This window comes from Nocardiopsis baichengensis YIM 90130, from assembly GCF_000341205.1.
GTDB classification, from domain to species: domain Bacteria; phylum Actinomycetota; class Actinomycetes; order Streptosporangiales; family Streptosporangiaceae; genus Nocardiopsis_A; species Nocardiopsis_A halophila.
Window position 1 is genome coordinate 163,162 of sequence record NZ_ANAS01000004.1, and the last position, 54,521, is coordinate 217,682.

At 75.0% G+C, this 54,521-nt stretch carries 56 protein-coding genes, 1 pseudogene and 1 riboswitch (2 of these 58 only partly in view); of the genes and pseudogenes, 27 read left to right on the forward strand and 30 right to left on the reverse strand.

The genetic code is table 11. The annotated features are described in order from the left end of the window. From C892_RS0102015 to C892_RS0102030, 4 genes are all read right to left on the reverse strand, one after another. Positions 1 to 94: the start of a hypothetical protein gene (locus C892_RS0102015; RefSeq protein ID WP_017555825.1), read on the reverse strand. 521 nt of this gene lie to the left of the window's left edge; 94 of the gene's 615 nt are visible here — the first part of the coding sequence; the start codon lies at positions 92 to 94; its stop codon lies off the left edge, out of view. Positions 95 to 144: 50 nt separating this feature from the next. Beyond that, positions 145 to 618 carry a GNAT family N-acetyltransferase gene (locus tag C892_RS0102020; RefSeq protein ID WP_017555826.1) on the reverse strand — a complete coding sequence of 158 codons (474 nt, stop codon included), beginning with the start codon at positions 616 to 618 and terminating at the stop codon, positions 145 to 147. A 64-nt stretch (positions 619 to 682) separates the two neighbouring features. Continuing rightward, positions 683 to 1,768 (reverse strand): biotin synthase BioB, encoded by a 1,086-nt coding sequence (bioB, locus tag C892_RS0102025; RefSeq protein WP_017555827.1) that lies wholly within the window; start codon positions 1,766 to 1,768, stop codon positions 683 to 685. 109 nt (positions 1,769 to 1,877) lie between these two features. Beyond that, positions 1,878 to 2,459, reverse strand: coding sequence for a TIGR03086 family metal-binding protein (locus C892_RS0102030; RefSeq protein WP_017537639.1), 582 nt, complete (start codon positions 2,457 to 2,459; stop codon positions 1,878 to 1,880). A 214-nt stretch (positions 2,460 to 2,673) separates the two neighbouring features. On the opposite strand from C892_RS0102030, the gene C892_RS0102035 reads away from it, so the two are divergent. Further along, entirely contained in the window at positions 2,674 to 4,083 is a 1,410-nt protein-coding gene (locus C892_RS0102035; protein WP_017555828.1) for a sugar porter family MFS transporter, read from the forward strand. A 145-nt stretch (positions 4,084 to 4,228) separates the two neighbouring features. Here C892_RS0102035 and C892_RS28385 read toward each other — a convergent pair whose 3' ends face one another. Continuing rightward, a complete protein-coding gene (locus C892_RS28385) occupies positions 4,229 to 4,828 on the reverse strand; it encodes a class F sortase (protein ID WP_083934302.1) in 600 nt (199 codons plus the stop codon). Between the two features lie 15 nt (positions 4,829 to 4,843). Beyond that, entirely contained in the window at positions 4,844 to 5,275 is a 432-nt protein-coding gene (locus tag C892_RS31710; RefSeq protein WP_193374729.1) for a GVDTG sorting domain-containing protein, read from the reverse strand. A 189-nt stretch (positions 5,276 to 5,464) separates the two neighbouring features. On the opposite strand from C892_RS31710, the gene C892_RS0102055 reads away from it, so the two are divergent. The 3 genes from C892_RS0102055 (at position 5,465) to C892_RS0102065 (ending at position 9,156) form a co-directional block, all read left to right on the forward strand. Further along, entirely contained in the window at positions 5,465 to 6,775 is a 1,311-nt protein-coding gene (locus C892_RS0102055; RefSeq protein WP_017555831.1) for an ATP-grasp domain-containing protein, read from the forward strand. 6 nt (positions 6,776 to 6,781) lie between these two features. Then, positions 6,782 to 8,803, forward strand: a complete 2,022-nt coding sequence (locus tag C892_RS0102060; RefSeq protein ID WP_017555832.1) for a CocE/NonD family hydrolase — start codon at positions 6,782 to 6,784, stop codon at positions 8,801 to 8,803. 74 nt (positions 8,804 to 8,877) lie between these two features. Further along, positions 8,878 to 9,156 carry a hypothetical protein gene (locus C892_RS0102065; RefSeq protein ID WP_017555833.1) on the forward strand — a complete coding sequence of 93 codons (279 nt, stop codon included), beginning with the start codon at positions 8,878 to 8,880 and terminating at the stop codon, positions 9,154 to 9,156. Positions 9,157 to 9,186: 30 nt separating this feature from the next. Here C892_RS0102065 and C892_RS0102070 read toward each other — a convergent pair whose 3' ends face one another. From C892_RS0102070 to C892_RS0102080, 3 genes are all read right to left on the reverse strand, one after another. Then, positions 9,187 to 9,909: a sensor domain-containing protein gene (locus C892_RS0102070; RefSeq protein WP_017555834.1), complete on the reverse strand. Its 723-nt coding sequence runs from the start codon at positions 9,907 to 9,909 to the stop codon at positions 9,187 to 9,189. A 121-nt stretch (positions 9,910 to 10,030) separates the two neighbouring features. Beyond that, a complete protein-coding gene (locus C892_RS0102075; protein WP_017555835.1) occupies positions 10,031 to 10,510 on the reverse strand; it encodes an SRPBCC family protein in 480 nt (159 codons plus the stop codon). A gap of 1 nt (position 10,511) precedes the next feature. Continuing rightward, positions 10,512 to 10,886 carry an ArsR/SmtB family transcription factor gene (locus tag C892_RS0102080; RefSeq protein WP_017537646.1) on the reverse strand — a complete coding sequence of 125 codons (375 nt, stop codon included), beginning with the start codon at positions 10,884 to 10,886 and terminating at the stop codon, positions 10,512 to 10,514. A gap of 174 nt (positions 10,887 to 11,060) precedes the next feature. On the opposite strand from C892_RS0102080, the gene C892_RS0102085 reads away from it, so the two are divergent. Then, a complete protein-coding gene (locus tag C892_RS0102085; protein ID WP_017555836.1) occupies positions 11,061 to 11,585 on the forward strand; it encodes a pyridoxamine 5'-phosphate oxidase family protein in 525 nt (174 codons plus the stop codon). A 59-nt stretch (positions 11,586 to 11,644) separates the two neighbouring features. Here C892_RS0102085 and C892_RS0102090 read toward each other — a convergent pair whose 3' ends face one another. Then, positions 11,645 to 12,478, reverse strand: coding sequence for a methyltransferase domain-containing protein (locus C892_RS0102090; protein WP_017555837.1), 834 nt, complete (start codon positions 12,476 to 12,478; stop codon positions 11,645 to 11,647). Positions 12,479 to 12,585: 107 nt separating this feature from the next. Further along, entirely contained in the window at positions 12,586 to 13,128 is a 543-nt protein-coding gene (locus C892_RS0102095) for a PadR family transcriptional regulator (protein WP_017555838.1), read from the reverse strand. 142 nt (positions 13,129 to 13,270) lie between these two features. Here C892_RS0102095 and C892_RS0102100 point away from each other — a divergent pair, with 142 nt between their 5' ends. Continuing rightward, positions 13,271 to 14,395, forward strand: coding sequence for a serine hydrolase domain-containing protein (locus C892_RS0102100; RefSeq protein WP_017555839.1), 1,125 nt, complete (start codon positions 13,271 to 13,273; stop codon positions 14,393 to 14,395). Positions 14,396 to 14,476: 81 nt separating this feature from the next. On the opposite strand, the gene eda is transcribed toward C892_RS0102100, so the two are convergent. From eda to zwf, 4 genes are read right to left on the reverse strand one after another with little or no spacing between them, the layout of a single operon-like run. Continuing rightward, positions 14,477 to 15,109 (reverse strand): bifunctional 4-hydroxy-2-oxoglutarate aldolase/2-dehydro-3-deoxy-phosphogluconate aldolase, encoded by a 633-nt coding sequence (gene eda, locus C892_RS0102105; RefSeq protein WP_017555840.1) that lies wholly within the window; start codon positions 15,107 to 15,109, stop codon positions 14,477 to 14,479. Continuing rightward, a complete protein-coding gene (glk, locus tag C892_RS0102110) occupies positions 15,106 to 16,101 on the reverse strand; it encodes a glucokinase (RefSeq protein ID WP_017555841.1) in 996 nt (331 codons plus the stop codon). The genes eda and glk overlap by 4 nt, the downstream gene beginning before the upstream one ends. A 5-nt stretch (positions 16,102 to 16,106) precedes the next feature. Then, a complete protein-coding gene (gene edd / locus C892_RS0102115) occupies positions 16,107 to 17,936 on the reverse strand; it encodes a phosphogluconate dehydratase (RefSeq protein WP_017555842.1) in 1,830 nt (609 codons plus the stop codon). Beyond that, the gene (gene zwf, locus C892_RS0102120; protein ID WP_017537654.1) at positions 17,936 to 19,468 is read right to left on the reverse strand and encodes a glucose-6-phosphate dehydrogenase; all 1,533 of its coding nucleotides are present in this window, start codon (positions 19,466 to 19,468) and stop codon (positions 17,936 to 17,938) included. Before zwf ends, edd begins: the two co-directional genes overlap by 1 nt. Positions 19,469 to 19,615: 147 nt before the next feature. On the opposite strand from zwf, the gene C892_RS0102125 reads away from it, so the two are divergent. After that, entirely contained in the window at positions 19,616 to 20,857 is a 1,242-nt protein-coding gene (locus C892_RS0102125; RefSeq protein WP_017555843.1) for an ROK family transcriptional regulator, read from the forward strand. A gap of 107 nt (positions 20,858 to 20,964) precedes the next feature. Next, complete coding sequence (locus tag C892_RS0102130; protein WP_017555844.1) at positions 20,965 to 21,612, forward strand: NPCBM/NEW2 domain-containing protein; 648 nt, start codon at positions 20,965 to 20,967, stop codon at positions 21,610 to 21,612. A 109-nt stretch (positions 21,613 to 21,721) separates the two neighbouring features. Here C892_RS0102130 and C892_RS0102135 read toward each other — a convergent pair whose 3' ends face one another. From C892_RS0102135 to C892_RS0102145, 3 genes are all read right to left on the reverse strand, one after another. After that, positions 21,722 to 22,087 (reverse strand): DMT family transporter, encoded by a 366-nt coding sequence (locus C892_RS0102135; RefSeq protein ID WP_017555845.1) that lies wholly within the window; start codon positions 22,085 to 22,087, stop codon positions 21,722 to 21,724. Positions 22,088 to 22,089: 2 nt separating this feature from the next. Next, on the reverse strand, positions 22,090 to 22,404 hold the full coding sequence (locus C892_RS0102140; RefSeq protein ID WP_017555846.1) for a DMT family transporter: 315 nt from the start codon (positions 22,402 to 22,404) through the stop codon (positions 22,090 to 22,092). A gap of 18 nt (positions 22,405 to 22,422) precedes the next feature. Then, positions 22,423 to 22,486, reverse strand: a riboswitch (guanidine-III (ykkC-III) riboswitch). Between the two features lie 78 nt (positions 22,487 to 22,564). Then, on the reverse strand, positions 22,565 to 23,551 hold the full coding sequence (locus tag C892_RS0102145) for a DMT family transporter (RefSeq protein ID WP_017555847.1): 987 nt from the start codon (positions 23,549 to 23,551) through the stop codon (positions 22,565 to 22,567). 160 nt (positions 23,552 to 23,711) lie between these two features. On the opposite strand from C892_RS0102145, the gene C892_RS0102150 reads away from it, so the two are divergent. Then, positions 23,712 to 24,575, forward strand: a complete 864-nt coding sequence (locus tag C892_RS0102150) for a LysR family transcriptional regulator (protein WP_017555848.1) — start codon at positions 23,712 to 23,714, stop codon at positions 24,573 to 24,575. 99 nt (positions 24,576 to 24,674) lie between these two features. Here C892_RS0102150 and C892_RS0102155 read toward each other — a convergent pair whose 3' ends face one another. After that, positions 24,675 to 25,313, reverse strand: coding sequence for a LysE family translocator (locus C892_RS0102155; protein WP_017555849.1), 639 nt, complete (start codon positions 25,311 to 25,313; stop codon positions 24,675 to 24,677). A 130-nt stretch (positions 25,314 to 25,443) separates the two neighbouring features. Between C892_RS0102155 and C892_RS0102160 the strand changes: the two genes are divergently transcribed. After that, complete coding sequence (locus C892_RS0102160) at positions 25,444 to 25,914, forward strand: GNAT family N-acetyltransferase (protein ID WP_017555850.1); 471 nt, start codon at positions 25,444 to 25,446, stop codon at positions 25,912 to 25,914. Between the two features lie 68 nt (positions 25,915 to 25,982). Continuing rightward, a complete protein-coding gene (locus C892_RS28395; RefSeq protein ID WP_239647231.1) occupies positions 25,983 to 26,324 on the forward strand; it encodes a class I SAM-dependent methyltransferase in 342 nt (113 codons plus the stop codon). Positions 26,325 to 26,333: 9 nt separating this feature from the next. Here the strand turns inward: C892_RS28395 and C892_RS0102170 are convergent, their stop codons facing one another. Next, positions 26,334 to 29,717, reverse strand: coding sequence for a DNA polymerase III subunit alpha (locus C892_RS0102170; RefSeq protein ID WP_017555852.1), 3,384 nt, complete (start codon positions 29,715 to 29,717; stop codon positions 26,334 to 26,336). Positions 29,718 to 30,124: 407 nt separating this feature from the next. Between C892_RS0102170 and C892_RS0102175 the strand changes: the two genes are divergently transcribed. Genes C892_RS0102175 through C892_RS0102185 form a run of 3 tightly spaced genes read left to right on the forward strand, consistent with a single transcriptional unit; the run spans position 30,125 to position 32,217 of the window. After that, positions 30,125 to 30,730 (forward strand): DUF421 domain-containing protein, encoded by a 606-nt coding sequence (locus C892_RS0102175; protein ID WP_017555853.1) that lies wholly within the window; start codon positions 30,125 to 30,127, stop codon positions 30,728 to 30,730. 40 nt (positions 30,731 to 30,770) lie between these two features. Next, positions 30,771 to 31,481: a DUF998 domain-containing protein gene (locus C892_RS0102180; RefSeq protein WP_017555854.1), complete on the forward strand. Its 711-nt coding sequence runs from the start codon at positions 30,771 to 30,773 to the stop codon at positions 31,479 to 31,481. Between the two features lie 46 nt (positions 31,482 to 31,527). Beyond that, entirely contained in the window at positions 31,528 to 32,217 is a 690-nt protein-coding gene (locus tag C892_RS0102185) for a metal-dependent transcriptional regulator (protein WP_017537672.1), read from the forward strand. Between the two features lie 91 nt (positions 32,218 to 32,308). On the opposite strand, the gene C892_RS0102190 is transcribed toward C892_RS0102185, so the two are convergent. Next, on the reverse strand, positions 32,309 to 32,719 hold the full coding sequence (locus C892_RS0102190; protein WP_239647232.1) for a DUF6463 family protein: 411 nt from the start codon (positions 32,717 to 32,719) through the stop codon (positions 32,309 to 32,311). Between the two features lie 155 nt (positions 32,720 to 32,874). On the opposite strand from C892_RS0102190, the gene C892_RS0102195 reads away from it, so the two are divergent. Together C892_RS0102195 and C892_RS28405 are read left to right on the forward strand one after the other, a co-directional pair. After that, positions 32,875 to 33,387, forward strand: a complete 513-nt coding sequence (locus tag C892_RS0102195) for a GNAT family N-acetyltransferase (protein WP_017555855.1) — start codon at positions 32,875 to 32,877, stop codon at positions 33,385 to 33,387. A 108-nt stretch (positions 33,388 to 33,495) separates the two neighbouring features. Beyond that, the gene (locus tag C892_RS28405) at positions 33,496 to 34,368 is read left to right on the forward strand and encodes a hypothetical protein (protein ID WP_026124090.1); all 873 of its coding nucleotides are present in this window, start codon (positions 33,496 to 33,498) and stop codon (positions 34,366 to 34,368) included. Between the two features lie 40 nt (positions 34,369 to 34,408). Here the strand turns inward: C892_RS28405 and C892_RS0102205 are convergent, their stop codons facing one another. Beyond that, positions 34,409 to 35,167 (reverse strand): MerR family transcriptional regulator, encoded by a 759-nt coding sequence (locus C892_RS0102205; RefSeq protein WP_017555858.1) that lies wholly within the window; start codon positions 35,165 to 35,167, stop codon positions 34,409 to 34,411. A 266-nt stretch (positions 35,168 to 35,433) separates the two neighbouring features. Next, complete coding sequence (locus C892_RS0102210; protein ID WP_017555859.1) at positions 35,434 to 36,174, reverse strand: (2Fe-2S)-binding protein; 741 nt, start codon at positions 36,172 to 36,174, stop codon at positions 35,434 to 35,436. 456 nt (positions 36,175 to 36,630) lie between these two features. On the opposite strand from C892_RS0102210, the gene C892_RS0102215 reads away from it, so the two are divergent. The 3 genes from C892_RS0102215 to C892_RS0102225 are packed head-to-tail and all read left to right on the forward strand — an operon-like array spanning position 36,631 to position 39,313. Next, a complete protein-coding gene (locus tag C892_RS0102215) occupies positions 36,631 to 37,599 on the forward strand; it encodes a metal ABC transporter substrate-binding protein (RefSeq protein ID WP_017555860.1) in 969 nt (322 codons plus the stop codon). Then, the gene (locus C892_RS0102220; RefSeq protein ID WP_017555861.1) at positions 37,596 to 38,420 is read left to right on the forward strand and encodes a metal ABC transporter ATP-binding protein; all 825 of its coding nucleotides are present in this window, start codon (positions 37,596 to 37,598) and stop codon (positions 38,418 to 38,420) included. The genes C892_RS0102215 and C892_RS0102220 overlap by 4 nt, the downstream gene beginning before the upstream one ends. Further along, positions 38,408 to 39,313 carry a metal ABC transporter permease gene (locus C892_RS0102225; RefSeq protein ID WP_017555862.1) on the forward strand — a complete coding sequence of 302 codons (906 nt, stop codon included), beginning with the start codon at positions 38,408 to 38,410 and terminating at the stop codon, positions 39,311 to 39,313. Before C892_RS0102220 ends, C892_RS0102225 begins: the two co-directional genes overlap by 13 nt. Positions 39,314 to 39,349: 36 nt before the next feature. On the opposite strand, the gene C892_RS0102230 is transcribed toward C892_RS0102225, so the two are convergent. Together C892_RS0102230 and C892_RS0102235 are read right to left on the reverse strand one after the other, a co-directional pair. Further along, positions 39,350 to 40,150: an alpha/beta fold hydrolase gene (locus tag C892_RS0102230; RefSeq protein WP_017555863.1), complete on the reverse strand. Its 801-nt coding sequence runs from the start codon at positions 40,148 to 40,150 to the stop codon at positions 39,350 to 39,352. Between the two features lie 62 nt (positions 40,151 to 40,212). After that, entirely contained in the window at positions 40,213 to 41,028 is an 816-nt protein-coding gene (locus C892_RS0102235) for an alpha/beta fold hydrolase (RefSeq protein WP_017555864.1), read from the reverse strand. 128 nt (positions 41,029 to 41,156) lie between these two features. Between C892_RS0102235 and C892_RS0102240 the strand changes: the two genes are divergently transcribed. Continuing rightward, entirely contained in the window at positions 41,157 to 41,945 is a 789-nt protein-coding gene (locus C892_RS0102240; RefSeq protein ID WP_017555865.1) for an APH(3') family aminoglycoside O-phosphotransferase, read from the forward strand. A 186-nt stretch (positions 41,946 to 42,131) separates the two neighbouring features. On the opposite strand, the gene C892_RS0102245 is transcribed toward C892_RS0102240, so the two are convergent. Then, entirely contained in the window at positions 42,132 to 43,088 is a 957-nt protein-coding gene (locus tag C892_RS0102245) for a zinc-binding dehydrogenase (protein ID WP_017555866.1), read from the reverse strand. Positions 43,089 to 43,233: 145 nt separating this feature from the next. On the opposite strand from C892_RS0102245, the gene C892_RS0102250 reads away from it, so the two are divergent. Further along, on the forward strand, positions 43,234 to 43,857 hold the full coding sequence (locus C892_RS0102250; protein WP_017537686.1) for a TetR/AcrR family transcriptional regulator: 624 nt from the start codon (positions 43,234 to 43,236) through the stop codon (positions 43,855 to 43,857). A gap of 35 nt (positions 43,858 to 43,892) precedes the next feature. Here the strand turns inward: C892_RS0102250 and C892_RS0102255 are convergent, their stop codons facing one another. From C892_RS0102255 to C892_RS0102265, 3 genes are read right to left on the reverse strand one after another with little or no spacing between them, the layout of a single operon-like run. Beyond that, a complete protein-coding gene (locus C892_RS0102255; RefSeq protein ID WP_017555867.1) occupies positions 43,893 to 44,105 on the reverse strand; it encodes a hypothetical protein in 213 nt (70 codons plus the stop codon). After that, positions 44,102 to 44,389 carry a hypothetical protein gene (locus C892_RS31120; protein WP_152513324.1) on the reverse strand — a complete coding sequence of 96 codons (288 nt, stop codon included), beginning with the start codon at positions 44,387 to 44,389 and terminating at the stop codon, positions 44,102 to 44,104. Before C892_RS31120 ends, C892_RS0102255 begins: the two co-directional genes overlap by 4 nt. A gap of 39 nt (positions 44,390 to 44,428) precedes the next feature. Continuing rightward, a complete protein-coding gene (locus tag C892_RS0102265) occupies positions 44,429 to 44,995 on the reverse strand; it encodes a GNAT family N-acetyltransferase (RefSeq protein ID WP_017555868.1) in 567 nt (188 codons plus the stop codon). A 107-nt stretch (positions 44,996 to 45,102) separates the two neighbouring features. On the opposite strand from C892_RS0102265, the gene C892_RS0102270 reads away from it, so the two are divergent. The 4 genes from C892_RS0102270 (at position 45,103) to C892_RS0102285 (ending at position 50,869) form a co-directional block, all read left to right on the forward strand. After that, a complete protein-coding gene (locus C892_RS0102270) occupies positions 45,103 to 45,624 on the forward strand; it encodes a GNAT family N-acetyltransferase (protein WP_017555869.1) in 522 nt (173 codons plus the stop codon). Positions 45,625 to 45,773: 149 nt separating this feature from the next. Continuing rightward, the gene (locus C892_RS0102275; protein ID WP_017555870.1) at positions 45,774 to 47,183 is read left to right on the forward strand and encodes an MFS transporter; all 1,410 of its coding nucleotides are present in this window, start codon (positions 45,774 to 45,776) and stop codon (positions 47,181 to 47,183) included. Continuing rightward, the gene (locus C892_RS0102280) at positions 47,180 to 49,324 is read left to right on the forward strand and encodes a molybdopterin oxidoreductase family protein (protein WP_017555871.1); all 2,145 of its coding nucleotides are present in this window, start codon (positions 47,180 to 47,182) and stop codon (positions 49,322 to 49,324) included. Before C892_RS0102275 ends, C892_RS0102280 begins: the two co-directional genes overlap by 4 nt. Positions 49,325 to 49,405: 81 nt before the next feature. After that, positions 49,406 to 50,869, forward strand: a complete 1,464-nt coding sequence (locus tag C892_RS0102285; protein ID WP_017555872.1) for an FAD-dependent oxidoreductase — start codon at positions 49,406 to 49,408, stop codon at positions 50,867 to 50,869. A 33-nt stretch (positions 50,870 to 50,902) separates the two neighbouring features. Here the strand turns inward: C892_RS0102285 and C892_RS28410 are convergent. After that, positions 50,903 to 51,542, reverse strand: a pseudogene (locus C892_RS28410) (Uma2 family endonuclease). Between the two features lie 340 nt (positions 51,543 to 51,882). On the opposite strand from C892_RS28410, the gene nirB reads away from it, so the two are divergent. Next, positions 51,883 to 54,384 carry a nitrite reductase large subunit NirB gene (nirB, locus tag C892_RS0102295; RefSeq protein WP_017555875.1) on the forward strand — a complete coding sequence of 834 codons (2,502 nt, stop codon included), beginning with the start codon at positions 51,883 to 51,885 and terminating at the stop codon, positions 54,382 to 54,384. A 2-nt stretch (positions 54,385 to 54,386) separates the two neighbouring features. Continuing rightward, positions 54,387 to 54,521: the 5' portion of a nitrite reductase small subunit NirD gene (gene nirD / locus C892_RS0102300; protein WP_017555876.1), read on the forward strand. 240 nt of this gene lie beyond the right edge of the window; only the first 135 of its 375 coding nucleotides appear in the window; its start codon is at positions 54,387 to 54,389; the stop codon falls past the right edge of the window.

Consider the following 54,521-nt stretch of genomic DNA (forward strand, 5'->3'; position numbering starts at 1 on the left):
GCGCCCCGCCGCCGGGCGCCCCGCCGCGCACATAGCAGTCCAGGCGTGCGGCGTCGGTGTTGGCGCCGTAGCTCACGTACCAGACCAGGTCCACGGCAGGGCCCTCCAACGGTTCGGGTGCTCGGGGCCGTGCGGCCGGGGCGGTCAGGCCCGGGCGGGCTCGCCCGCCAGGCCGCGCTCGAAGCAGATGCTCTCCTCGCACGCCACGTAGGGCCCGTACCGCTCGATGCGCCGGTAGCCGGCCCTCTCGTACACCCGCATCGCCTCGGGCTGCTCGGCCCCGGTCTCCAGGCGCATGCGCGAGGCGCCCAGCTCCCGCGCGCGCTCCTCCAGGGCGCGCAGCAGCAGGCCGCCGATGCGGCGGCCCCGCCACCGGGGGGCCACGTACATCCGCTTGATCTCGAAGGTGTCCTCGTCCAGGCGCCGCAGGCATCCGCAGCCCACGGCGTCGCCGGAGTCGTCGGTGGCCAGCAGGAAGGCGGTGACGTCCTCGGCGGAGGGCTTGGGGCCCGCCTCGATGTCGCCGCCGTAGCGTTCGATGGTCTCCCGCTCCTGCTCGCGGCGCAGGGCCGCTCCGGCGGGGTGGTCCCAGGGGACGTCGTCAAGGATGATGCGCACGGACAGCGATGGTAGCCGCCGGGGGTGACACCCCTGTCCCCGCCGGCGGACCCGGGGGCGCGGCTCAGGCGTTGGGCGGCAGGGCGGTGCCCGTGCCGCGGTGGCGGGGGCGGACCAGGTCCGGCCGCTCCCGGCCCCCGTCGGCGCCGTGGCCGTCGTTCGCCCCGTCGCCGTCGGCGCCCAGCACGGTGAACCCGGCGTCGCGGATCATCTCCAGGTCGGCCCGGCCCGCCTGGCCCTCGCTGGTCAGGTAGTCGCCGAGGAAGATCGAGTTGGCCAGGTACAGCGCGGTGGACTGCAGGCCCCGCAGGTGCACCTCGCGCCCGGCGGCCAGGCGCACCTCGGCGTCGGGGAAGGCCAGGCGGGCCGCCGCCAGGATGCGCAGGCACCGCTGCGGGTCCAGGTCCCACCGCCCGGCCAGCGGGGTGCCCTCGAAGGGGATGAGGAAGTTGACCGGGACCGAGTCGGGGTCCAGCGCGCGCAGGGCCAGCAGCGCGTCGGCGAGGTCGGCGTCGCTCTCGCCCATGCCGGCGATCAGCCCCGAGCACGGCGACAGGCCCGCCGCCTTGGCCTTGCCCACCGTCTCCACCCGGTCGTCGAAGGTGTGGGTGGTGCAGATCTCGGAGTAGCGCTCCCCGGAGGTGTTGAGGTTGTGGTTGTAGGCGTCCGCGCCCGAGGCGCGCAGGCTCTCGGCCTGGCCGTCCGAGAGCAGTCCCAGGCAGGCGCAGACCTCCACCCCCGGGTGCTCGGCCTTGATGCCCTCGATGGTGGGGCGGAGCCGGTCCACGTCCCGGTCGGTGGGGCCGCGCCCGCTGGCCACCAGGCACACCCGCGCCGCGCCGGCCCGCACCCCGGCGCGGGCCGCTTCGGCGGCCTGGTCGGGCTTGAGCCAGGTGTAGGTCACCACGTCGGCCGTGGAGCCCAGGCGCTGGGAGCAGTAGGTGCAGTCCTCCGGGCACAGCCCGCTCTTGAGGTTGACCAGGTAGTTGAGTTTGACGGTGCGGCCGAAGAACCGCAGGCGGGGGCGGGCCGCCGCGGCCACCAGGTCCATCAGGTCGTCGTCGCCGCTGCCCAGCACACCGAGCAGCTCCTCGCGGGTCAGGGGGTCGCGCCGCAGCGCCTTGTCCGAGAGCACGTCGAATCGGGCCATGGGGCCGATCCTGGGGCAGGGGGCGGGTGTGCCGCAGGAGACGGAGGAGCCAAAGTCGGCCCCGCCGAGTTTGTGGACCCCGCCCCTTACGCCGGCCGCCCGCCGGGGCTCAGACGGCGCGGCCGGTGCGGGCGAGCAGCACGGCCTGGTCGCCGGCGCCCTCGGGGACCGGCTGGGGCGGGGCGAAGATGCCCGCGCCGTCCCGGCTCTGCGCCGCCTCCAGGTCGCCGGAGATCTGCTCGGACTCCAGGAGGGCGCGCACCAGGGCCGGGTCGAGCCGCTCGTCCGCGCCGATCGCGCGGGCCAGGTCCCAGGCGTGCACGGCCAGGTCGAAGGTCATCTGCCACAGGTACAGCGACCCGGGGGCGTCCCCGAAGGACAGGTGCACCGTCGCCTCCAGGGCGCCCGGCCGCAGCCACGCGGTGCGGGCCTCGCGCGCGGCCAGCTCCCAGGTGGCCACCGGCTCCTCGCCCATGGCGTCGCCCTCGAAGCGGTCCCCCGCCCCGGCGATGGTCCCGCCCTCCAGCAGGTAGGGCACCCACAGCTGCTCGCGCACCAGGTGCTCGACCAGGTCGTGCACGTCCCACTCCTGGCAGGGGGTGGGCTCGGCCCACTGCACCGGGCCGATGGCGCGCACCCTCCGGTCGAACTCCTTCATCGCCTGGCCGTGCAGGTCGAGCAGGTCGGACATGCTGGTTTCCCTTCGCGGATCGGTCGCGGCCCCGCGGCCGCCGGCGGGGCCCTACCCGAGCATGGCGCCTGTCATCCGCACCGCGAAACGGCAATCCCTCGGCCTGTGAACGACAACACACCGCGTTTCGTCACGGCCCACCTGTGCGGCGGCGGGAGCATGGTGGGCCGTGACCTGTCCATCACCCCCCGTTGAACGCGGTTAGGAGGGGAGCGTGGCGCGAGCGCACTCCTCGGCCTCGGATCCCGAGGCCGGCAACCTCGTCCATGTCGTCATGATCGCCGGCGCGGCGGCCATGGGCGGCTTCCTTTTCGGCTACGACAGCTCGGTGATCAACGGCGCCGTCGAGTCCATTCAGGCGCACTTCGAGGTGGGGCCGGGCGTCACGGGGTTCACCGTGGCCGCGGCGCTGCTCGGCTCGGCGGTGGGCGCGGCGGTGGCCGGGGCGCTGGCCGACCGCTTCGGCCGCATCCGCGTCATGCAGCTGGCCGGCCTGCTGTTCCTGATCAGCGGCATCGGCTCGGCGCTGCCGTTCACGGTGTGGGACCTGGCGCTGTGGCGCGTGGTGGGCGGCGGTGCCATCGGCATCGCCTCGGTGATCGCGCCCACCTACATCGCCGAGGTCTCGCCGGCGGCGTACCGGGGGCGCCTGGCCTCCATGCAGCAGCTGGCGATCGTGCTCGGCATCGCCGTGTCCCAGCTGGTCAACTACGCGCTGGCGTCGCTGGCCGGGGGCAGCGCGCTCAACGAGCTGGGGCCGCTGCAGGCCTGGCAGTGGATGCTGGGCGTGGAGGTCTTCCCCGCCGCCCTGTACATCCTGCTGTCGCTGACCATCCCCGAGTCCCCCCGCTACCTGGTGCGCGTGGGCAAGGACGCCAAGGCGCGCCGGATCCTCGAGGACGTCGAGGGCGGCGACGTCGAGGGGCGCATCGCCGAGATCCACCGGGCCCTGGGCACGGAGGTCAAGCCCCGGCTGAGCGACCTGCGCGGCCCCTACCTGCTGCTGCCCATCGTGTGGATCGGCATGGCGATCTCGGCGTTCCAGCAGCTGGTCGGCATCAACGTGATCTTCTACTACTCCGCGTCGCTGTGGCAGTCGGTCGGGGTCAACGAGAGCGACTCGCTGCTGCTGAGCCTGTTCACCTCGATCGTGAACATCATCGGCACGTTCGTCGCCATCGGCCTGGTCGACAGGATCGGCCGCAAGCCCCTGTTGCTGATCGGCTCGGCGGGCATGGCGGTGACGCTGGCGACGACCGGCTTCGCCTTCAGCCACGCCACGGTCGTCGGCGACCAGGCCCAGCTGTCCTTCGGCTGGGGCGCGGTGGCGCTGGTCGCGGCCAGCGGCTTCGTGCTGTTCTTCGCCCTGTCGTGGGGCGTGGTGACCTGGGTGCTGCTGGGGGAGATGTTCCCGCTGCGCATCCGGGCGGCCGCGATGGCGGTGGCCACCGCCACGCAGTGGATCGCCAACTGGCTGGTCACCGTCACCTTCCCGACCCTGCGCGACTGGGACCTCGCCGGCACCTACACGGTCTACACGGCCTTCGCGGTGCTGTCCTTCCTGTTCGTCTGGAAGTTCGTCAAGGAGACCAAGGGCAAGACCCTGGAGGAGATGAAGGGGTAGGCGGGCCTGGCGCCCTCTGACGCCTCCCGGGGGGCGTCAGAGGGCGCCAGGCCCCATGGCCGATCGCCGGAGGCCGCTCCGCGTTCCGCCGTGTCCCCACGGCTGCGGGGCGGCGCCCCTGGTGGTGGTCGCGAACCGATGCCCCTCACGGCGCCAGCCGGGCGAACACCACCACATTGCTCCGATACGACCCCGCTGCCTCGTCGAAATCCCCGCCGCACGTGATCAGCCTCAGCTCCGGCCCGGGGGTCGCCCCGTAGACCCGGCGGGTGGGGAACTCCTCCCGGCCCTTGCCGTAGGTCGCCACGGCATAGACCTCGAACCAAGCCGTCGCGCCATCGCTGCGCTCGACGCCCACGACCGCACCCGGCCCCAAGGACTCCAGGCCGAAGAACACCGCCGGGCCGCGGTGCGAGTCCACATGCCCCACCAGCACGGCAGGGCCGTCCTCCCCCGGGGCCGCCCCGCCGGAGAACCACCCCACCTCGTGCCACCCCGACGGTGCCTCCAGGCCTCCGTCCGCCCCGATGCCCAGACCGACGACCCTGCGGGCGTGCAGATCCAGCGACGGCACCACCACCCCCACCGGGGCCGACCGCGACGACACCGCCTCGGCGGACGAGGCCGGCCGCCCCGGCGGCACGGCCGCCGGGGCGGCCCCACGTCCTATTTCGGGGAACGGAGCGGCCACTCCGGCGAATGTCAAGGCCGCGGCCAGGCACCACGCCCGACCACGGCCCTGCATCGAACCTCGCACCGGTCAGCTCCGGCGCTCCGGCCGCCGACGCCACATCAGCGCACCGGCCGCCGCCGCGATCGCGGCGGCGGCGCCCACGGCGATACCCGCCGGGTCCATGCCGTCCGTCGCGCCGCCTCCGGCCTCGACACCGCCTGAAGGCATGGCGGCCCCGTCATCGGAGCCACCGGCCCCGTCCCCTCCATCGCCGTCCATGCCGTCGTCGGCACCGCCACCATCGTCGCCGTTCTCCTCGCATCCGATGCCGTCGCCGTCGGCGTCGAAGTTGTGCGGGTCGCCGGGGGAGACCTCGAAGTCGCGCTCCTCGATGTCGGGACAGTCGATATCGGGGGGCGGGGGAGGCACCGGATCGTCGGCCCAGGCGGGCGCGGAGGCCAGCGCCAGGGCGGCGGCGGTCGTGGTGAGGCTGGTGATCAGGCGGTGTCCGGTCATCATCATCGCTTTCTGGGCTCGGGGCCGTGTCGACCAGGCCCCCGATCGACACGTATAGATACCAAGTGTGACTTTCCGTAGTCGAGTGGTAGTGAAAACCACACCCCGGGAAAGACCGGACAAAACAACGCTCCCCTCCTGTAATCGCCCCGTCCTCCGGGTAGTCGGCCGGGGAACGCGGAGGGGAGGCACATGGACGAGATGGGCGACAACGTCTTCGTGCTGGGCGCGGACCCGCACAACCGGGCCGTGCTGGACGAGCTGGCAGAGAGGCGCGGCTACCGGATCCACGGGCTCCTGGAGATGGAGGAGCTGCGGGACGCCCACGACCGGCTGCCCGAGCTGTTGGACGACGCCCGCCGGATCCTCGACGGTTTCGAGGGCAGCGTCGACGCCGTCATCGGCTTCTGGGACTTCCCCGTGCGCACGCTCGTGCCGATCCTGTGCGCCGAACGGGGGCTGCACTCGCCGTCCCTGGAGTCCGTCGTCAAGTGCGAGCACAAGTACTGGAGCCGCCGCGAGCAGCGCGAGGTGACCGACGCGGTCCCTCCGTTCGCCGAGGTGCCCCTGGAGGCCGAGGCGCCGCCGCCCGAGGTCGGTTACCCTATGTGGCTCAAGCCGGTGAAGTCCTTCTCCTCGGCCCTGGCCTTCCGGGTGACCGACGACGAGGAGTTCCGGGAGGCCCTCGGCCGCATCCGGGAGGGCATCGACGACCTGGGGAGCCCGTTCGACTGGCTGCTCCGGCGCATCGACCTGCCCGAGGCCGTCGCCCGTGCCGGGGGCTCGGCCTGCCTGGCCGAGGAAGAGGTCCACGGGGAGCAGGTCACCGTCGAGGGCTACGTCTGGCGCGGGGACCCCGTGGTCTACGGCGTGGTCTCCTCGGCCACCTACCCCGACTCGCCCAGCTTCCTGCGCTACACCTACCCCTCCGGGCTGCCCGGAACGGTGGCGGAACGGCTCGCCGACATCAGCGAGCGGGTGGTGCGGCGCATGGGCCTGGACGCCACGACCTTCAACATCGAGTACTTCTGGAACCCCGGGGACGACACCCTGCGCCTGCTGGAGATCAACCCCCGCCACTCCCAGTCGCACGCCCGGCTGATGGCGGAGGTCGACGGGGTGCCCAACCACGACCACATGGTCCGCCTGGCGCTGGGCCGCGAGCCCCTGTTGGAGACCGGCGCCGGCCGCCACGCCACCGCGGCCAAGTGGTTCCTGCGCCGGTTCACCGACGGGGTGGTGCGCACCGCCCCCGGCCCCGAGGACATCGCCCGGATGGAGCGCGACGTGCCCGGCACCGGTGCCAAGGTGTCGGCCCCGCCGGGGACCCGGCTGTCCCGGATGCCCTCCCAGGACAGCTACAGCTACGAACTGGCCCAGGTGTTCACCGCCGGGCGCAGCGACGAGGACCTGCGCCGCGCCTACGAGCTGTGCCTGGCGCGGCTGCCGTTCGAGATCGATGAACCCGACGAGGACGCCGCCGCGGGCGGCGAGGGGGGCTGACCGCACATGCGCACCGTCACCGAGTTCCCGCACGAGGTGATCGAGGAGGGGGAGCTGACCGTCCCCGTCTCCGACGGGGTGCACCTGGCCGCCCGCGTCTGGCGACCGGCCGGCTCCGACACCGACCCGGTGCCCGCGCTCCTGGAGTTCATCCCCTACCGGCAGCGGGACCTGACCGCGCTGCGCGACTCGTCCATGCACCCCTACCTGGCCGGGCACGGCTACGCCTGTGCCCGGGTGGACCTGCGCGGCAGCGGCGACTCCGAGGGGGTGCTCCAGGACGAGTACCTGGAGCGGGAGCTGCGGGACGCCGAGGAGGTCCTGGAGTGGCTGGCCTCCCGCCCCTGGTGCGACGGCACCACCGGGATGATGGGCATCTCCTGGGGCGGGTTCAACGCCCTGCAGGTGGCCGCGCGCCGGCCGCGCAGCCTGGGCGCCATCGTCACCCTGTGCTCCACCGACGACCGCTACGCCGACGACGTGCACTACATGGGCGGGTGCCTGCTGGGCGACAACCTGTCCTGGGCCTCGACGATGTTCGCCTACACCTCCTGCCCGCCCGACCCCGCGGCGGTCGGGCCCGGGTGGCGGGACCTGTGGCGCGACCGCCTGGAGGGCAGCGGGCTGTGGCTGGACACCTGGCTGCGCCACCAGCGCCGGGACGCCTACTGGCGGCACGGGTCGGTGTGCGAGGACCTGTCGGCGATCCGGGTCCCGGTGATGGCGGTCAGCGGCTGGGCCGACGGGTACTCTAACGCGGTCTTCCGGCTGATGGAGGGGCTGGCCGTCCCCCGGATCGGGCTGATCGGCCCCTGGTCGCACAAGTACCCGCAGGTGGGGCGGCCGGGCCCGGCCATCGGGTTCCTGCAGCACTGCGTGCGGTTCTGGGACCGCTGGCTCAAGGGGGCCGACAACGGCATCGACGCCGAGCCGGTCCTGCGCAGCTGGATGCAGGAGAGCATGCCGCCCTCCACCGCCTACACCGAGCGGCCCGGCCGGTGGGTGGGCGAGCAGGAGTGGCCCTCGCCGAAGATCGTGCACGAGGAGCGCCCGCTCGGGCTGCACCGGATCGGCGAGCCGGGCGAGCCGGTGCGCCCCGACGCCGCCTCGGTGCGGTCGCCGCTGACCGTGGGGCAGTACGCGGGCAAGTGGTGCTCCTACAACGCGCCGCCGGACCTGCCCTACGACCAGCGCGAGGACGACGGCGGCTCGCTGGTCTTCGACACCCCGCCGCTGGAGGAACGGGTGGAGATCCACGGGGCGCCGGTGCTCAACCTGGAGTTCACCGTCGACCGGCCGGTGGCCATGGCGGCGGTGCGGCTGTCGGACGTGGCGCGCGACGGCCGCGCCACCCGGGTCACCTACGGGCTGCTCAACCTGACCCACGCGACCGGGCACGACGACCCGCGGCCGCTGGAGCCGGGGCGGCGCTACCGGGTGGCGGTCCCGATGAACGGCGTGGCCCAGGCGTTCCCGCCCGGCCACCGCATCCGGGTGTCGGTGTCCACCTCCTACTGGCCGCTGGCCTGGCCGCCGCCCGAGCCGGTGGTGCTCACCGCGCTGCTGGAGGGCGGCACCTCCCTGGTCCTGCCGATCCGGCCGGAGGGCACGGGGGCCGAGCCGCGGCCCTTCGCCGAGCCCGAGGGCGCCCCGCCGGTGGAGACCGAGCAGGCGGTGCCGGGGGAGGGGCGCTGGGAGCTCTCCCGCGACCTGGTCGACTACTGGTCGTCGCTGCGGGTGGTCAAGGACCTGGGGACGGTGCGCTTCCCGGACACCGGCTGGGAGGTGTCCCGGCGCGCATGGGAGGAGTACTGCTCGCAGGGCGAGGACTTCTCCTCGCCGGTGGGGCGCACCGAGTGGCGGATGGGCTTCGCCCGGGACGGGTGGCAGGTCCGCACGGTGACGCGCACCGAGCTGAGCGCCACCCCCGAGGAGTTCCGGCTCAACGCCACCCTGGACGCCTACGAGGACGGTGCGCGCGTGGCGGCCGAGACGTGGAACACCACGATCCCGCGCGACCTGGTGTAGGCGCCGGGGCGCAGCCGCAGGGGGTCACGGGCAGTAGCATGACCTGCGGACCGTGACCACCTCTGAGGAGAAGCATGCGCCACACCCCCCGGTCGTTCACCCGCGAGGTCGCCCGGCGCGAGGCCGAACGCCGGGGCCTGGCCGCGGACTGGGACGCCGAGGCGCCCGAGGAGGTCCCCGAGGAGCTGCGGCACGCGGTGTTCAAGCTCGCCGACCGGGGCTGGTGCGTGTGGGCGACGACCTGCGACGAGGAGATGGCGATGCCCGCCGACCGGGACTTCCACCCGCTGGAGGAGGTCCTGGCCGCGGCGTGGGCCCGGCAGGGCTGGAACGGCGTGCGCATCCTGCACTGAGGCCGCGCCCGGCGTTCCGGGCCGCGCCGCTCACCGGGCGGCGGGGGCCGCGGCCTCGGCGGGCCCGCCCTGCGCCGCCGGGGCCGTCGGTGCCGCCGCGTCCGCCGGAGCGCGCCGGCCGGGCTCGGGCTCCTCGTAGGCCGGGGTGTAGGGGGACAGGAACGCCTGCGCGAGCGAGGCGTTGAGCATCGCCGCGGCCCGCACCACGACGGGCAGGGTGAGGGCGAAGAGCAGGCCCAGGCCCGTGTGGAAGCCGATCGACACGGCGAGCGAACCGCCCAGTCCCAGGAGTTCGGGCAGACCGGTGTTGCCGGGGATCTGGTGCAGCACCGACCCGTAGACCGGGTAGGTGAGCCCGGCCAGGGCGGCGGACCACCACGTGGCCACCACCGCGAAGGACGCCACGGACACGGGCAGGCGCACCAGCGCGTACCCGGCGTCCATCCAGCTCTGGCCGCAGGTGAGCGGGGCCAGGGCCGAGCGGAGCGGTCCGGCGCCGGCCGCGGCGCGGCGGTAGCGCGGGGCGCCCAAGGGGCGGCCCAGGACGTCGGGGAGGAGGTTGCGCTCCACCGTGGCGGCCATCCGGGCGGCCAGCAGGGTGCCGGCGAGAACGAACAGGCCGACCCCCAGGACCGCGGTGCCGGCACCGGCCGCCAGCCCGGCGACGGCGAGGGCGAACCCGACGATGGAGGCGGGGAGCCCGATGAGGACGTAGCGGGTGTCGGCGCCGAGGCGCCGGATGAGCGTCTGCATACCCGGAACGCTACGGATCCCGCACCCGGCGGGCACTACCGTGCTCCCCTCACCCGGGGGTGGTGCGCACACCACCGCGCCGGGGCGCGGCCGCAGGGGCGCCGGGCCGCGCCCCGGCCCGTCACCCGCGTTCCGCCAGCTCCGCCGCGAGGTCGGCCAGGCGGTCCAGGCCTTCGGCGGAGCCCTCCTCCATGCCGTCGGCCACCATGGCGTCGCGGTCCTCGACCGACTGGAAGACGGTCACCGCCCGGTAGCGGGTGGAGCCGCCCGCGTCCTCAAGCGTGGCCGTCTCCAGGCACACGTGGCCCGGGGCGCCCTCGTACTCGAAGGTCTGCACGATCCGCTCCGGCGCGGTCACCTCGTGGTAGACGCCGTGGAAATCGAACTCCCCGTCCTCGCCCGAGGTCAGGAACCGCCAGGAGCCCCCGGTGGCGATCTCGGCCCGGTCGACGCGCACGGTGTAGGCGGCCGGCCCCCACCAGCGGGGGATCAGCTCAGGGTCGGTCATGGCCCGGAACACCGCCTCGCGCGGGGCGTCGAAGACCCGCTCGGTGACGATGTCCTGGCGGCCCGGCTCGATCACGAACTCCGTCCTGCCCATCTCACTGCCCTCTCTGCGGCCTCTCGGCCCCGTCCTCGTCGGTGTCGCCGGCCCCCGAGCGGATCCGGCCGATCGCGGCCTCCAGCCGGTCCATCCGGTCGGTCTGCACGTCCCGGTAGCGCCGGATCCAGGCCGAGGCCTCCTCCAGCGGCTCGGTCTCCAGACGGCAGGGGCGCCACTGGGCGTCGCGCCCCCGCGTGATGAGCCCCGCGCGCTCCAGCACCTTGAGGTGCTTGGAGACGGCCTGCAGGCTCACCTCGAACGGTTCGGCCAGCTCGTTGACGGTGGCCTCGCCGCGCGCCAGCCGGGCGAGGATCGCCCTGCGCGTGGGGTCGGCCAGAGCCGCGAAGACCACGCTGAGCCGGTCGTCCGCCATGTGTATTCAACCTTCTCATTGCTCAACCTCTGGGTTGAATATCCACCCGGGCGGGGCCGCTGTCAATCCCCCAGGGAAAAAGTCCGGGAGCCGGCGGCGGGAACGATGAGTTCGCCCGCCCGGGCCCGTCACTACCTTCACCACGGCCTCGGCGACGGAGCGAAGGAGCAGGCGATGACGCACACCCCGGACCCCGCGGGCGAACTCGACGCGCGCTACAGCGGGAAGGCGGCCCGGCCCACCCCGTGGGCGCGGGCGCGGCGCGAGCTGGAGTCGGCCGGCGTGTACTGGCTGTCCACGGTGCGCCCGGACGGGCGGCCGCACGTGACGCCGCTGATCGCGGTCTGGCGGGACGGGGCCCTGCACTTCTGCACCGGCCCCGAGGAGCGCAAGGCGCGCAACCTGGCGGACAACCCGCAGTGCACGCTCACCACCGGCACCAACGACCTGAACAAGGGGCTGGACGTGGTGGTGGAGGGCCGCGCCGATCGGGTGGGCGACGAGGCCCTTCTGGCGGACCTGGCCGACGACTTCGCCGCGAAGTACGGGGAGGTGTGGCGCTTCGAGGTGCGCGACGGGGCCTTCCACCAGGAGGGCGGGTCGGCGCTGGTGTTCGGTGTGGCCCCGGTGACCGCCTTCGGCTTCGAACGGGGCGGGGTCGCCGCCCAGACGCGGTGGCGCTTCTCCGCGACGGTATGAGCCGTCGGGGCGCGTCCCCCAGGGCGGGAACACTCCGGGGGACGCGCCTGGGCCGGGAGCTAGTCGGGGCGACGCGCCAGGGCGACGGTGAAGGAGGCGTCCAGCTCCGCCACGCCGCGCTCGGCCATCAGGTCGGCGAGCCGCGTGCGCACGCGCTCGCGTGCCGGGGCGTCCAGGCCGTCCATCAGCCCCCGTGCGGCGTTCCCCTGGACGAACTCCCAGGCCGAGGCGGCGTCGAGGGGAACGCGGTGGTCGTGGCGCGCCACGTGTTCGCAGACCAGCCCCAGGCCCTCAAGCCACGCGGTCAGCCGTGCGGCGTCCGCGATGCGGTCGCGGGCCTGCTGGAATCCGGGCGGTTCGGGCCGGGTGCCGGTCTCGGCCCCGATCGCCTCGAAGTACAGGGTGAGGAAGCCGGCCAGGGCGCCCTCGGCCCAGACCGTGACCGCCATCCGGCCGCCGGGCCGCAGGGTGCCGGCCAGGGCCGCGGTCCCGGCGTCCATGTCGGGGAAGAACGCGACGCCGTGGACCACCTGGACCAGGTCGTAGGCGCCGGGCTCGGGCCAGGCGGCGGCGTCGGCGCGGACGAACCGCACGTTGCCGATGCCCGCCCGCGCGGCGCGCTCGCGCCCCTGCGCCAGGAGGGCCTCGGACAGGTCCACCGCGTCGACCGTCCCGTCCGGCGCCACGGCCGCGGCCGCGGGGAGCGCGGAGGCGCCGGCCCCGCAGCAGGCGTCGAGCACCCGCTCCCCGCCCTTGGGGGAGCAGGCGCCGACGGTGGCCTCGCCGATCGGGTCCCACAACCGCGCGCCCCACGCATCGAACTCCCGCGCCCCGGCGTCGAAGACCCCTCCGATACCCGTCCCGCCCATGGCCGTCCCCTTGCCGCTCGACATCACCGGAAACGGTAATCATTTCCTATCGTGTGCGGGCGTGACAACCCTACCGGGGTATACGGAGGCGGAGTGCTCCCGCGCGTCGGCGCGGGCGGGTGCACGCGGAGTCAGCCGCCGGGCAGGGCGTCCCGGCCGGCCCGGTCGCGGAACCAGTCGAGCATGAAGCGGTGCGAGGCGAGGCCGTAGTCGAGCGTTGCCCGCTGGTACTCGAAGACGTCGTGGAGGCCCTCAGGGGCGCTCCGGGCGTTCAGGCGCTCGTCGAGGTCCGCCAGCGCCGCGAGGCCGTGCTCGATGCGCTCCTCGATGCCGCGCAGCACCCGCGGGCGCTCCTCCGGCTCCAGCAGCCCGAGGAAATACAGCCTGGCCAGTGCCCCGGTCTCCAGGCCGGGGCCGGTCGGGGGCGCGGCCGTCATCCACGCGCGGAACTCCGCGCGCCCGGCCTCGGTCGGGCGGTAGGCCTTGCGGCGCCGGCCCCCGCTCTCGGTGCTGTCGGTCTCGATGAGGCCCTGCGCGAGCAGGCGGTCCAGCGCCCGTTTGATGCTTCCGGAGCTGGCGCTGTAGAAGAGCCCGATGCCGGCCTCGAAGGCCTTGACCAGGTCGTAGAAGCTCTGCGGGGCGATCAGCAGGAGTCCGAGGATCACGTGGGCCATCGTCCGAGTCTATTGCCTCTCATAGACATGTCTAGTAGACATGTCGCCATCGCGGGTCCCCGCCCGACGGATCGACGCCCCCGGCCGGCGGAGGCGGAGCGCGGGCCCCGCCGCCAGGAGGCACGACGTGACACCGCACCAGATGACGGTCCGCGACCAGGACGACCGCGGCCCCGACGGCCTCGACGCCCGGCTGACCCGCCTGCTGCGGCGTGTCGCCGCACGGCCCGGCGCCCACCACGCGGTCATGGCCGTCGAGAGCGGGGACGGGCGGCGGCGCTGGCGCGGCGCCGCCGGACCCGCGGGCGGTGCCCCTCCGGTGCGCCCCGAGACCCCGTTCTTCATCGCGAGCATCACCAAACGCTTCATCGCCGCGCTGGTCCTGCAGGCCCACGAGCGCGGCGAGCTCGACCTCGGCGCGCCGATCACCGCCCTGCTGCCGCCGGAGGAGGCCGCAGGGCTGCACGTCCTGCGGGGCACCGACCGCACAGCGTCGGTCACGGTGCGCCATCTGGCCACCCACACCTCCGGACTGCCCGACCACTTCGAGAAGCGCCGCGGGGGGCCGAGCCTGGACCGGCACCTGGCCACGGGCCGCGACACGGCCTGGACCTTCGAGGACACGGTGCGGATCACCCGCCGGGAGCAGCGCCCGCACTTCGCGCCGCAGGACCTGGGGAGCCCGAGGCAGAGGGCCCGCTACTCCGACACCGGCTTCCAGCTCCTCATCCGCATCCTCGAAGAGGCCACCGGCCGCCCCTTCCCCGTACTGCTGGCCGAGCGGCTCCTCGTCCCGCTCGGCCTGGAGGACACCTGGCTTCCCGGGCACCGCCCGCGCCGTCCGGAGGCCGCGGAGCCCGCGCCCCTGCACGCCGGGCGGCGGCGTGTGGAGCTGCCGTCGCTGATCGCCTCCAGCAACGACCTGTACAGCACAGTCGGCGACCTCCTCGCCTTCCAGAGGGCGCTGCTCGCCGGTGCGCCCTTCGCCGACCCGCGCTCGCCCGCGGCGCTCACCGAGCGCCGCAACCGGTTGCGCAACGCCCCCGTCCTCTCCTACGGACTGGGCACCATGTTCTTCACGGTCGGCCGTGCCGCGTCACCGCTCCACCGGCCCGTCACCCTCATCGGGCACTCCGGAGCCACGGGGACCTGGCTCTTCCACTGCCCCGAGCTCGACGTGCACCTGGCCGGCACCGTCGACCAGACCGCGGGGCGGGCCCTCCCGTTCCGGATCATGGCCCGGTGCCTGAACGCCTGGCGCGCGTGAGGGCGGGGACCGGCAGCGGGCACAAGAACGGCCCACCGGTGATTCCGGTGGACCGTTCCCGGCTCTTCCAGGGACGCGCCCCTACGGGCGCAGGGCCGCGGCCTCCCGGGCCAGGGACTCGATGCGGTCCCAGTCGCCGGCCTCCACGGCATCGCGCGGGGTCAGCCAGGTGCCGCCCACGCAGCCCACGTTCGGCAGGGCCAGGTACTCCGGCGCGCTCGCCGGGGTCACACCGCCGGTCGGGCAGAACCGCACCTGCGGCAGCGGCCCCGACAGCGACTTCAGGTACGTGCGGCCCCCGGCCGCCTCGGCCGGGAAGAACTTCAGCGCGTCCACGCCCTGCTCCAGCAGCGCCATCGCCTCCGAGGCGGTCGCCACCCCCGGAAGGAACGGCACGCCGGTGTCGGCCATGGCCCCGCGCAGCCGGTCCGTGCAGCCCGGGCTGACCAGGAACGCCGCCCCCGCCTTGGCCGCCGCGGCCGCCTGTCCGGGGGTGGTCACCGTCCCCGCGCCCACCACGGCCTCGGGCACCTCGGCGGCGATGCGCTCGATCGCCGTGAGCCCGGCCTCGGTGCGCAGCGTCACCTCGATGGCGGGCAGGCCGCCCCGCGCCAGCGCGCGGGCCAGCGGCACCGCGGTGCCGGCGTCGTCGAGCACCACCACCGGCACGACCGGGGCGAGGGCGAACAGGTCGTGGCTGGTCTGGGGTTTCACGGGCGCTCCAGTCGGTGGTCCAGTCGCGCGGCCGCGCCCAGCAGCGCCGGGTTGTCGGCGGTGATGAGCACGGTGGCGATGTTCTTCAGGTAATCGGTCATCCGTCCCTTGGCCTCGAAGCGCAGCCGGAAGCGGCCGTTGCGCAGCACTTCGGGGATGCGGGGCAGCACGCCGCCGCCGAGGAACACCCCGCCGGTGGCGCCGAGGGTCAGGGCCGCGTTCCCGGCGAACCCGCCGAGCAGGGCGGCGAACACCTCGAGGGTCTCGCGGCACAGCGGCTCGGCGCCCTCCGGGTGCACCCCGGCCGCGGTGATCTCCCGGGGGGAGAGCTTGCGCGCGCTCTGGCCGCGCACCTGGGCCAGGGCCTGGTACAGCCGGGGCAGCCCCGGGCCGCTGAGCAGCGCCTCGGCGCTCACCCGCCCGCGCTCGGCGGTGATCACCCGCACCACCTCGGCCTCGATGTCCTCCACGGCCGGGGCGTCGACGTGCCCGCCCTCGCCCGGGAGCGGGAGCCACCCGCCGCCGGGCAGCGGCACCAGGCCCGCGACGCCCAGGCCGGTGCCCGGCCCCAGCACCGCCATCGGCTCGGAGGGGTCGGTGGCCGGTCCCCCCAGCGGCAGCAGGTCGTCCTCGCCGAGCACCGGCAGGGACTGGGCCAGCGCCGCGAAGTCGTTGACCACCTCCAGGTGGTCCAGGCCCATCCCGGTGCGGGTCTGCTCGACCGAGAAGTCCCAGCCCACGTTGGTCAGCCGGATCCGGTCGCGCACGACCGGCCCGGCCACCGCCACGCACGCCGCCGAGGGCCGCACCGGCTCCTCGATCCCGTCGAGGTAGGCGCGGGCGGCCGAGGCCAGCCCGTCGTGCAGGGCGCTGGGCACCTTGCCCACGCGCACCGGCCGCCCCCCTGCGGCCTGCACCAGCCCGAACCGGGCGTTGGTCCCTCCGATGTCGCCGACCAGCCAGGGGCGCTCGGCCGTGGGGGCGGACTGCACACGTGTCACCGGTCTCCTCCAAAGACGCTTGCGCCGCGCTCGGCCGGGCCGACCGCGGCGCGAAAGGCCGCGAACAGCTCGCGTCCGGTGCCGACCGAGGAGTCCACCGTGGGCGCGGCGGGCGCGCGCTGCTCCAGGTCGGCGGCGAGCACCTCCAGTGTGCCGGATTCGGCGTCCACCCGGACGGTATCGCCGTCGCGCACCCGGGCGATCGGCCCGCCCGCGGCGGCCTCGGGGGAGACGTGGATGGCCGCGGGCACCTTGCCCGAGGCCCCCGACATGCGCCCGTCGGTGACCAGGGCGACCTTGTGGCCGCGGTCCTGGAGAACCCCTAGCGCCGGGGTGAGCTTGTGCAGCTCGGGCATGCCGTTGGCGCCGGGGCCCTGGAAGCGCACGACGGCCACCACGTCGCCGTCCAGCTCGCCGTCGGTGAAGGCCTGCTGCAGGGCGGCCTGGGAGTCGAACACCCGGGCCGGGGCCTCCACGACGCGCCGCTCGGGCGCCACCGCCGACACCTTCATCACCGAGCGGCCCAGGTTGCCGTCGAGCATGCGCAGCCCGCCGTCGTCGGCGAAGGGGTCCTTCGCCGGGCGCAGCACCTCGGTGTCGCCGCTCTCGGCGGGCGCCTCCCCCCAGGCCAGGGAGCCGTCGCCGGAGAGCTCGGGGCGGTGGCGGTAGCGGTCCAGGCCGGGGCCGGCGACCGTGCCCACGTCGGGGTGGAGCAGCCCGGCGTCCAGCATCTGCCCGATGAGGTAGGGCATGCCGCCCACCTCGTGGAAGCGGTTCACGTCGGCCTTGCCGTTGGGGTACATGCGCGCCAGCAGCGGCACGACCTCCGACAGTTCGGCGAAGTCGTCCCAGGTCAGCTTGATCCCGGCGGCCTCGGCCACGGCCACCAGGTGCAGGGTGTGGTTGGTGGAGCCGCCGGTGGCCAGCAGCGCGGCCACCGCGTTGACCACCGCGCGCTCGTCGATCATCTCGCCTACCGGGGTGTAGTCCCCGGCCAGCCGGGTCAGGCCCACCACGCGGCGCCCGGCCTCGGCGGTCAGCGCCTCGCGCATGGGGGTGCCCGGCTGCTCGAAGCTGGCCCCGGGCAGGTGCAGGCCCATGACCTCCATGAGCATCTGGTTGGAGTTGGCGGTGCCGTAGAAGGTGCAGGTGCCGGGGGAGTGGTAGGCCCGGGACTCGGCCTTGAGCAGCTCCTCGCGGCCCACCTTGCCCTCGGCGTGCAGCTGGCGGATCCGGGCCTTCTCGGCGTTGGAGACCCCCGAGGCCATCGGCCCGGCCGGCACGAAGGCCACCGGAAGGTGCCCGAAGCTCAGCGCCCCGATCAGCAGGCCGGGCACGATCTTGTCGCACACGCCCAGCATCAGCGCGCCGTCGAACATCTCGTGGGACAGCGCCACCGCGGCCGACATGGCGATGACGTCGCGGCTGAACAGCGACAGCTCCATGCCGGGCCGGCCCTGGGTGATGCCGTCGCACATGGCGGGCACCCCGCCGGCGAACTGGGCCACGCCCCCCGCCTCGCGCACCGCCTCCTTGAGCAGCTCGGGGTAGTCCCGCAGCGGCTGGTGGGCCGAGAGCATGTCGTTGTAGGAGGAGACGATGGCGATGTTGGGCTTGGCGCCGTCGGGGACGGTGCGGCTCAGCTCCAGCTTGTCGCCGGCCGGGCAGGCGGCGAAGCCGTGCGCCAGGTTGGTGCAGCCCAGCGCGCCGCGGGCGGGCCCGGCCTCGGCGGCGGCGCGGATCCGCTCCAGGTAGGCGGCGCGGCTCTGGGCGCTGCGCTCGCGCAGGCGCTCGGTGACGTCGGTGATGCGCGGATGGAGGGTCATCAGGTCATATCCCCTTCGTGCCAGGTCCGCCCGGTGCGGGCGAGGAGGTCGTGGGCGCCCTGGGGGCCGGTGCCCCCGGGGGCGTAGGGCTCGGGGTCGGTCCCCTGCCAGGCGTCGATGATCGGGTCGACCCACCGCCAGGCGGTCTCGACCTCGTCGCGGCGCATGAACAGGGTGGGGTCGCCGGCCATGACGTCCATGAGCAGGCGCTCGTAGGCGTCGGGGGAGCGCACCGCGAAGCGGTCGGACAGGCTCAGCTCCAGCGGTGCGGGGCGCAGCCGCAGCTCCCCGGCGCCGGGCTCCTTGGCGAGCATGTGCAGGCGGATGGTCTCCTCCGGCTGCAGGCGGATGACCAGCCGGTTGGGCGTGCCGCCCGCGCCCTGCCCGGGGAAGATGGGGTGCGGGACGTCGCGGAACTGCACCACGATCTCGGAGTAGCGCCGGGCCATGCGCTTGCCGGTGCGCAGGTAGAAGGGGACCCCGGCCCAGCGCCAGTTGGCCACCGAGGCCTCCAGGGCCACGAACGTCTCGGTGGAGCTGGCGCCGTCGGCCCCGGGCTCGCCGGTGTAGCCGGGCACCGGGCGGCCGCCGGCCGTGCCGGGGGCGTACTGGCCGCGCGCGGTGTCGCGCAGGGCGTCCTGCCCGGTCAGCGGGGCCAGCGACTGCAGCACCTTGACCTTCTCGTCGCGCACGGCCTCGCGGTCGAAGCTGGCGGGCGGCTCCATGGCGATCAGGCACAGCAGCTGCAGCAGGTGGTTCTGCACCATGTCGCGCATGGCGCCGGCGCGGTCGTAGTAGCCGTGGCGGGTGCCCACGCCGACCGTCTCGGCGGCGGTGATCTGCACGTTGTCGATCCACCGGCTGTTCCAGACCGGCTCCAGGAACATGTTGGCGAAGCGCAGCGCCAGCAGGTTCTGGACGGTCTCCTTGCCCAGGTAGTGGTCGATGCGGAAGGTGCGGCGCTCGCTGAAGACCGCGCCCACGGCGTCGTTGATCTCCCGGGCCGAGCGCAGGTCGCGCCCCAGGGGCTTCTCCAGGACGACGCGGGAGGCGCCTTCGGCCAGGCCGTGGGCCTGCAGGTCGGCGCAGATGCGCCCGAAGAGCATGGGCGGCACGGCCAGGTAGTACACCCGTCCCCGCTCGGCCCCGTCCTGCGCCGGTGCCTGTCCGAGCAGGGACTCCAGCCGCTCCCAGCCGTCGCCGGGCTCGTCCAGGTCCAGCGGCACGTGGTGCAGGCGGTCCAGGAAGCGGCGCAGCACCGGTTCGGGAACCGCGCCGGCGCGCAGCACCGAGGGGTTGTCCGCCACGGCCGCCTCGGCCTTGCCCCGGTAGTCGGCGTCGCCGATGCCGTCGCGGGAGACGGCGACGATGCGGGTGGAGGGCGCCAGGCGCCCGTCCTTCTCGCACAGCAGCAGCGCCGGCAGCAGCTTGCGCATCGCCAGGTCGCCGGTGCCGCCGAAGACGACGAGGTCGGTGGGCGCGGCGGTGCGCGCCGCCCCCGGGGGCGGGGTGGCCGGGGCAGAGGCGGGCATGTGGTCCCTTTCCGCAGGACTTCGGGCAGACCAGTTGAAACCTAGCGGCAACTTCGGTCACACCACAAGTCATACTTCTGAAGATTTTTTTACAGAAGTGGGGCGGTTCGGCGTCCGACACGGGGGTGTGCGTGGTTGAATTGCGGCATGCCCCGACGCCACGGCCCGCCCGCGACCGCCGCCACCGCCGGCCACGTGCTGCGGCTGATCCGCACCGGCGAGGCCGCCACCCGCGCCGAGATCGCGCGGGTCACCCGGCTCTCCCGGCCCTCGGTCGCCTCCCGGGTCGCCGAGCTGATGGACCTGGGGCTGGTCACCGAGGGCCACCACGGCCCCTCGCGCGGCGGCCGCCCTCCCGGGCGCCTGGAGTTCAACGCCGCCGGCGGCGTGGTGCTCAGCGCGGCCCTGGGCATCTCCCGCAGCCAGGCGGCCGTGTGCGACCTGGCCGGGCGGGTGCTGGCCCGCACCGAGGGCTCCCCGGAGGTCGTCCAGGGCCCCGACACCGCCCTGCCCTGGCTGCTGGGCACCTGGGAGCGCCTGCTTCAGGAGTGCGGCCGCGCCCCGCACGAGGCGCGCGGGGTGGGCATCGGCCTGCCCGGCACCGTGCGCTTCGCCCTGGGGCGCGCCGAGGAGCCGCCGGTGCTGCCCGGCTGGGGCGGCGTGGACATCGCCCCGCTGGTCGCCGAGCGCTTCCCGGTGCCGGTGCTGCTGGACAACGACGTGAACGTGATGGCGCTGGGCGCGCACACCGCCGACTACCCCGGCGCCGACGACCTGGTCTTCGTCAAGGTCTCCACCGGCGTGGGCGCCGGCATCATCTCCGGCGGCGCACTGGTGCGCGGCACCCTCGGCGCGGCCGGGGAGATCGGGCACATCCCCGTGCCCGACGGCGGCGGGACCTCCTGCCGCTGCGGCAACACCGACTGCCTGGAGGCGGTGGCCGGCGGGCCGGCGCTGCTGGAGCGCTTCCACCGGGCCGGGCGGGAGGCGGCGGGCGTGCAGGGGCTGGCCGCGCTGGCCTCCGACGGCGACGCCGACGCGGTGGCGCTGGTGCGCGAGGCCGGGCGCCGGGTCGGCGAGGTGCTGGCCGGGGCCGTGAACCTGCTCAACCCCGAGGTCATCGTGCTCGGCGGGCACCTGGGCACCGCCTTCGACCCGCTGGCGGCAGGGGTGCGCGAGGCGGTGTTCCGCCGGGCCACGGCGCTGGCCACCCGGCAGCTGCGCATCGTGCCCAACCACTCCGGGGGCGCGGCCGGCCTGCGCGGCGGCGCGGCCATGGTGCTCGACCACGTCCTGGCGCCCGAGGAGGTCAACGCTGCCATCGCCGAACGCGAGGCCGAGGCGGCGCAGGACGGGGCCGAGGCGGGCACGGCCGCGGGCCGCGGCTGAGCGCACCGGCCGCCTCTGCAGAATCCGGACCGATCGGCGAACACGGAGGGCCCGGGGCCGCTAGCCTGCCCCCACTGACCGCCCCCCCCGCCCCCTGAGGACCCGCCGTGCCGCTGCCCCGGAACGTCACCGTGCCCACCGCCCTGATCACCGGTTCCGCAGGCGTCGCCGTCGGCGCCCTGGTCACCGCACCGGTCGTCTACGTCGCCGCGCGCGACGGCGCCCCGCATGACCCCGCGCCCCGACCGGTGGCGACGGTGACCGCCGCGCACACCGTCACCGCCTCCCCGGCGCCGCAGCCCTCCAGAGGCGGCGATGGTGACGGCGGACCGGAGGACGGGGCCGACGGGCCCTCGGCCGCACGGCCTGACGGTGAGCCCATGACCGGTTGGGAATCGGTGGAGGGCCGGGACCGGATGTGGGGCAACGCGTCCGTGGACGGCTCCCGCCGCAACGGCGCCCTCGTCCACGACCACTACTGCGACGACGACCGCTCGACCGAGTTCAACCTCGGCCGGGACTGGAGCACGTGGACCGGGACCGTGGGCATCGACGACGGCGCCGAGGAGGCCGACGGCAGCGTCACCTTCGAGGTCGTGGGCGACGGCGAGCGCCTGGCCCAGGAGACCGTGGGCCTGGGCGAGGCGGCGGACCTTGAGGCCGACGTCGGGGGCGTCCTGCGCCTGGAGCTGGTCTCCACCTCGCACGAGTGCGTCAAGGGCGGCGCGGTCTGGGCCGACCCCGTACTGCACTGAGCCCGACGCCCGCCGTGCCGTCCGACGGCGGATCGCCGCGCTGCAGCAGGTCGGCGAGCGGTTGGAGGAGCACCTGGCGGCGGTGGGCGGATGAGGCCGCCCACCGCGCTCAGGCGCCCGCGTCCTGTTCGGCGGCCGCCCCCGGCCGGGGCTCCGACCCGGCCGGGACCAGCTTGAGGCCTGCGACGGCCAGGATGATCCCGCCGATGAACACGATCTTGGCCGCCGAGACCGGCTCGGCGCCGGTGGCCATCGCATAGGCGACCGTCAGCGCCGCGCCGACGCCGACCCAGACCGCGTATCCGGTGCCGATCGGGATGTGCTTGACCGCCCGTCCCAGGCCGACCATGCTCGCCAGGAGCGCGACGGCGAAGACGGCGGTCGGTCCGGGCTCGGTGAACCCCTCCGACATGCCCATCGCCGTGGCCCACACGGCCTCGAAGACGGCGCTGATGAGAAGGATGATCCACGGCATGCTCAGCTCACCGCCTTCAGACCGATGATGGAACCGACCAGGAGCACCAGCAGCAGGACCTTGGTGACCGACGCGCGGTCCTTCCCGGTGAAGAAGCCCCACACCACGGTGAGCGTGGCGCCGATGCCCACCCACACCGCGTAGGCGGTCCCGGTCGGCAGGGACGTCATGGCCCAGCCGAGCCCGGCCATGCTCAGGGCCAGGGCGACGAAGAAGAGCAGGGTCGGGCGCCGGCGGCGGAAGCCCTCGGAGGCCGACAGGGCCGCCGCCCACACCGCCTCCAGGACGCCGGAGAGCACCAACACGAACCAGGCCATGAAATGCGGACCTCTTTCCATGGCCGTCTTGTCGTGAAGCGGGTACGGCTCCCTCGTCCGCGGGCCCGATCGCAGGGTCCCTGAAAACGGTATACGACATCGCGCTTGTTCCCGGCAAGCGGCGTGGGCCCCGGGAACATAAAAACGATGGAGAACTCCGTCACCATCGACGCGCGGCGCGTGCATTCCCGCGCGTTTCCCGTGCAGGGGAGCAGTTCTCGGAGCCAGGGTCCGCACGCCCTTCGACCGCGCCGCCGCGAGCGGGCCCCCTGCCCCGACCCACCAGGGCGATCGCCGCGGCGGCGCAGAGCATGCCGGCGGCCGCCGCCAGGGTCGGCACCCGGCCGTGCACGGCCCACTCCAGTAGGGCGGTCACCGGCGGCACGCAGAAGAACAGGGCGCTGACCCGCACCGCCTCGCCCCGGGCCACCATCACGTACAGCAGCGCCGTGGCCCCCACCGAGACCACCGCGGCCATCCACCCGGCGCCGAACAGCAGCCCCGGCTCCCAATCGGCCCGCATCCGGCCGCCGGCCAGGGCGACCGCCCCGAAGACGGCCGCGCTGAGCGTGCTCTGCAGCGCCAGCGACGCCCACAGGCCCACCCCCGAGGCGCGGCCCTGGACCAGGGTTCCGGCGGTGATGCCCAGCAGCGCCGCGGACGCGAACGCCACGCCCGCGGCACCGCCGTCGCCCCCGGCCAGGGCCCCCGGCCCCGCCCCCGCCGTCAGCGCGGCCCCGGCCACGCCCAGGGCCGACCCGGCCCACACCGCAGGTCCCCGCCCCGCACCGGTCACGGCCGCGGTGAGCACCGGCTGCAGGGCCACGATCACGATCACCGTCGCCGCGGGCGCGCCCACCGCCAGGGCGAGGAAGAAGAACCCCTGGTAGAGGACCTGCACGAGCAGGGCCACCGCCCCCAGTCGCAGCCACCGGCGCGCACCGCGGGGCAGGGGGTCGCGCACCAGCGTCCAGATCCCCCACGCGAGCGCGGCGGCGCCCGCCGCGCGGAGGAAGAGGAAGGCCGGGACGGTGGTGTGCGGCAGCCCCAGCTGGACGGCGAGCGGTCCGCTCGCCCACAGCAGGACGAAGGCGGCCGGCGCCGCCGCGGCCGCTTTGGCGGAGGCGGCGGGGGCCGTGGCGGACATGGGGGCTCCGATCGCCGACGGAAGGGAAGGGGAGAGGGAAACGCGCAAGGAAAGGGGTGAGGAATCCGCGGCGCCGGCGCGCATTCCGCACCCCTTTTTCTAGCCAATCGCCGGCGGCCGCAGGAAATGCCGTTCTCCCATGGGGGTATGCTCTGCGGGCATGGGGATCGACATCCGGCACCTCCGGGCGTTCGTCGCCGCGGTGGAGGAACGCAGCATCACCCGCGCCGCGCAGCGGCTGCACATCACCCAGCCCGCCCTCTCGCGCACGCTGTCCGCACTGGAGCAGCAGACCGGCGCCGTGCTGCTGCGCCGCTCCCCCCAGGGTGTCGAGGCCACCGCCGAGGGGGAGGCGTTCCGGGTCCGGGCGCAGCACGCCCTGGAGGCGTTCGACGAGGCGGTCCGCGCCCCGGCCGGGCCGCCGCGCCCGCTGCGGATCGGCCACCCCTGGGGCGCCTTCGGCCCCTTCACCACCCCGCTGCTGCGGTCCTGGCGCGACGAGCGCCCGGACCGCCCCCTCGAACTGGTCCGCCGCGACGACGCGATGGCCCGCCTGGAGGCCGGGGAGGTGGACGCCTGCGTCGTGCGGGGAGCACCGCCGGGGAGCGGGTACGGCCGTGCGCGGCTGCACCGCGAGGAGCGGTGGGCGGCGCTGCCCTCGGGCCACCGGCTGGCGGGGCGGGGGTCTCTGGTCCTGGCCGACCTGGCGGACGAGGGGCTGCTGGTCAACACCGGCACCGGTACCACCGACCCGAGCATGTGGGGCGCGGGGCCGCGCCCGCGCGTGGTGGGCGACACCGCCAATGTCGACGACTGGATCGACCTGATCGCGGCGGGCGCGGGCATCGGGGTCACACTGGGGTCGGTGGCGCTGACCCGCCGGCACGCCGAGGTCGTGTACGTCCCCCTGGAGGACGCGCCGCCGGTGGACGTCCACCTGGTCTGGCGACCCGGGGCGGTCCACCCGGCGCTGGAGTCCTTCGTCGCGACGGCCCGACGGATCACCGGGGCGGACCGGCACTGAACCGCTGGCACGGCGCCGGTCCTTTGGCCGTATCCCACGGCTGGCCGTACCCCACGGCCGGGAAACGGCACGCTGCCGCAGGGAACCGCCCGTCCCCCGTCAGTCCCTCCGTCCGGTCACGGCGAGACCGACCCCCAGGCCGATCATGGTGAGACCTCCGGCGCCGCCGAGGGCGGAGAGCCTGCGGGGCGAGCGGGCGAACCAGGACCGTGCCGAGGACGCGCCCAGCGCCCAGCAGCTGTCGCAGGCCGCCGCGAGGGCGCTGAAGACCAGGCCGAGCAGGAGCATCTGCAGTGCCACGTGCCCCTCGGCCCGGTCCACGAACTGCGGCAGCACGGCGGCGAGGAAGATCAGGGTCTTCGGGTTGGCGGCCCCGACGGCGAAACCGTCCCACACCAGGCGCGGCAGGCCCCCGCGCGCGTCCTGGTCCGCGGACTCGTGCGCCAGGGCCCCGCGCTCGCGCCAGGTCTTGGCGCCCAGGTAGACCAGGTAGGCCGCGCCCGCCAGCTTCAGCGCGGTGAACAGCACGGCCGAGCGCTCCACGAGCGGCGCCAGGCCCAGCGCCACGGCCCCCACCAGCGCGTAGCAGCCGATCGCGTTGCCGACGGCGCCGGCCAGAGCGACGCGCCGCCCGTGCGCAAGGGCGCGGCCCACGACGAAGAGCACGCTGGGGCCGGGGGCGACGATCAGCAGGAACGAGGCGACGGCGAACGCGGTCAGGACATGGGGCTCGATCACCCGGTCATTCCAGCACGGCCGGGCCCGCCCCTCCAGCCCTTTTCCTCGGTGCCGGGCCCGGCACCGCGCCGGGAGGGGGATAGGCTTCACGCCGTTCACCGACAGCTGCGGGACCAGCGGGGGGAGTGGCATGGGCGAACCGGTCCGGATGCGGCGGGCGCAGGTCGAGGACGTGGCCGAGATCGTGGCGATGCTGTCCGACGACGCGATCGGGCGTGGGCGTGAGGACACCGGGGACCTGGCGCCCTACCTCTCCGCGTTCAAGGAGATCGACGCCGACCCCCGCCAGCTCCTCGCGGTCGCCGAGGCGGGCGGGAGAGTGGTGGGCACACTGCAGCTCACCTTCATTCCCTACCTGTCGCGCGGCGGATCCACCCGTGCCCTGGTCGAGGCGGTGCGCGTCCGGGCCGAAGAGCGCGGGAAGGGGATCGGCGCCCGGATGATGGAGTGGGCCGAGTCCCAGGCCCGCCAACGGGGGTGCCCACTGATCCAGCTCACCTCCGACCGCACCCGGAAAAACGCCCACCGCTTCTACGGGCGCTTGGGCTACGACCCCACCCACGTCGGCTTCAAGAAGGCGCTTCCCCCTCCGGCCGACTGACGCGGGCCGCTCGCCCTCCGACCGAAATCCGGTTGGGCGGCGTAGGCGCCGTGCGTATCTTCTGCCGCATGGTCGATGAGTGCTTCGGGAATCCGCGGCTGGCGGCGGTCTACGACGCGGTCGAGGGCGACCGCGGCGACCTGGGCGCCTACCTCGGGGCGGCGGAGGAGTGCGGTGCGCGTCGCGTGCTGGACATCGGCTGCGGCACGGGGGTGTTCGCGCTCCTCCTCGCCGGCCGCGGGGTCGAGGTCGTCGGCCTCGACCCCGCCGGGGCGTCCGTCGACGTCGCCGAGGCCAAGGCGGGCGGCGGGCGCGTCCGGTGGATCCGCGGCGACGCGTCCGGCAGGAACGAGGCGGTCCAGGTCCTGCGCGAGCACCCCGGGACCGCCGTGCCGGGCACCGTCGGCTGATCGCGCGCCTCACCTCCCCGTGCTGCCCGGGCTGGCGTGCCAGAGCTTCCTCGGGGCCGAGTCGCTTCCGCTGCCCGCGGGGGCGATCTCGGCGTAGGGGGTGAGCGCGAACCCGCTCGCGTAGCGCACGCGCCTGCCGCCCACGCCCGCCAGGCGGCTCCGGTGCGGCCGCCGCAAGTGGGCGTCCATCGCCTCGGCCCCCTCCTCGTGCCAGAGCCGGGCCAGCTCCTCCAGGTCGAAGGCCTCGGCCGCGTTCACCGTCGGCGGCCCCGACCCCGCCCTGCGCACCCGGCCGCGCACCGCCAGCAGCCAGGAGCCGAACACCGTCGCCGCGCACCGGTCCTGCACCGACTCGAAGAAGGTCAGGTCCACCAGCCCCGTGGCGTCGTCCAGGGTGGTGAAGATGATCCGCTGCCCCGACCGCACCGCGGGGGTCTGGGTGGCCACCTTCACCCCCAGGACCAGCACCTGCTCCCCGTGCCGGGCCCGGGACAGGTCGCGGGCGCGCACCGCCCCGTGCCGGGCCGCCAGCGCGGCCAGCACCTCGGCGTAGCAGTCCAGCAGGTGCCGGCTCGCGTCGTAGCCCAGTACCTGCAGCTCGGCCTGCACCTCCTCGGCCGGGGTCATCTCGGGCAGCCCCGCCTCCCGGGCCGCCGCCCCCGGCTCCACCGCCAGCCCCAGCTGGCCCCCGCCCGGGCCCGACCGCCCCGCGCGCTCCAGCTCCCCGGCGCGCAGCAGCAGGTCGCGGCGGCCGGACCGCTCGGCGCCGGGGGCCGCGCCCACCCGGTCCAGCGCCCCGACCTCGATCAGCCGGTCCAGCACGTCCCGCGAGACCGCCGCGCGGGAGACGAAGTCGCGCAGCGAGGCGTAGGGCGCCCCGGCGACGACCGCCTCGATCTCGGCCGAGGAGATCCCCTTGACGTCGGCCAGCGAGGCCCGCACCCCCCACCGGCCGTCCGGGGTGGGCTCGGCCCGCCACTCGTGCCCCGACCGGTCGACGTCCACCCCCAGCACCGGCACCCCGAACCGCCGGGCGTCGTCGATGATCGCGCGCTTGGGGTACATGCCCGGGTCGTGGGTGAGGACCCCGGCGTAGAAGGCGGCCGGGTGGTGCCGCTTGAGCCAGGCCGACTGGTAGGTGGGCAGGGCGAACGCCGCGGCGTGGGCCTTGCAGAACCCGAACGAGCCGAACGAGGCCAGGATCTCCCAGGCGCGCTCGACCTCCTCGCCGGGCCGGCCGCACTCCAGCGCCATCCGGGTGAAGACCTCCCGCACCTGCTCGCGCCCCTCCTCGGTGCCCAGGCGGCGGCGCATCACCTCGGCCTGGTCCAGCCCGCAGCCGGTCATCAGGTGCAGCATCTTCAGCACCTGCTCGTGGTAGACGACCACCCCGCCGGTCTCGCGCAGCACCTCGGCCAGCACCGGGGAGACCAGGTCGGGGCCGGCCGGCGCGCCCCCCTCGGCGGCCTCCTCGCGGGCGGCCAGGAACGGGGCGACCATGTCGCTGCCCACCGGCCCGGGGCGGAACAGCGAGATGTCGATGATCAGGTCGCCCATGTTCTTGGGCCTGAGCTTGCCCACCAGCTCCCGCTGCCCCGGCGACTCGATCTGGAAGCAGCCCAGGGTGGCCGAGGAGCGGATCATGGCGTAGGTGGCCGGGTCGCCGTCGGGCAGCGCGTCGATGTCGACCCGCTCCCCGCCGGTGCGCTCGATCTCGTCCAGGGAGTGCGCCATGGCCGACTGCAGGCGCACCCCGATGACGTCGAGCTTGATCAGTCCCATCTCCTCCACGTCGTCCTTGTCGAACTGGACCATGTCGAAGCCGGTGCGGCTGGGCTGCAGCGGCGCCCGGTCGCGCAGCGTCCCGTCCGAGACGACGATGCCGCAGGGGTGCAGGGCCGCGTGCCGGGGCAGCCCGTCGAGCCGCTCGGCCAGGCGGAACAGCGCGCGGGCCGGGTGCTCGCCCAGCCGCCCCGTGCGCAGCTCGGGCAGGTCCTCGCAGGCCTGGCGGATCTGCCGGGCGCGGATCCGGGGGAAGGCCTTGGCCAGCGCGTCCACCTCGTGCGGCGGCAGCCCCATGGCCGCGCCCGCGTCGCGGACGGCGCTGCGGGCCCGGTAGGTCTCCAGCATCGACACGCAGGCCGCGTCGGGGTAGCCCTCGAACACCGCCTCGTAGGCCTCCAGGCGTCGGGCCGACTCCACGTCCAGGTCGATGTCGGGCAGCCCGGTGCGCCCGTGCGACAGGAAGCGCTCCATGAGCAGCCCGTTGGCCAGGGGGTCCACCGCCGAGATGCCGATGAGGTGGTTGACCAGGCTGCCGGTGCCCGAGCCGCGGATGGAGCAGCGGATGCCGCGGGCGCGGATGCGCTCGGCGATGTCGGCGACGGTCAGGAAGTAGGGGGAGAACCCCTTGCGCTCGATGATCTCCAGCTCCGCGGCCAGGCGGGAGCGGGCGCGCTCGTCGCCGCGCAGGCCCAGCCGGTCCACGCCCTCCTCGCATGCGCGCCAGAGCCGCTCGCGGGCGCCGGGCACGCGGGGCATGTGCGGCCGCCCCAGGCCCAGGTCGGCCTCGGGGTCCAGGGCGCAGGAGGCGGCCAGGGCGCGGGTGTGCGCGAGCAGGCGGCGGGCCTCGGTGCGGTCGGGCCCGCAGACCCGCTCGGCGATCTCGGCCATCTCCGCGGTGCCCTTGAGGTAGGCCTGGGTCCCGGCGGGTTCGGCGGGCGGGCCGCCCCCGGGGAGCCAGCGGCGCGCCTGGTCGATGACCTGGGCGACCTCGGCGTCCTCGGGGCGGGGGTAGCGCACGGCGTTGCCGAGGACCGCAAGGGTGCGGCTCCGGCGGGCCAGGGCCAGCAGGGCGGCCGCGCGGCGGCGCTGGCCGGGGCCCAGGTGGTCGACGATCTCGACGGCGGTCTCGGCGGCGGCGCGCCAGCCCTCCAGGAGCCTCAGGGCGCGCCGGCCGTGGCCCCGGGCCACGGCCTGCCCCACGTCGGAGCCGGGGCCGAGCAGGACCACCAGGCCCTCGGCGTGGGCGGCGACGGCCTCGGGGGAGACCGCGGGCACGGCCGAGGGGTCGGTTCCGGCGGCGGCGTGGGCGCGGGTGACCAGGCGGCACAGGGAGGCCCAGCCGCGGGCGCCGCGGGCCAGCAGGGTGATGCGGCCGCCGCCGGGGGCGGCCACCGCCAGGCTCACCCCCAGGATCGGGCGGATGCCGGCGTCGCGGCAGGCCTTGAGGTGGGCCACGGCACCGTACACGCCGTCGCGGTCGGTCAGCGCGAGCATGTCCATGCCCAGCTCGGCGGCGCGTTCGACCAGCGCGGCGGGGTGGGAGGTGCCGTGGCGCATGGAGGCCGAGGAGGCCGCGTCCAGGTGGACGAAGGGGGCGGGCGCGGTCACGGGCGCCCCCTTCGTGCCCGCTCCGCCCGCGGCCGCACCGGCATCGCGCTCCTCCCCCTCGCGGATCGGCGCCCGGGACGGGCGCGCGGCCCGGGCGCGGCGTGGCCCCGGCGGCGAACCGCCCAGAGCGCTCACACCGGCACACGACGGGGAAGACGGGCCGAAATCGAACTTCTGTACGAATACTAACGCAGATGGTACCTAAGATGCACCTGTGACCTGGGAGAAGAGGGGGAGCGGCGGCAGGGAGGCCCGCAGCAGCAGGGGTTCCCGGCGTCCGAAAGAGGCGCGGGCGCCCGCCCCGGCGCGTCCGGCCGATGCGCCGGGGCGCCGCCGGGCAGCATGGGAGCGGACGCGGCGGGGCGGGCCGCCGCGCGCCCGCGGGCGGAAGCGGAGAGGGCCCCACCATGTGGCACGACATGTTCGTCCCCGACATCCCCACGGCCGAGAAGACCGTCCGGACCGTCCTGGTGTACCTGGCCCTGTACCTGATTCTGCGGCTGGGCGGGAAGCGCGACCTGGCCCAGCTCAACACCATGGACCTGGTCGTGGTCCTGCTGCTGTCCAACGTGGTGCAGAACGCCGTCATCGGCCAGGACTTCTCGGTCACCGGGGGCGTGGTCGGCGCGGTCGTGCTCATGGCGGCCGACTGGGCGATGGTGCGGCTGCGCACCCGCTGGTGGTGGGCCTGGCGGCTGTTCGAGGGCCGGGCCAGCGTCCTGGTGCGCGACGGCCGGTACGACCGGCGCACCATGTGGCGGCTCGGGGTGCGCAAGGCCGACGTCGAACAGGTGGTGCGCCGGGACGGCGGTTCAGGGGTGGGCGACGCCGAGCGCGTCATGCTGGAGCCGGACGGCACTCTGCTCGTGGAGCTGCGCCAGGGCAAGCGCGCCGCGACGGCGGGCCAGGTCCGGGCCCTGGAACAGCGGCTCGTCCGGATCGAGAACCTGCTGAGCGAACAGTCCGGAAACGGCCAGGGGGACGGTGGGGGCCAGGCGGGCCGCAACGGGTAGCGTCGGCCTTCGATGCGGCGCACACGGGAGGAGGCCCCCGATGGCGGTACCGCGCGGCGCGCCGACGCGCCGGCTCCTGGTGGGCGGCGCGGCCGCCGGCCCCCTGTTCGTCGCGGTGTTCACGGCCGCCGGCGCCCTGCGTCCCGACTACGACCCGCTCCGCCACCCGGTCAGCTCGCTCGCCCTCACCGGGGACGGGTGGGTGCAGGCGGCGAACTTCCTACTGGCCGGGGGGCTGCTGGTCCTCCTCGCCGCGGGGATGCGCCGGGTGCCGGTCGGCGGGCGCACCGGCGCGGCCCCGTGGGCGGTCGGCGCCGCCGGGGTGGGCCTGGCGGGCGCCGGGGTCTTCCCCGGGGACCCGCTCAGCGGCTACCCGCCCGGCAGCCCCGACGAGATCGTCTACACCCCCGTGGGGGTGGCCCACGACGCGTTCTCGATGCTGGTCTTCATCGGGCTCCCCGTGGCCTGCGTCGTCTTCGGCGTACGCGCCCTGCGCGCACGGTGGTGGGCCGCGGCCGCCTACTCCCTGCTGAGCGCGGTCGCGGGCGTCGTCTTCTTCGTCCTCGCCGGCACCGGCTTCGAGCAGGACCCCGGCCTCGTCGACCTGGCCGGGCTGTACCAGCGCGCGTCCATCGTGTGCCTGCTGGGGTGGACCACCGTGGCCGCGCTGCTCCTGCTGCGCGAGGAGCGCCGCCGCGTTCCCGGAGAGGCCTGCCCGCCGGCCCCTCAGGGAGTGCGTCCACCGCGCTGAGCCGCGGGAACGGGGCGCACAGGCGATTCACGGTAGCGTTGAAGGCATGGAGTCAGTACCGGCGGAGCGGCCGTCCACCTCGGTCGAGGACTACGTCAAGGTCATCTACGACCTGCAGGAGAGGGGGAGCGGCCCGGTCACCATCTCGGCGATGGCCGAGCGGCTGTCGGTGTCCAACTCCTCGGTCTCGGGGATGCTGCGCAAGCTCGGCGACCTGGGCCTGGTCGACCACCGCCGGTACGGGTCGGTGCGCCTGACCGAGACCGGGACCAAGGCCGCGCTGGCGGTGCTGCGCCGCCACCGCCTGCTGGAGACCTACCTGGTGGAGGCGCTGGGCTACTCCTGGGACGAGGTGCACGACGAGGCCGAGGAGCTGGAGCACGTCGTCTCCGACAAGTTCGTCGAGCGCATCTCCGCCCGCCTGGGCGACCCGGTGGCCGACCCGCACGGCGACCCCATCCCCACCCGCGACGGCCGGGTGGTCAACCGCGCCACCGGCCTGCTCTCGGACGCCGAGGCCGGCGCGGTCGGCACCATCGTCCGGGTCAACGACACCGACCCCGAACTGCTGCGCTACCTGTCCGAGCAGCGCATCGGCATCGGCATGCACGTGGAGGTGGTCGAGCGCCAGCCCTACGGCGGCTCGCTCATCGTGCGCATCGGCTCGGGGGAGGACGCCTGCGAGCGCTCCCTGGGCCTGATGGCCGCCGAAGCGCTGTGGATCGCGCCCGACTGACCCCTGCCGCCCCGTTCCCGTGCAACGGGTGCGGTCCGCCCTCCCGGCGGGAAGGGCGGACCGCACATCTCAGGCGAGCGGCCCCTGCGCGCTAGGCGCGCCAGGCCTCCGCTGCGCGGCGCCGGTCGCCCGACCGGCGCGCCAGGCCGGCGCCGATGAGCAGGCCCGCCGGCACCAGCCCCAGCAGGAACCCGCTGGGGCCGACCAGCGCCGCGCAGCCCAGGGCCCACAGGCCGATCGCCCATCCCGCGTAGGCCGGCACCGCTTCGCCGCGGCGCCCCGTCCTGGCCACGAGGAGGCCGAGCACGGCCAAGGGGACCACGAAGCCGCCCGGCAGCGCCCAGAAGCCCAGCATCGACTCCGTGGACGTCCCGTGGCTCCACAGCTCGCCCGAGAACCATTCCCCCCAGTAGGGGTGGGGGAGGAAGAAGAGGGTGTGCAGCAGCGCGATGGCCGCCATGCTCCACCCGCCGGCAACGGTGAGTCGCGCTGAGGTGTCCATGGGCCCAGCCTGGCGCTCCGCGCCCGCCCCGGTGATCCCCCGCGAGGGGGACGGGGCGGCCCCGCCCGGGGGATTCCTCCGGGGCGCCCCGTGCCCCTCGGGAACGCGGGCCCGGCTCTGTCCCGGCGGTGCGGGGCCCTATAGGTTCGGTGATCATGACCGTGCTGCGTGGTACCTACGTCACCCTGCGACCCGCGACCGACGACGACGTCCCCGCACTGGCCGCCATCCGCCGCACCCCCGAGGTGCGGGCCTGGTGGCGCGCGGCCGAGGACATGGACGCCGAGGTCTCCCGGGACCTGGCCGATCCCGACACCCGTACGCTGGCCGTCGAGTACGAGGGCCGCACCGTCGGCGCGATCCAGTGGGCGGCCGAACAGGACCCCGACTACCGGCACGCCGGGATCGACGTCTACCTGGCCCCCGCCGTGCACGGGAAGGGCCTGGGCACCGATGCGGTGCGCACACTGGCGGCCCATCTGGTCGACGAGGAGGGCCACCACCGCCTGACCATCGACCCCGCGGCCGACAACACCGCGGCGATCCGCGCCTACATCAAGGTCGGCTTCCGCCCCGTGGGCGTCCTGCGGCGCTACGAACGCGGCGACGACGGCACCTTCCACGACGGTCTGCTGATGGACCTCCTGGCCGAGGAATTGATCCGCTGATCTCTTCCCGGACCCTCTGATAAGGGGCGGCGGCCCGCACAATTCCGCAAATCCCCGCGTTCTCTCTTTCCCCTCTCGCGCCGCCGTCCCCTCCGCTATGTTCTCCGCATGCCGTCACTCGAACACGAGTTCCCCCTCGACATCATCCGGCACCGCCCCGAGGTCGCCGTAGAGCTCCTCGAAGCCGCCCAGCAGGTGCCGGTGCCGAAATACTCCCGTACACGTTGCGAATCGGGCGACGCAACGACCACCGCGGCGACGGAATACCGCATCGACTCCGCAGTCGTGTGCGAAGAGGACGATGTCCCGCAAATGGCGATCATCGTCGAGAACCAGCTGAAGAAAGACGAAGAGAAGGAGTTCAGCTGGCCCGTCTACGTCAGCACCCTCCGTGCCCGCCTGAGGTGCCCCGTCAAGCTCCTGGTGCTGGTGCCGAAGGCGAGCGTCTGCCAATGGTGCGCCACCCCGATCGACCTGGGGTGCGGCGAGGTCCGGCCCGTGCCGCTCCTCATGGGATCGATCCCGCCCATCACCGACCCTGAGCAGGCGCGGGCCCATCCGGAGCTGGCCATCATCGCGGCCGCCCACAACGACGCGCGCGACCGCGCCGCGCTGGACGCCCTTCCGGCGGCTCTGGAGGCCATCGATCAGTCGGTGACCAGTCTGTATTCTGATTACGTGCTGGCGGCGCTGCCGCGTGCGGCGCGAAAGTACCTGGAGGAGATCATGGGAACGGGAACCTACGAGTACAAGACCCGGCTCTTCCGCCGCTCATTCCAGGACGGAAGGGACGCCGGGATGGCCGTGGGGAAGGCTGAGGGGAAGGCCGAGGGCATCATCACCTTCCTCCGGGCCCGCGGCATCGAGGTCACCGAGGACGCGCGCGAGCGCATCACCTCGTGCACCGACATCGACCTGCTCGACACCTGGGTCCGCCGCGCGGCCACGGTCTCCTCCGCCGAGGAGCTCTTCGACGACTGACTGCCGCGGGCCGGGGCGCCGCAGTGCCCCGGCCCGTGCCCTAGCCGGCGCCCCTCGCCTCGTTCGCCCTGGCGACGAAGTCGATCATCTCCTGCGTCGGGCCGCCGTGCCCGGCGGTGATCTCCTCGGCCCTGTCCTCGCGCATCCGGTACAGCGACTCCTTCAATCCGTCGTCGCCGCCGTGGAAGGACTCCAGCAGCGCCATCCACCGGTGGGCCAGCTCCCGCCCCTCGTCCGAGGCCGGGTCGGTCCCGTCCTCCACCGCCCGGCCCACCGCCGCGATCAGCTCCGGCCAGGCGGCGATGTCGGCGGCCACCGCCTCCTCCCCGCGCTCTTGTCGGCGCCGCTGCAGCTCCCGCAGCCGCTCCTCGCCGAAGTAGGCCCTCACCGTCTCGTCCACGCTGCTCATCCCTTCGATCACGCGCATCAGGCGCTCGGATTCGGGCGCTGAACCGCCGCGCGCCGCTTGCAGGACCGCCGACAACCGTCCGCGCAGTCCCTCGAGGGCGGCGATGCGCCGCTCGACCTGGGCCAACTGCCCGGTCAGAAGCTCGTCCAGCCCCGGACCCCCGCCCTGCAGGACCGAGCGCACCTCTTCCAGAGCCAGGCCCAGATCGCGCAGGGCCAGGGCACGGTAGAGCAGGCGCACGTCCGCCTCGGTGTAGAGCCGGTGCCCGGAGGCGGTGCGTTCTGAGGGCCGCACCAGACCGATGCCGTCGTAGTGGTGCAGGGCCCGCACCGTCAGGCCGGTCGCCCGGGCCAGTTCGCCGACCTTCCACACGCGGCCTTCGCCCTCCATGCCCGCCCCCGTTCGCGTCCGCGCCGCTCCGGCACCCCGTTCCTGTATCGCCCATGACGCTAGGACCTCACGCTGCGTGAGGTTCAAACCCGCACAATCGACAACCGGTCCCACGGGTGAAGGGAATGCGGACGCATAAGGGCGACCCGTGACACACGTCGCGGCGGTGCCGGCGTCCTGGCAGAGCCCGGTGATCTACCTGGTCCTGGGCTGCTCCTTCATGCGCGGGCTGATTGCCGGCGCACTGAAGGGGCGAGGCAGCGGGGTCAGCGCCCCGCGAGGGCGCAGTCGCCGCACGTGCCGCAGCCGGGTATGCGGTAGTACAGGCAGCAGGTGGTGCGCTGGAAGGAGTCGGCCATCGTCGCGCCGGTCCGGCCGGGGCCGCCCAGGCCCTCCAGCGGCGGGCGGGCCATCAGCGCCGCGCCGAGCCCGGCGGCCGCGCCGGCCAGCCCGGGGCGGGCCGAGGCCAGGGCCGCGACCGTGCCGCCCAGGGAGGAGGCGGCGTTGCCCCACAGCAGCCGCGGCGCCACCTTCACCTGCGCGCGCACCGCCCCCGCCAGGGGCGCGAGCATGCCCTGAAGCACGTGCTCGGCCAGGCCGTCAGCGGCCGCGCCGGGCTCCGGGCCGACGGGCACCCCCGGGCCGCCGGTGCGCGCCAGGAGCAGGCCCGCCCCCTCCGTGTACCAGCCCAGCGCCCGCTGATCGGGCACCACGCCGCCGGCCAGCGCGGCCGCGGCGGCCGGGGAGAGCACCCGGGAGGCGATGCCCTGGAAGAAGATGGAGGCGGCCACACGCGGTTCGACGTCGTCGAGGTGGCGGCCGGCCCGCCCGGCCAGGCGCTCGCGGACCGCGGCGATCCGGGAGGCGAGGAAGGCGCCGTCGGTCCACAGGTCCTCGGCCGGCCGCACCTGTTCGGCGGGGGCGCGCACCACCTCGAAGAAGGCGTTGATCCCGGCGGCCTCGTCCAGTGCCCGGTCCAGGACCGCGTACGCGGCGGCCTCGGCCATCGTCGGCTCCTCCCGTCGTCGGTGCCCCGCGGGGCCTCGCCCTCGGCCACGCCAGCCTAGATCGGCGGCCCCCGGCGCCCCGCCGCCACCCCGCCCCGGAGCGGCCCCGGCAGGTCGACGCCCCCGCTCACCCGTCCCCGCGCCCTGCGCACACCCCAGGGCCTTCGACGAGCAGCCGTTCACGGATGAGCAGGCGGCCGTCCATGAACGCCTCCCGGGCCCGAGGGCCGTCCGGTCGCCGCCCTTGTCTGCTCCACCGGTCCGCCGCGGGGAGGAAAAGGGGCGGGACCCCGGAACCGCGTTCGTCGTGCCGTGCGGCAGAGGACGCGAGGAACGCCCGGCCCTCCCGGGGGACCTGACACCCGGGACCCTGCCGCCGGGCCGCGGTGGGGGTGCAATGGGGAAGGTATACGGACCGAAACACCTAGTTCAGTCCACCTGTGGTAGAAGTTAGGCATGCCGAACATTTGCCGTAGCCGGCCCTCACTCCGCCCCTGGGGTGCCGCCTGGCTCGCCGCCGCGCTGCTCGGCGCCGCCGCATGCTCGGCCGCCCCCGCCGACGACGGGGGCGACGGCCGCCCCAAGGTGCTGACCACCTTCACCGTCATGGCCGACATGGCCCGCAACGTCGCCGGCGACCACCTGGAGGTCGCCTCCGTCACCCGCCCCGGCGCCGAGATCCACGGCTACGAGCCCACCCCCGAGGATCTGGTCCGCGCCCAGGACGCCGACCTGATCCTGGACAACGGACTGGGCCTGGAAGCCTGGTTCTCCCAGTTCACCGACCGCATCGACGCCCCCACCGCCACCCTGACCGAGGGCGTGGAGACCATCCCCATCGCCGCCGGCGAGTACGAGGGCCGCGCCAACCCGCACGCCTGGATGTCGCCCGACAACGCCGCCGTCTACATCGCCAACATCCGCGACGCCCTCTCCGAGCTCGACCCCGGCCACGCCGAGGACTACGCCGCCAACGCCGAGGCCTACACCGCCGAGGTCGCCGAGGTCGGCGACTACCTGGAGACCGAGCTCAACGCCCTGCCCGAGGGGGCGCGCGCCCTGGTCACCTGCGAGGGCGCCTTCTCCTACCTGGCCCGCGACACCGGCCTGCGCGAGAAGTACCTGTGGCCGGTCAACGCCGACTCCCAGGGCACCCCCCGCCAGATCGCCTCGGCCGTGGAGTTCGTCCGCGACAACGAGGTGCCCGCCGTCTTCTGCGAGACCACCGTCAACGACAAGGCCCAGCGCCAGGTCGCCCAGGAGAGCGGCGCCCGCTTCGCCGGGGACCTCTACGTCGACTCTCTGTCCGAGCCCGACGGCCCCGTGCCCACCTACCTGGACCTGCTCCGCCACGACGCCCGCACCATCGTCGAAGGCCTGACCGGCGAAGAGCCCGAAGCCGACCCCGAGGAGGACGCACCGTGACCGCGCCCGCCCGCGCGCCCGAGGCCACCGCCACGGGCCACCCGGCCATCGACGCCCGCGGCCTGACCGTCCGCTACGGCGACGTGCTCGCCCTGGACGCCGCCGACCTGCGCGTGGAGTCCGGCACCGTCTGCGCCCTGCTGGGCGCCAACGGCTCGGGCAAGTCCACCCTCTTCTCCGCCCTCATCGGGCTGGTGCCCCTGGCCGGTGGGCAGGTGCTGCTGCACGGCCGCACCCCCGACCGCGCCCGCAAGGCGGGCCTGGTGGCCTACGTCCCGCAGAGCGAGCGCATCGACCACTCCTTCCCCGTCCGGGTCGTCGACGTGGTCATGATGGGCCGCTACGGCCACATGGGCCCCATGCGCCGCCCCCGCGCCGCCGACCGCCGGGCCGTCGCCGAGGCCCTGGAGCGCACCGGCCTGAGCCACCTGGCCCACCGCCAGATCGGCGCCCTGTCCGGCGGCCAGCGCAAGCGCGCCTTCGTGGCCCGCGGCATCGCCCAGGGCGCCGACCTGTTCCTGCTCGACGAGCCCTTCGCCGGCGTCGACAAGGGCTCGGAGGCCACCATCACCGAGGTCCTGCACGGCATGCGAGAGGAGGGCCGCACCCTGCTGGTGTCCACCCACGACCTGGCCGGCGCCGGCGAGCTGTGCGACCGCGCGGTGCTCTTGCAGCGCCGCGTGCTCGCCGAGGGCGCCCCCGAGCAGGTGCTCACCCCCGAGCGCCTGGCCGAGGTCTTCGGCATCACCGCGCCCGTCACCGCCCCCGGGGCCTCGGCCCGACCGCGCCACGACGGGCAGGAGGCGGCATGGAGGCGCTGAACGCCCTGGTCCAGTGGTTCACCGTGCCGCTGCAGTTCGACTTCATGTGGCGCGCCATGCTGGTCAGCGTGGTCGCCGGGGCGGTGTGCGCGGTGCTGTCCTGCTGGATGACGCTGATCGGCTGGTCGCTGATGGGCGACGCGGTCTCCCACGCCGTGCTGCCCGGCGTGGTCCTGTCCTACCTGCTGGGCCTGCCCTTCGCGGTGGGGGCGCTGGTCTTCGGCGCCGGGTCGGTCGCCCTGATCGGGGTGGTCAACCGCACCTCGCGGGTCAAGGAGGACGCCGCCATCGGGGTGGTCTTCACCGCCCTGTTCGCCGTGGGCGTGCTGCTGGTCTCCAAGATCCCCAGCCAGACCGACCTCATGCACATCCTGTTCGGCAACGTCCTGGGGGTCTCCGACGCCGACATCGCCCAGGTGCTGGCGGCCGGCGCCGTGGTGCTCGCGGTGGTGCTGGTCAAGCACCGCGACCTGACCCTGTACGCCTTCGACCGGGTGCACGCCCACGCCATCGGCCTGAACCCGCGCCGCCTGGAGGCGCTGCTGCTGGGCCTGCTGGCGGTCACCGTCGTGGTGGCCCTGCAGGCCGTGGGCATCATCCTGGTGGTGGCCATGGTCATCGTCCCCGGCGCCACCGCCTACCTGCTCACCGACCGCTTCGAGCGCATGCTGGCCATCGCGGTGGCGGTCGCGGTGACCGCCTCGGTGCTGGGCACCTACCTGAGCTTCCACCTGGACGCGGCCACCGGCGGGGCGGTCGTGGCGGTGCAGGCCTGCGCCTTCGCCCTGGCCTACCTCTTCGCCCCCCGCCACGGGGTGGCCGCCGGTGCGCTGCGGCGGGCGCGGCAGGCCCGGCGCACCGGCGAGCCCGCCGACCCGGCCGCCGCGCCTTGAGCGGCGGGGCGGGGCCGCGGCCCCGCCCCGGCCCGCTCAGCGCCCGAAGAAGTCCCGCAGGACCGGGGCCAGCACCCGGGGGTCCACGTCGTGGCCCTGCCCCTCCAGGGTGGTGCGGCGCACGTCGTGCAGGACCGCGGCCAGGGCGTCGGCGGCGTCGGCGAAGAAGTGCTCGCTCTTGCCGCCGTCGGCCACCAGCACCGGCGCCCGCACCGCGGCCCAGCGGTGCGCCGGCAGCGGCACCCCGGACATGGTGCCGCCCATCACCGCGGCGTCATAGGCCAGGGTGTGGGCCACCTGCTCCATCTGCGCGAAGGAGGGGTCCTCGCGCATGGGCGCCAGGAACTCGGAGGGCAGGCCCACCGCGGCGGTCATGAAGTACTCCACCGCCTCGGCCCGGCGCCCCTGGGCCGCCAGCGCCCCCACCCGGACCGCGTAGTCCGGTGGCAGCGGCGGACGGGAGGCGTCCACGATGAACGGCGGCTCGTACAGCGCCAGCGCCTCCACCGCCAGCCCGTGCGCGGCGGCCTCCAGCGCCAGCACCGCGCCCGAGGACAGGCCGAACAGGCGCGCCCGCCCGCCGGCGGCGCGCACCAGCGCGTCCAGGTCCTCGACCTCGCGCCCGACGGCGTAGGGGGCGCTGTCTCCGCTGTCGCCGCGGCCGCGCCGGTCGTAGGTGTAGACGGTCGCCGAGTCCTGGAGCAGGTCGGCCAGCGCCGCCCCCAAGGGGTTGAACACCCGGTGGCTCAGGGCTCCGTCGACCAGGATCAGCGCCGGCCCCGAGCCCCGGCGTTCGTAGGCGATGCGGGTGCCGTCGCGTGAGGTGGCGAATTCCATCGTTGCTCTCCTGCCAGTACTCGTGTCGAAGAGGGCGACGTCGGCGGGGGCGGCGTCGCAGGTCAGGCCGCGTCCAGGAACTCCGCGACCATCGGGGCCAGGTAGCGTTCGCGGTGCACGGCACCGGTGTGGGTGGTGCCGGGGAGGACGGCCAGCCGGGCGTCGGGCAGACCGGCCAGGTCTCCGGGCACGCCCCCGCCCAGCAGGCGGAACATCTCGGCGGCGTGCTCGGGGCGCACGATGTCGGCGTCGCCCGTCACCAGCAGGACGGGGGCCGCCACCGAGCGCACCTGCCCGCGCGTCCACTCCGGGGCGTTGCCGGGGGCGTCCATGTCTTTGACGCGCTCCACCAGTGCCGCCCAGCCGCCGGGGTCGGGGGCCAGGGCCGTGTACTCCTCGTGGAAGGGGGTGCCCTCCAGGTCCTGCGGCGACAGGTGCTCGATGCCCTGCACGACCTCGGGGTACATGCCCTCGGAGTGAAAGGCCATGGACACCAGCACCAGCCGGCGCACGAGCCCCGGGCGGTCGAGGGCGAGCTGGAGGGCCACGCCCGCGCCCATGCTGTAGCCCAGCACGTCCACCCGCCCCAGCCCCAGCTCGCCGATGAGGGCGGCGATGTCCCGGGCCAGGTGCTCCACGCGCAGCGGGCGGTCGATGTCGGGGGTGCGGCCGTGCGCCTGCATCTCCACCGCGATGACCCGCCGCTGCCGCGCCAGCTCGGGCAGGAGCGCCCCGAAGCCGGACCCGATGCCCGTCAGGGCCCCGTGCAGCAGCACCAGCGGGTCGCCCTGCCCGTGCACCTCGTAGTACATGTCCACGCCGTTGGCGGTGACGCGCCCGCCGGGGGCCGGGGCCTCCGGGGAGGGGGTGGTGGTCATCGGCCGGTGTCCTTTCCGCGAGCGGCGGCGCCGGGCCGGGCGCCGCCTTCACCCCTTCAGACCCGGGCCGTGCGCCGAACTCATCGCTGCGCCCGGCCCGATCTCCGGCGCCCGGTAGTGTTGCCGGGGTGACCGACTCCGTCCGCCGCCGGCTGCGCCGCCGCCACCTGCTCCACCGCTGGACCCCGGTGTCGTCCGGGGCCTCCGGGGACCGGGTGTGGCACCTGTCGGGGCGCGGGGGCCTGTACGTGAAGATCGGCGCCGACCCGGCCGCCCTGCGCGCCGAGGCCGAGCGCGCCGAATGGCTGCGGTCCCAGGGGGTGGCCGCCCCCGAACCGGTCGAGTCCGGCGAGGACGACGGCACGGGGTGGCTGGTCTCCCGGGCGGTCCCGGGACGACCGGTGTCAGGGGAGTGGCCGGCGCACCTGCGCGCCCCCGTGGTGGCGGCCTTCGCCCGGCTGGCGCGGCGCCTGCACGACCTGCCGGCCGCCGAGTGCCCCTTCGAGCGCGGCCTCGACCACACGGTGCCCCAGGCCCGCGAGCGCGTGCGGCGGAACCTGGTCGAGGCGGGCGACTTCGACGCCGAGCGCGCCGGGACCGCCCCCGAGCAGGCCCTGGCCGAGCTGGAGCGGACCGCGCCCTCCGAGCCCGGGCCGGACCGGGTGGTCTGCCACGGCGACCTGACCCCCGACAACGCGCTGGTGGACCCGGCGACGCTGGAGTGGACGGGCGTGGTGGACACCGGGCGCCTCGGCCGGGCCGACCGCCACCTGGACCTGGCCGTGGCCCTGCGCGACCTGGACGGCGCCCCGGCCTGGGGCCCGAACTTCGCCCGCGCCTTCGCCCACCACTACGGCGACCACCTGATCGACCCCGACCGGCTGGCGTTCTACCGGCTGCTGGACGAGTTCTTCTAAGGCCCCGCAGCCTTTCTGCGGGGCCCGGGGGCGGGTGGTGCCGTGCCCAGGGCAAGGGCACAGACACCACGGGGAGCCGTCGAAGACCCCCGGCGTTGCTGAGGTGGTCAGAGGGTCGGCGGTCCTGGCCCCGCCCTCATGGCGTCCGCGCCCCGGTGCCGCCCGCTGCACGGCAGCGCCCCGGGGCTACGGCCGGAGCACGACCCGGCCGAACACCTCGCCGGCCGCCATCGCGGTGTGGGCCCGGACCGCCTGCTCCAGGGGCATCTCCTCGTGCACGACCGTGCGCAGCTCCCCGCGGACCGCGTCGGCGAACTGGCCGGCCGCCACCCGGCCCCGCTCGGCCGCGGGCACGGTGTCCAGGCTCAGCGACGCGTACGAGACCGATTTGAGGAACCCGCTGATGAGCGCGGAGCCGAAGTCCGTCGGCGGCATGCCGCCGACGATGCCCACGGCCACCAGGCGCCCGTTGGGGTTGAGCCGGGCCAGGAAGGAGGGCAGGTCCGGGCCGGCCACCACGTCGACGACGGCGTCGAACCCCGTGGGCCCCTCCCCGGCGCCGGAGCGGTCCAGGACACTGGTGGCGCCCAGCTCCCGCAGCCGTGCACCGCGCTCGGCGGAGGAGGCGGTCACCGCCACCGACGCGGCACCGGCGCGGGCCGCCAACTGCACCGCCGCGATCCCGATGCTCCCCGACGCGCCGCGCACCAGCACCGAGGCGCCAGGGGCCGGACCGGCGCGGGCCAGGCCGAAGTGGGCCACCGCCCCCGACCCGCCCAGGGTGACCGCGCCGGCCGCCGACAGCCCCGGCGGCAGGGGCACGACCTCCTCCTCCGCGGCCAGGGCCTGCTCGGCGTACCCGCCGCCCCTGCCGGTGAGCGCCCAGACGCGGCGGCCGACCCAGGAGGCGTCCACGCCCTGCCCGACCGCGGCCACGGTGCCGGCTACCTCGCTGCCGGGGACGTGGCCCTCCCTGAGGCCGTAGCCGGCGAGGTCTCCGCGCACGGCCAGGGCGTCGAGCCCGCCGACGCCTACGGCCTCGACGCAGACCAGGACCTGTCCCTGCGCCGGGCGCGGCTCGGGCAGGTCGATGACCGCCAGGCCCTCGGGGGCTCCGAACCGCTGGATCGCGACCGCTTTCATCGCCGTCTCCTGGAGAAATCGGGATCGATGGGAACACGGGAGGACGGACGGCGGGCCGCGAAGACGGCCCCGCAGGCCTCCACCCCCGGAACGCTAAGCGGACGCCCCCGTCCACTTGTCTAAAGTGAGAAGGGTGACCGAGCGATTGCCTCACAACCTGCGCTCCGATGCGCGGGACAACCGCGAGCGCATCCTGGCGGCCGCCCGCGCGCTGTTCGCCTCCGAGGGGCTGGAGGTGCCCATGCGGGAGGTGGCCCGGCGCGCCGGGGTCAGCCCCGCCACGCTGTACCGGCGCTTCCCGACCAAGCAGAACCTGGCCACCGAGGCCTTCGCCGAGCAGACCCGCCGGTGCCGCGCCCACCTGGACGAGGCGCGGGCCGACCCCGACCCCTGGCGCGGTCTCCGCCGGCTGATCGAGCGGATCTGCGAGCTGCACGCGCGCGACCGCGGGTTCACCGACGCCTTCCTGGCGGCCTATCCCGGGTCCGTCGACTTCGCCCAGGAGCGCGGCCACGCGCTGGCGTGCCTGGCCGAGCTGGCGCGGCGGGCCAAGGCCGCCGGGCGGCTGCGCCCCGACTTCGCGGTGGAGGACCTGCTCCTGATGCTCATGGCCCACCGCGGCGTCCACGCCGCCTCGGCCCCGGCCCGCCTGGCGGCCTCACGGCGCTTCGCCGCCTTCGTGGTCCAGGCCTTCGAGGCGGCACCCGAGCACGAGCCCCTCCCGCCCGTCCCGGACCTGACCCCGCTGGACCTGCGCACCTTCGTCTAGGAGCAGGCGGCGCCCCGGCTCGCGGCCTTCGGCCCTCAGGGGGCGCCGAGGTCGTGGGCGATGCGCAAGAGGGACTTCACGGCGTCGAGTTCGTCCGGCGAGATGGAACCGAGCAGCTCTCCTTCTTCGAGGAGTCCGCGGTGGACGGGTTCCATGTCCAGTACGAGCACCACTCCGCTGACCGGTCCGCTGATGCGAGCGGCGAACAAGGTCTCCTTCTCGCCGAGGCCGTCGACGACGGGGATCACCGCAATAAAGGGGGAGGACCCGTATTCCAGCGCTCCGCCGGCGAGGACGACGACCTCGCTCCGGCGGCGGCGGTCGATCCGGTAGACGTCGCACTCATGGACGGAGTCGGCCGTCCTCGCGTTCCTCCGCCTCCCGGCGCCCCGTACTCCGCCAGGACGTCCGCGGTGTCGGCCGCCATCCGGTCGATCATGGCCTGGCAGATGTAGGAGGACACGCTGACGCCCTGCTCGGCGGCCACGTTCTCCACCTTGTCCGCGACGACCTGGGGAACGGTGACCGTCACTCGCGCAGTAGCCGTGAAGGGAGCGTCGACCGGTACGCATCACGGTGTGCACCGCGCGGCGACCACGGACCACACCACCAGGTCGCGGCGGCGGCCGTTGAGCTCCAGGTAGCTGCGCAGCAGGCCCTCGCGCTCGAAGCCCGCACGCTCGGCCACGCGCAGGGAGGCGGTGTTCCACGGCTCGATGTGCAGCTCGACCCGGGCCAGCCCCAGCTCCTCCAGGCCCCACCGGGCCAGGGCCGCCACGGCGCGCGAGGCCAGGCCCCGACCCCGGGCGGCGGGCAGCAGCCAATAGCCCGCCGACGCCCGCCCGGCGTCCATCCGGTCCCGCCACAGCCCGACCGCCCCCACCGCCGCGCCCTGCCCGTCCACGACCAGCGGGTACCCCATGCCCTCCCGGGCCAGGCGGCGCTGGTGGGCGATGAACCCCATCGTCGCCTGCTCGGAGGAGAGCCGGGGCACGCCGCCGATGTCGACCAGTGCGGGGTCGACGGCGGCCTCGCGCAGCATGTGCCGGTCGCCGTCCCTCCAGGGGCGCAGCACCAGGCCGCCGCCCTCCGGCTCGATCACCGGCGGGGACAGCGGCGGCTCGGGGAATCCGGGCATGGGCCGATCGTTCCGCCGCCCCGCACGGCCGGGCAACGGGTTTTCCACGGCCCGGGTCGGCCGCGGGCCCTTGCCGCCGAAGCGGCCCGCGCGCATGCTGGGCCACCGTGAGCCTGATCGCCGAACCCATCGCCACCGAGCGGCTGCTGCTGGAGCCACTGCGCACCGACCACGCCGCGCCCATGGCCGCGGTCCTGGCCGACCCCCGGCTCTACCACCGCATCGGCGGCGCGCCGCCCACCCCGGCCGAGCTGCGCCGCCGCTACACCGCCATGCTCGCCGGCCCCGGGGAGCCGGGCCATGCCTGGCTGAACTGGATCATCGGCGACCCCGAACCCGCCGGAACGGTGCAGGCCACCGTCACCCCCGGCGACAGCGGCCCCAGCGCCGCCCTGGCCTGGATCGTGGGCACCGGCCGGCAGGGACGCGGCCTGGCCTCCGAATCGGCGCGGGCGGTGGCCGCCTGGCTGGCCGCCAACGGCGTGAGGTGCATCACCGCCGCCATCGCCCCCGGGCACCGCGCCTCCGAGGGCGTGGCGCGCTCCTGCGGCATGGCCCCCACCGCCGAACGGCAGGCAGGGGAGCGGATCTGGCGCTCCGCGGCCCCCGCCTGCGCACCGCCCCGGTAAGCACCGGGACCCGGCCTCACCGCCGCGTCCGGCCCCCGGTGAGGTCACTGTTTCCCCTGCGTTACGACATGACATGTTCCGGCAACGGCGGGTTCCTAGCGTCGACGGCGACGCCGAAGATTGCCCGAGACCGACCGGAAGGCAGCGCCGTGACGAGCCGAGACACCGCACACCGCCCCGGTGGGCGCTGGATCGCCCACTGGGATCCGGAGGACCGCGAGTTCTGGGAGGACCAGGGCCGCCGCATCGCGCGGCGCAACCTGTGGGCCTCCGTCTTCGCCGAGCACCTGGGATTCTCCGTATGGAGCATCTGGTCGGTGCTCACCCTGTTCATGGTCCCCGAGACCGGGTTCGATTTCTCACCGGCCCAGAAGTTCCTGCTGGTGTCGGTGGTCTCCCTGGTGGGGGCCGTACTGCGGGTGCCCTACACCCTGGCCGTGCCGATGCTGGGCGGGCGCAACTGGACCGTCGTGTCGGTGCTGACCCTGCTGGTGCCCACCGTCATCGCGGTGGTGCTCATCCAGAGCCCCGGCACCCCCTTCTGGGTCTTCCTGCTGCTGGCGGCCACCGCCGGGGTGGGCGGAGGCAACTTCTCCTCCTCCATGGCCAACATCAACTTCTTCTTCCCCGAGCGCGAGAAGGGCCTGGCGCTGGGCCTCAACGCCGGCGGCGGCAACGTCGGCGTGGCCGTGGTGCAGCTGGCCGGGCTGGGCGTGATCGCCGCCGTCGGGGTGGCCGGGGGCTGGGCGCTGGCCGGCCTGTACATCCCGCTGCTGCTGGTGGCCGCCGTCGTCTCCTGGACGCGCATGGACAACCTGGGCACCGCCCGGGCCGACGTGGGCGCCCAGGTCGCCGCCGCCAAGGACCGCGACTTCTGGATCATGTCGCTGCTCTACATCGGCACCTTCGGCTCCTTCATCGGCTACTCCTTCGCCTTCGGGCTGCTGCTGCAGAACCAGTTCGGGCGCAGCCCGCTGGAGGCGGCCGCGGTCACCTTCATCGGGCCGCTGATCGGCTCGCTGATCCGCCCACTCGGCGGGCTGATGGCCGACCGGTTCGGCGGGGCGCGGGTGACGCTGTGGAACTTCGCGGCCATGGCCGCCGGCACCGGCCTGATCATCGCCGCCTCGGCCTCGGGGTCGCTGGCGGTGTTCACCGGCGCCTTCATCGTGCTGTTCGTGCTCACCGGCATCGGCAACGGCTCCACCTACAAGATGATCCCGGCGATCTACGCGGCCCGCGCGGCCGACCTGGCCGCCCGCGGCACCCCGCGGCGCCGGGCCGAGGAGCACTTCCGGCGGGTGTCGGGGGCCGCCCTGGGCCTGGTCGGCGCGGTCGGCGCGATGGGCGGGGTCGGCATCAACCTCGTCTTCCGCCAGTCCTTCGCCTCCACCGGCGGGGCGGTCTCGGCCTACACCGCCTTCCTGGCCTTCTACCTCGTGTGCTTCGCGGTGACCTGGGCCGTGTACCTGCGCCGCCCCACGGCGGTGCGGCCCGACGCGGGCGCCGGCACAGACGCCTCCTCCGGGCCCGACCCGGCCGCGCAGGTGGCCCGGTGAGCCCCGCCGGCCGGGGCGCCACGGCCACGCACTGCCCCTACTGCGCCCTGCAGTGCGCGATGTTCGTCGAACCCGACGGCCAGGGGGGCTGGGCGACCCGGCCCCGGGACTTCCCGGTCAACCGCGGCGGGCTGTGCCGCAAGGGGTGGACCGCCGGCGAGCTGCTGACCTCGCCCGAGCGCCTGGGGACCCCGCTGGTGCGCCGCGGCGGCGAACTCGCCGAGGCGACCTGGGAGCAGGCACTGGACCTGGTCGCCGAGCGCGTCGGGGCCCTGCAGGCCGAGCACGGCCCCGACGGGGTGGGGGTGTTCGGCGCCGGGGGCCTGACCAACGAGAAGTCCTACCTGCTGGGCAAGTTCACCCGCCTGGCCCTGGGCAGCCGCATGATCGACTACAACGGCCGGTTCTGCATGTCCTCGGCCGCCGCGGCCGCGGTGCGCGCCTTCGGCCTGGACCGCGGCCTGCCCTTCCCGGTGTCCGACCTGTCGGGGGCCGGCGCGGTGCTGCTGGCCGGTGCCAACCCCGCCGAGACCATGCCGCCGCTGATGGGCCACCTGACGGCGCCCGCCCTGGTGGTCGTCGACCCGCGCCGCACCGCCACCGCCCAGGCCGCCCTGGACGGCGGGGGCCTGCACCTGGCCCCCCGGCCCGGCACCGACACCGCGCTGGCGCTGGGCCTGCTGCACGCCGCCCGGCTGGAGGGCCTGCTCGACACCGGCTACATCGCCGAGCGCACCGCCGGCTTCGAGGCGGCCTGGGAGCAGGCCGCCGCCTGGTGGCCCGAGCGCACCGAGCTGCAGACCGGGGTGAGCGCCTCCCGGATCCGCGCCGCCGCCCGCCTGCTGGGCACCGCCGCCGCCGACCAGGGCGCCTACGTGCTCACCGGCCGCGGCACCGAGCAGCACGCCAAGGGCACCGACAGCGCCTCGGCCTGGATCAACCTGGCCCTGGCCCTGGGCCTGCCGGGCCGCCAGGGCTCGGGGTGGGGCTGCCTGACCGGGCAGGGCAACGGCCAGGGCGGGCGCGAGCACGGCCAGAAGGCCGACCAGCTGCCCGGCTACCGCATGATCACCGATGCGGCCGCCCGCGAGCACGTCGCCGGCGTGTGGGGGGTGGACGAGGCCGACATCCCCGGCGCCGGGGTCAGCGCCTACGAGCTCCTGGACTCCCTGGGCACCCCCTCGGGCCCCAAGGGGCTGCTGGTCTTCGGCTCCAACCCGGCCGTCTCGGCCCCCGCCGCCGCCGGCGTCCGCGAGCGACTGGACTCCCTCGACCTGCTGGTGGTCGCCGACTTCGTGATGTCGGAGACCGCCGCGCGGGCCGACGTGGTGCTGCCGGTGGCCCAGTGGGCCGAGGAGGAGGGCACCATGACCAACCTGGAGGGGCGCGTCCTGCGCCGCCGCAGGGCCCTGGCGCCGCCGCCGGGGGTGCGCACCGACCTGGAGGTCCTGGCCGGCCTGGCCGAGCGCCTGGGCCAGCCCGCCGGTCGCTTCCCCAGCGACCCCGACGCGGTCCTGGCCGAACTGGGCCGCGCCAGCGCCGGCGGCGCCGCCGACTACGGCGGGGTGAGCGCCCAGCGCCTGGAGGACGGCGAGGCGGTGCACTGGCCCGCCCCCGCACCGGGCGCCTCCACCCCGCGCCTGTTCCTGGAGGGCTTCGCCCACCCCGACGGGCGGGCCCGGTTCCGCCCGGTGGGCCACACCCCCGCCGCCGAGCAGGCCGACGCCGACTACCCCCTGGTGGTCACCACCGGCCGCACGATGGGCCACTACCAGTCGGGCGCCCAGACCCGCCGCATCGGCGAGCTGGCCGCCGCGGACCCGCAGGCGTGGGTGGAGGTCCACCCCGACACCGCCGCCGAGCACGGGCTGGCCCCGGGGGAGTGGGCGCGCCTGACCGCCCGCCGCGGCACCATGCTCGCCCGGGTGCGCCTGGTGCCCACGGCGCGGCGGGACACGGTGTTCGTGCCCTTCCACTTCGGCGGGGACCAGACCGCCAACGACCTGACCAACCCCGCCCTGGACCCCCTCAGCCGGATGCCCGAGTTCAAGGTCGCCGCCGCCCGCATCGAACCCGCGGCGCCCGGCCCGTCCCCGGCCGGCGCGGCGCCCGCGGCCGCCGGGGCCGCCGCCCCCGACTGACCCGCCGGGCGCGGCCCCGCCCCCTCGCCGCGCCCGGCGCCCCGCTCCGCGAACGCCGTCCCCGCCCTGGAGGTTCGACCCGTGACCCGCCGCAGCACCCTTCCCGCCCGCCGCATCGTCGTGGTCGGCAACGGTATGACCGGGGCGCGCTTCGCCGAAGAGGTCGCCCGCCGCGACCCCGACGGGCGGCGCGTCCGCGTGACCCTCGTGGGGGCCGAGCCCGGCCCGGCCTACAACCGCGTCCTGCTGCCGGGGCTGATCGACGGGGCCTACGCCCCCCGCGACATCGCCCTGCCCGAGCCCCAGACCGCGGGCATCACCCGGCTGCGCGGCACCGCCGCCACCGGCATCGACCCCCGCGAGCGCACCGTCGACCTGGACACCGGCGAGCGGCTGGACTACGACGAACTGGTGCTGGCCACCGGCGCCCGGGCCGCCCTGCCCCCGCTGCGCGGCCTGGCCGCCGCCGACGGCACCCCCGCCGAGGGCGTGACCGCCCTGCGCGACCTGGCCGACCAGCGCCGCCTGGCCCACCTGGTGCGTCCCGGCGCCCCGGCCGTGGTTCTGGGCGGGGGCGTGCTCGGGCTGGAGACCGCCCGGGCGCTGACCGGCGCGGGGGTGCGGGTCGCGGTGGTGGAGGCGGCCCCCTGGATCATGCGCCGCCAGATCGACCGCGCCTGCGCCCAGGTGCTGGCCCGGGCCTACGAGGACCTGGGGGTGCGGGTGCACGCCTGGCGGGTCGCCGACCGGTGGGCGCCCGGAAGCGGCCTGGTGCTCGACGACGGCACCGTGCTGGCGGGCGACGCCATCGTGGTGACGGCGGGGGTGCGCCCGGCCGTGGAGCTGGCCGACAAGGCCGGCGTCAAGGTCGAGCACGGGGTGGTGGTCGACGACCGGCTGGCCTCCAGCGACCCGCGCATCCACGCCATCGGCGACTGCGCATCCCACCCCGGCGGGGGAGCGGGGCTGGTCCAGCCCGGCTACGAGCAGGCCCGCATCCTGGCCGACCTGCTCACCGGCGCCGACCCGGCGGCCCGCTACACCGGGGCGCGGCCGGTCACCCGGCTCAAGGCCCAGGGCATCGACCTGACCGCCATGGGCGCCACCGACGACGAGGCCGCCGAGCCCGGGACCGAGTCGGTGGTGGTCAGCGACCCCGCCAAGCGCCGCTACGCCAAGCTCAACGTGGCCGGGGGGCGGGTCAGCGGGGCGGTGCTGCTGGGGTTCCCCGAGGCCTCGCCCGAGGTGTCGCGGCTCTTCGACGAGGGGGCGGCCGTCCCCGAGGACCGGCTGGGGCTGCTGCAGGGCCGGCCCGAGGAGGCCGGCGCCGAAGGGGAGGGAAGCGCGGGCGGCCGCGAGGCGCACGTGTGCCGGTGCAACGCCGTCACCCGCACCGACATCGAGCAGGCCTGGCTGGACGGGGCCCGCACCCGCCCGGCGATCGCCCAGGCCACCCGCGCCACCACCGGCTGCGGCGGGTGCACCCGCGACGTGGACGCCCTGCTCAAGGCCATGGACGGCAAGGGCGCGGCCAAGGTGGGCTGAGCCGCGCCCCGTGCCCGCACCGTCGGTGCACCGTCAGTCGGCGGCCCCGCTTGAGGCGGGGCCGCCGATGTGCTGTCGCCATGCGGGGTCGTCGGCGAACAGCCAATGGGGGACGACTGAGACCGGGAAGGGGAAGTCGGTCACGAATACGTTGGTGCCGTAGACCATCGCCTTCTCCCTGTAGGTCCCCTTCTCCAACCGGTACTCGACGATGCCGGGCTGATCTCGGGAGGGGCCGACGACCCGGTAGAAGTGAATACCGAACTCGGCGTATTCGCTCCATTTCGTGGTGAAGCCCCGAAGCGCGCTTTCCGGTGAGACCACCTCGACGGCGAGTAGCGGCGGCCGCGTCTGGTACGGCCGCTCGTAGTCCTGCCACTCGTGGTCCTGCCAGCGGAAGACCGCCGCATCCGGAATGCGGTGATGCGTTCGGTCGGCGTTGAAATTGATCCCGACGGCGCCGAAGACTCGAAGGTCGTCCGGAGCCACCGTCTGGAGCCACCAGCTCAGGCGGTGCTCGACCGTGGAATGGTCGCTGACCGGCGCGGGCGACACGTCAAGCCGCCCCGTCGACCAGCTCGTAGCGCCTGCCGTCGTCGGGCATGCGCACCAAGTCGTCCACCGTCAACAGCCGGTCCGGCGGCCTCCACTCCCCGATGCTCATGACACGCATCCTGCCTCCTCGAATCCACGGCGGCCAGCTTGGCGAACCCGTGTTCGATCCGCAGACGAATGCGGAAGAGTCCGCAGACCGGGGCGGCCGAATCCCCGCCCCGCCCGGCCACGCCGCCGTGCCCGCGCGCCGGCCTTCGGCCGCGACGCCCCCTCCCGCCTGCGCACACGCCCCACCACCCGGCGCCGCCCGTCTCACTCACTGCTGACCAGCGGTGACAGGACAACGAAACACCCCGGTCACAAACGCCTGACCGACCAGAAACGCGTACTCGGTTACGTGGAGGGCGAACCCGAGGCCCACCCCGGTCCGCCACCCACAGGAAGGGGACCCCCGAGCCATGGCACGACTCATCGTCATCGGCAACGGCATGGCCGGCCACCGGCTGGTCGACACCCTCACCCGCGCCGACACCGGCCGCGCCTGGCAGGTCACCGTCATCGGCGAGGAGCCCCGCCCCGCCTACGACCGGGTCGCCCTCTCCAGCTACTTCGACGGCGCGAGCGCGGACGACCTGCTGCTGGGCGACCTGACCGACCGCGCCGCCCAGCGCCTGTCCGAACGCGTCACCGCCATCGACCGCGCCGCCCGCACCGTCACCACCGACGCCGGCACCGTCCTGGCCTACGACGCCCTGGTGCTGGCCACCGGCTCCACCCCCTTCATCCCCCCGGTCCCCGGAGCCGACCTGCCCGGCTGCCACGCCTACCGCACCATCGAGGACCTGGAGGCCATCACCGCCTCGGCCCGGGGCGCGGCCACCGGCGCCGTCGTCGGCGGCGGCCTGCTGGGCCTGGAGGCCGCCAACGCGCTGCGCCTGCTGGGCCTGGACACCCACGTCGTCGAACTGGCCCCGCACCTGATGCCCGCCCAGGTCGACCAAGGCGCCGGTGCCCTGCTCGCCCGCATGGTCGCCGACCTGGGCGTGAAGTGCCACACCGGCGCGGCCACCTCGGCCGTGCGCTCGGGCCCCGACGGCCGCGCCGACGGGCTGGACCTGGGCGAGCGCGTCCTGCCCGCCGACGTGGTGGTCTTCTCCGCCGGCATCCGCCCCCGCGACGACCTGGCCCGCGCCGCCGGCCTGGAGATCGGCCCGCGCGGCGGCGCCGCCGTCGACGACGCCTGCCGCACCAGCGACCCGGACATCTATGCCGTGGGCGAGTGCGCCAGCCACGACGGCACCGTCTACGGCCTGGTCGCCCCCGCCAACGCCATGGCCGACACCGCCGCCCAGGCCCTGCTGGGCGGCACCGCCGCCTTCACCGGCGCCGACACCTCCACCAAGCTCAAGCTCATGGGGGTGGACGTGGCCAGCTTCGGCGACGCCCACGCCCGCGCCGAAGGCGCCCTGGAGGTGGTGGTCAACGACGCCGCCTCCCGCCGCTACGCCAAGCTCGTGGTCTCCGACGACGCCTCCCGGCTGCTGGGCGGGGTGCTGGTGGGCGACGCCTCCTCCTACGGCACGCTGCGCGCCCTGGTGGGGCGCGAGCTGCCCGGCGACCCGCTGGAGATGATCTCCCCGGCCTCCCCGGGCGCGGCCGCCGGCCCCGGCGCCCTGCCCGACGAGGCCCAGATCTGCTCGTGCAACGCCGTCACCAAGGGCGACATCGGCTCGGCCATCGACGGCGGCGCCGCGGACGTGCCCGCCCTGAAGGCGGCCACCTGCGCCGGCACCAGCTGCGGCAGCTGCGTGCCCATGCTCAAGACCCTGCTGGCCGAGGCGGGGGTGGAGCAGTCCCGGGCGCTGTGCGAGCACTTCGCGCACTCGCGCGCCGACCTGATGCAGATCGTGCGCGCCACCGGCATCACCACCTTCTCCGAGCTGATCGCCCGGCACGGCACCGGCGCCGGCTGCGACGTGTGCAAGCCCGCCGTCGCCTCCATCCTGGCCTCCCTGGGCAACGGCCACATCCTCTCCGGCGAGCAGGCCGGGCTGCAGGACACCAACGACCACTTCCTGGCCAACATGCAGCGCAACGGCACCTACTCGGTGGTGCCGCGCATCCCCGGCGGCGAGATCACCCCCGAGCGGCTCATCGTCATCGGCGAGGTGGCCCGCGAGTTCGGGCTCTACACCAAGATCACCGGCGCCCAGCGCATCGACCTGCTCGGCGCCCGCGTCGAACAGCTCCCGGCGATCTGGGGCCGCCTGGTGGAGGCCGGGTTCGAGTCCGGCCACGCCTACGGCAAGGCGCTGCGCACCGTCAAGTCCTGCGTCGGCTCGACCTGGTGCCGCTACGGGGTCCAGGACTCGGTGACCATGGCCATCGACCTGGAGCTGCGCTACCGGGGCCTGCGCTCCCCGCACAAGCTCAAGGGCGCGGTCTCCGGATGCGCCCGCGAGTGCGCCGAAGCCCGCGGCAAGGACTTCGGGGTGATCGCCACCGACAAGGGCTGGAACCTCTACGTGGGCGGCAACGGCGGCTTCACCCCCCGCCACGCCGAACTGCTCGCCGGCGATGTGGACTCGGCGGACCTGGTGCGCTACCTGGACCGCTTCCTCATGTACTACATCCGCACCGCCGACCGGCTCCAGCGCACCTCCGCCTGGATCGAGTCCCTGGACGGCGGGCTGGACCGGCTGCGCGAGGTGGTCGTCGACGACGCCCTGGGCATCGCCGCCGACCTGGAGGCCGACATGGCCGCGCACATCGGCGCCTACACCGACGAGTGGCGCGGGGTGCTGGAGGACCCCGACAAGCTCGCCCGGTTCGTCTCCTTCGCCAACGCCCCCCACACCCCCGACCCCACCATCTCCTTCGACACGGTGCGCGAACAGCCGGTGCCGGCCGAGCCCGTGCTGCTGGGGATGCCCGAGACCGCGACCGCAGTGGAGGCCTGACCATGACCACCATCACCGAGACCCCGGCCCCGGCCACCCCGGACACCTGGACCCCCGTGTGCGCCTCGGCGCTGCTGGCCGCCGAGCGCGGCGCGGCGGTGCTGCTGCCCGGCGGCGCCCAGGCCGCCGTGTTCCGC

What these genes read in the sequence shown, in the direction of transcription:
- C892_RS0102225 (WP_017555862.1), top strand. Translation starts at nt 38,408, where the DNA reads ATGGAGGCGCTGAACGCCCTGGTCCAGTGGTTCACCGTGCCGCTGCAG.
- C892_RS0102055 (WP_017555831.1), top strand. Translation starts at nt 5,465, where the DNA reads ATGGACGAGATGGGCGACAACGTCTTCGTGCTGGGCGCGGACCCGCAC.
- C892_RS0102180 (WP_017555854.1), top strand. Translation starts at nt 30,771, where the DNA reads ATGGCGGTACCGCGCGGCGCGCCGACGCGCCGGCTCCTGGTGGGCGGC.
- C892_RS0102030 (WP_017537639.1), bottom strand. Translation starts at nt 2,459, where the DNA reads ATGTCCGACCTGCTCGACCTGCACGGCCAGGCGATGAAGGAGTTCGAC.
- C892_RS0102140 (WP_017555846.1), bottom strand. Translation starts at nt 22,404, where the DNA reads ATGGCCTGGTTCGTGTTGGTGCTCTCCGGCGTCCTGGAGGCGGTGTGG.
- C892_RS0102090 (WP_017555837.1), bottom strand. Translation starts at nt 12,478, where the DNA reads ATGTCGAGCGGCAAGGGGACGGCCATGGGCGGGACGGGTATCGGAGGG.
- C892_RS0102210 (WP_017555859.1), bottom strand. Translation starts at nt 36,174, where the DNA reads ATGGCCGAGGCCGCCGCGTACGCGGTCCTGGACCGGGCACTGGACGAG.
- nirB (WP_017555875.1), top strand. Translation starts at nt 51,883, where the DNA reads ATGGCACGACTCATCGTCATCGGCAACGGCATGGCCGGCCACCGGCTG.
- C892_RS28395 (WP_239647231.1), top strand. Translation starts at nt 25,983, where the DNA reads ATGGTCGATGAGTGCTTCGGGAATCCGCGGCTGGCGGCGGTCTACGAC.
- C892_RS0102080 (WP_017537646.1), bottom strand. Translation starts at nt 10,886, where the DNA reads ATGGCGGACGACCGGCTCAGCGTGGTCTTCGCGGCTCTGGCCGACCCC.
- C892_RS0102205 (WP_017555858.1), bottom strand. Translation starts at nt 35,167, where the DNA reads ATGGAGGGCGAAGGCCGCGTGTGGAAGGTCGGCGAACTGGCCCGGGCG.
- C892_RS0102185 (WP_017537672.1), top strand. Translation starts at nt 31,528, where the DNA reads ATGGAGTCAGTACCGGCGGAGCGGCCGTCCACCTCGGTCGAGGACTAC.
- bioB (WP_017555827.1), bottom strand. Translation starts at nt 1,768, where the DNA reads ATGGCCCGATTCGACGTGCTCTCGGACAAGGCGCTGCGGCGCGACCCC.
- C892_RS0102125 (WP_017555843.1), top strand. Translation starts at nt 19,616, where the DNA reads ATGCCCCGACGCCACGGCCCGCCCGCGACCGCCGCCACCGCCGGCCAC.
- C892_RS28385 (WP_083934302.1), bottom strand. Translation starts at nt 4,828, where the DNA reads ATGCAGGGCCGTGGTCGGGCGTGGTGCCTGGCCGCGGCCTTGACATTC.
- C892_RS0102075 (WP_017555835.1), bottom strand. Translation starts at nt 10,510, where the DNA reads ATGGGCAGGACGGAGTTCGTGATCGAGCCGGGCCGCCAGGACATCGTC.
- edd (WP_017555842.1), bottom strand. Translation starts at nt 17,936, where the DNA reads ATGACCCTCCATCCGCGCATCACCGACGTCACCGAGCGCCTGCGCGAG.
- C892_RS0102245 (WP_017555866.1), bottom strand. Translation starts at nt 43,088, where the DNA reads ATGAAAGCGGTCGCGATCCAGCGGTTCGGAGCCCCCGAGGGCCTGGCG.
- C892_RS0102230 (WP_017555863.1), bottom strand. Translation starts at nt 40,150, where the DNA reads ATGGAATTCGCCACCTCACGCGACGGCACCCGCATCGCCTACGAACGC.
- C892_RS0102135 (WP_017555845.1), bottom strand. Translation starts at nt 22,087, where the DNA reads ATGCCGTGGATCATCCTTCTCATCAGCGCCGTCTTCGAGGCCGTGTGG.
- C892_RS0102175 (WP_017555853.1), top strand. Translation starts at nt 30,125, where the DNA reads ATGTGGCACGACATGTTCGTCCCCGACATCCCCACGGCCGAGAAGACC.
- C892_RS0102215 (WP_017555860.1), top strand. Translation starts at nt 36,631, where the DNA reads ATGCCGAACATTTGCCGTAGCCGGCCCTCACTCCGCCCCTGGGGTGCC.
- C892_RS0102145 (WP_017555847.1), bottom strand. Translation starts at nt 23,551, where the DNA reads ATGTCCGCCACGGCCCCCGCCGCCTCCGCCAAAGCGGCCGCGGCGGCG.
- C892_RS0102085 (WP_017555836.1), top strand. Translation starts at nt 11,061, where the DNA reads ATGACGCACACCCCGGACCCCGCGGGCGAACTCGACGCGCGCTACAGC.
- C892_RS31710 (WP_193374729.1), bottom strand. Translation starts at nt 5,275, where the DNA reads ATGATGACCGGACACCGCCTGATCACCAGCCTCACCACGACCGCCGCC.
- C892_RS0102100 (WP_017555839.1), top strand. Translation starts at nt 13,271, where the DNA reads ATGACGGTCCGCGACCAGGACGACCGCGGCCCCGACGGCCTCGACGCC.
- C892_RS0102265 (WP_017555868.1), bottom strand. Translation starts at nt 44,995, where the DNA reads ATGCCCGGATTCCCCGAGCCGCCGCTGTCCCCGCCGGTGATCGAGCCG.
- C892_RS0102160 (WP_017555850.1), top strand. Translation starts at nt 25,444, where the DNA reads ATGGGCGAACCGGTCCGGATGCGGCGGGCGCAGGTCGAGGACGTGGCC.
- C892_RS0102235 (WP_017555864.1), bottom strand. Translation starts at nt 41,028, where the DNA reads ATGACCACCACCCCCTCCCCGGAGGCCCCGGCCCCCGGCGGGCGCGTC.
- C892_RS0102060 (WP_017555832.1), top strand. Translation starts at nt 6,782, where the DNA reads ATGCGCACCGTCACCGAGTTCCCGCACGAGGTGATCGAGGAGGGGGAG.
- C892_RS0102065 (WP_017555833.1), top strand. Translation starts at nt 8,878, where the DNA reads ATGCGCCACACCCCCCGGTCGTTCACCCGCGAGGTCGCCCGGCGCGAG.
- C892_RS0102195 (WP_017555855.1), top strand. Translation starts at nt 32,875, where the DNA reads ATGACCGTGCTGCGTGGTACCTACGTCACCCTGCGACCCGCGACCGAC.
- zwf (WP_017537654.1), bottom strand. Translation starts at nt 19,468, where the DNA reads ATGCCCGCCTCTGCCCCGGCCACCCCGCCCCCGGGGGCGGCGCGCACC.
- C892_RS0102190 (WP_239647232.1), bottom strand. Translation starts at nt 32,719, where the DNA reads ATGGACACCTCAGCGCGACTCACCGTTGCCGGCGGGTGGAGCATGGCG.
- C892_RS0102150 (WP_017555848.1), top strand. Translation starts at nt 23,712, where the DNA reads ATGGGGATCGACATCCGGCACCTCCGGGCGTTCGTCGCCGCGGTGGAG.
- C892_RS28405 (WP_026124090.1), top strand. Translation starts at nt 33,496, where the DNA reads ATGCCGTCACTCGAACACGAGTTCCCCCTCGACATCATCCGGCACCGC.
- C892_RS0102070 (WP_017555834.1), bottom strand. Translation starts at nt 9,909, where the DNA reads ATGCAGACGCTCATCCGGCGCCTCGGCGCCGACACCCGCTACGTCCTC.
- C892_RS0102095 (WP_017555838.1), bottom strand. Translation starts at nt 13,128, where the DNA reads ATGGCCCACGTGATCCTCGGACTCCTGCTGATCGCCCCGCAGAGCTTC.